53 protein-coding genes, 2 tRNA genes and 2 pseudogenes (1 of these 57 only partly in view) are annotated in these 56,271 nt (G+C 54.2%); 28 read left to right on the forward strand and 29 right to left on the reverse strand.

Features of this window, described 5'->3' with window-relative positions:
• Positions 1-186: 186 nt before the first annotated feature.
• Positions 187-884 (forward strand): annotated as a pseudogene (locus ENI00_RS13290) (IS630 family transposase); the annotation flags it as partial.
• A 121-nt stretch (positions 885-1,005) separates the two neighbouring features.
• On the opposite strand, the gene ENI00_RS13295 reads toward ENI00_RS13290, so the two are convergent.
• Together ENI00_RS13295 and ENI00_RS13300 are read right to left on the reverse strand one after the other, a co-directional pair.
• Positions 1,006-1,290: a hypothetical protein gene (locus ENI00_RS13295; RefSeq protein ID WP_304103245.1), complete on the reverse strand. Its 285-nt coding sequence runs from the start codon at positions 1,288-1,290 to the stop codon at positions 1,006-1,008.
• Between the two features lie 376 nt (positions 1,291-1,666).
• A pseudogene (locus ENI00_RS13300) lies at positions 1,667-1,951 on the reverse strand (hypothetical protein); the annotation flags it as partial.
• A gap of 512 nt (positions 1,952-2,463) precedes the next feature.
• On the opposite strand from ENI00_RS13300, the gene ENI00_RS13305 reads away from it, so the two are divergent.
• From ENI00_RS13305 to ENI00_RS13325, 5 genes are all read left to right on the forward strand, one after another.
• Positions 2,464-3,492, forward strand: coding sequence for an amino acid ABC transporter substrate-binding protein (locus ENI00_RS13305; protein WP_304103248.1), 1,029 nt, complete (start codon positions 2,464-2,466; stop codon positions 3,490-3,492).
• Between the two features lie 106 nt (positions 3,493-3,598).
• Positions 3,599-4,804 carry an amino acid ABC transporter permease gene (locus tag ENI00_RS13310; RefSeq protein ID WP_304103251.1) on the forward strand — a complete coding sequence of 402 codons (1,206 nt, stop codon included), beginning with the start codon at positions 3,599-3,601 and terminating at the stop codon, positions 4,802-4,804.
• 15 nt (positions 4,805-4,819) lie between these two features.
• The gene (locus ENI00_RS13315; protein ID WP_304103255.1) at positions 4,820-5,920 is read left to right on the forward strand and encodes an amino acid ABC transporter permease; all 1,101 of its coding nucleotides are present in this window, start codon (positions 4,820-4,822) and stop codon (positions 5,918-5,920) included.
• Positions 5,921-6,000: 80 nt separating this feature from the next.
• Positions 6,001-6,729, forward strand: coding sequence for an amino acid ABC transporter ATP-binding protein (locus tag ENI00_RS13320; RefSeq protein ID WP_414674259.1), 729 nt, complete (start codon positions 6,001-6,003; stop codon positions 6,727-6,729).
• A gap of 89 nt (positions 6,730-6,818) precedes the next feature.
• Positions 6,819-7,961: an iron-containing alcohol dehydrogenase gene (locus ENI00_RS13325; protein WP_304103261.1), complete on the forward strand. Its 1,143-nt coding sequence runs from the start codon at positions 6,819-6,821 to the stop codon at positions 7,959-7,961.
• Between the two features lie 21 nt (positions 7,962-7,982).
• On the opposite strand, the gene ENI00_RS13330 is transcribed toward ENI00_RS13325, so the two are convergent.
• The 3 genes from ENI00_RS13330 to ENI00_RS13340 all read right to left on the reverse strand — a co-directional run bounded on the left by ENI00_RS13330 (position 7,983) and on the right by ENI00_RS13340 (position 9,695).
• Positions 7,983-8,600, reverse strand: coding sequence for a cytochrome P460 family protein (locus tag ENI00_RS13330; protein ID WP_304103264.1), 618 nt, complete (start codon positions 8,598-8,600; stop codon positions 7,983-7,985).
• Between the two features lie 70 nt (positions 8,601-8,670).
• Positions 8,671-9,315, reverse strand: coding sequence for a Crp/Fnr family transcriptional regulator (locus tag ENI00_RS13335; RefSeq protein ID WP_304103267.1), 645 nt, complete (start codon positions 9,313-9,315; stop codon positions 8,671-8,673).
• Between the two features lie 173 nt (positions 9,316-9,488).
• Positions 9,489-9,695 carry a cold-shock protein gene (locus ENI00_RS13340; RefSeq protein ID WP_304103270.1) on the reverse strand — a complete coding sequence of 69 codons (207 nt, stop codon included), beginning with the start codon at positions 9,693-9,695 and terminating at the stop codon, positions 9,489-9,491.
• 347 nt (positions 9,696-10,042) lie between these two features.
• On the opposite strand from ENI00_RS13340, the gene ENI00_RS13345 reads away from it, so the two are divergent.
• The 3 genes from ENI00_RS13345 to ENI00_RS13355 all read left to right on the forward strand — a co-directional run bounded on the left by ENI00_RS13345 (position 10,043) and on the right by ENI00_RS13355 (position 12,959).
• Positions 10,043-11,257, forward strand: coding sequence for a serine hydrolase domain-containing protein (locus ENI00_RS13345; protein ID WP_304103273.1), 1,215 nt, complete (start codon positions 10,043-10,045; stop codon positions 11,255-11,257).
• Complete coding sequence (locus ENI00_RS13350; RefSeq protein ID WP_304103275.1) at positions 11,254-11,625, forward strand: YajD family HNH nuclease; 372 nt, start codon at positions 11,254-11,256, stop codon at positions 11,623-11,625. Before ENI00_RS13345 ends, ENI00_RS13350 begins: the two co-directional genes overlap by 4 nt.
• A 134-nt stretch (positions 11,626-11,759) precedes the next feature.
• On the forward strand, positions 11,760-12,959 hold the full coding sequence (locus ENI00_RS13355) for a GGDEF domain-containing protein (protein WP_304103278.1): 1,200 nt from the start codon (positions 11,760-11,762) through the stop codon (positions 12,957-12,959).
• A gap of 44 nt (positions 12,960-13,003) precedes the next feature.
• Here the strand turns inward: ENI00_RS13355 and ENI00_RS13360 are convergent, their stop codons facing one another.
• On the reverse strand, positions 13,004-13,540 hold the full coding sequence (locus tag ENI00_RS13360; RefSeq protein WP_304103280.1) for a shikimate kinase: 537 nt from the start codon (positions 13,538-13,540) through the stop codon (positions 13,004-13,006).
• A gap of 199 nt (positions 13,541-13,739) precedes the next feature.
• Between ENI00_RS13360 and ENI00_RS13365 the strand changes: the two genes are divergently transcribed.
• The 3 genes from ENI00_RS13365 to ENI00_RS13375 are packed head-to-tail and all read left to right on the forward strand — an operon-like array spanning position 13,740 to position 15,229.
• Positions 13,740-14,234, forward strand: coding sequence for a TspO/MBR family protein (locus ENI00_RS13365; protein ID WP_304103283.1), 495 nt, complete (start codon positions 13,740-13,742; stop codon positions 14,232-14,234).
• The gene (locus tag ENI00_RS13370) at positions 14,231-14,983 is read left to right on the forward strand and encodes a sigma-70 family RNA polymerase sigma factor (protein WP_304103286.1); all 753 of its coding nucleotides are present in this window, start codon (positions 14,231-14,233) and stop codon (positions 14,981-14,983) included. Before ENI00_RS13365 ends, ENI00_RS13370 begins: the two co-directional genes overlap by 4 nt.
• 30 nt (positions 14,984-15,013) lie before the next feature.
• Positions 15,014-15,229 carry a DUF7282 domain-containing protein gene (locus tag ENI00_RS13375; protein ID WP_422655575.1) on the forward strand — a complete coding sequence of 72 codons (216 nt, stop codon included), beginning with the start codon at positions 15,014-15,016 and terminating at the stop codon, positions 15,227-15,229.
• A 36-nt stretch (positions 15,230-15,265) separates the two neighbouring features.
• Here the strand turns inward: ENI00_RS13375 and ENI00_RS13380 are convergent, their stop codons facing one another.
• Both ENI00_RS13380 and ENI00_RS13385 read right to left on the reverse strand, forming a co-directional pair.
• Complete coding sequence (locus ENI00_RS13380) at positions 15,266-15,961, reverse strand: class I SAM-dependent methyltransferase (protein WP_304103293.1); 696 nt, start codon at positions 15,959-15,961, stop codon at positions 15,266-15,268.
• A 114-nt stretch (positions 15,962-16,075) separates the two neighbouring features.
• Positions 16,076-16,834 carry a DUF1499 domain-containing protein gene (locus tag ENI00_RS13385; protein ID WP_304103296.1) on the reverse strand — a complete coding sequence of 253 codons (759 nt, stop codon included), beginning with the start codon at positions 16,832-16,834 and terminating at the stop codon, positions 16,076-16,078.
• Between the two features lie 190 nt (positions 16,835-17,024).
• Between ENI00_RS13385 and ENI00_RS13390 the strand changes: the two genes are divergently transcribed.
• A complete protein-coding gene (locus ENI00_RS13390; RefSeq protein WP_304103299.1) occupies positions 17,025-17,291 on the forward strand; it encodes a DksA/TraR family C4-type zinc finger protein in 267 nt (88 codons plus the stop codon).
• Positions 17,292-17,343: 52 nt separating this feature from the next.
• Complete coding sequence (locus ENI00_RS13395; protein ID WP_304103301.1) at positions 17,344-18,357, forward strand: class I fructose-bisphosphate aldolase; 1,014 nt, start codon at positions 17,344-17,346, stop codon at positions 18,355-18,357.
• 52 nt (positions 18,358-18,409) lie between these two features.
• On the opposite strand, the gene ENI00_RS13400 is transcribed toward ENI00_RS13395, so the two are convergent.
• From ENI00_RS13400 to ENI00_RS13430, 7 genes are all read right to left on the reverse strand, one after another.
• Positions 18,410-19,402 (reverse strand): MBL fold metallo-hydrolase, encoded by a 993-nt coding sequence (locus tag ENI00_RS13400; RefSeq protein ID WP_304103304.1) that lies wholly within the window; start codon positions 19,400-19,402, stop codon positions 18,410-18,412.
• 84 nt (positions 19,403-19,486) lie between these two features.
• Complete coding sequence (locus ENI00_RS13405; RefSeq protein ID WP_304103307.1) at positions 19,487-20,434, reverse strand: tRNA dihydrouridine synthase; 948 nt, start codon at positions 20,432-20,434, stop codon at positions 19,487-19,489.
• A gap of 135 nt (positions 20,435-20,569) precedes the next feature.
• Entirely contained in the window at positions 20,570-22,741 is a 2,172-nt protein-coding gene (katG, locus tag ENI00_RS13410; RefSeq protein WP_304103310.1) for a catalase/peroxidase HPI, read from the reverse strand.
• 147 nt (positions 22,742-22,888) lie between these two features.
• Positions 22,889-23,107, reverse strand: coding sequence for a DUF2835 domain-containing protein (locus tag ENI00_RS13415; RefSeq protein ID WP_304103313.1), 219 nt, complete (start codon positions 23,105-23,107; stop codon positions 22,889-22,891).
• 4 nt (positions 23,108-23,111) lie between these two features.
• Positions 23,112-25,013 (reverse strand): molecular chaperone HtpG, encoded by a 1,902-nt coding sequence (gene htpG / locus ENI00_RS13420; RefSeq protein ID WP_304103316.1) that lies wholly within the window; start codon positions 25,011-25,013, stop codon positions 23,112-23,114.
• 219 nt (positions 25,014-25,232) lie between these two features.
• Entirely contained in the window at positions 25,233-25,667 is a 435-nt protein-coding gene (locus tag ENI00_RS13425; protein WP_304103319.1) for a PaaI family thioesterase, read from the reverse strand.
• The gene (locus ENI00_RS13430) at positions 25,664-26,134 is read right to left on the reverse strand and encodes a PaaI family thioesterase (RefSeq protein WP_304103322.1); all 471 of its coding nucleotides are present in this window, start codon (positions 26,132-26,134) and stop codon (positions 25,664-25,666) included. Before ENI00_RS13430 ends, ENI00_RS13425 begins: the two co-directional genes overlap by 4 nt.
• A 141-nt stretch (positions 26,135-26,275) precedes the next feature.
• On the opposite strand from ENI00_RS13430, the gene ENI00_RS13435 reads away from it, so the two are divergent.
• The 3 genes from ENI00_RS13435 to ENI00_RS13445 all read left to right on the forward strand — a co-directional run bounded on the left by ENI00_RS13435 (position 26,276) and on the right by ENI00_RS13445 (position 29,420).
• Positions 26,276-27,517 (forward strand): M48 family metalloprotease, encoded by a 1,242-nt coding sequence (locus ENI00_RS13435; RefSeq protein ID WP_304103401.1) that lies wholly within the window; start codon positions 26,276-26,278, stop codon positions 27,515-27,517.
• Between the two features lie 170 nt (positions 27,518-27,687).
• Positions 27,688-28,233 carry a hypothetical protein gene (locus ENI00_RS13440; protein WP_304103325.1) on the forward strand — a complete coding sequence of 182 codons (546 nt, stop codon included), beginning with the start codon at positions 27,688-27,690 and terminating at the stop codon, positions 28,231-28,233.
• Positions 28,233-29,420 (forward strand): iron-containing alcohol dehydrogenase, encoded by a 1,188-nt coding sequence (locus tag ENI00_RS13445; protein WP_304103328.1) that lies wholly within the window; start codon positions 28,233-28,235, stop codon positions 29,418-29,420. The genes ENI00_RS13440 and ENI00_RS13445 overlap by 1 nt, the downstream gene beginning before the upstream one ends.
• A gap of 10 nt (positions 29,421-29,430) precedes the next feature.
• On the opposite strand, the gene ENI00_RS13450 is transcribed toward ENI00_RS13445, so the two are convergent.
• On the reverse strand, positions 29,431-30,822 hold the full coding sequence (locus ENI00_RS13450; protein WP_304103332.1) for a peptidoglycan DD-metalloendopeptidase family protein: 1,392 nt from the start codon (positions 30,820-30,822) through the stop codon (positions 29,431-29,433).
• Positions 30,823-31,107: 285 nt separating this feature from the next.
• Here ENI00_RS13450 and ENI00_RS13455 point away from each other — a divergent pair, with 285 nt between their 5' ends.
• Positions 31,108-31,929, forward strand: a complete 822-nt coding sequence (locus ENI00_RS13455) for a substrate-binding periplasmic protein (protein ID WP_304103336.1) — start codon at positions 31,108-31,110, stop codon at positions 31,927-31,929.
• A gap of 28 nt (positions 31,930-31,957) precedes the next feature.
• Here ENI00_RS13455 and ENI00_RS13460 read toward each other — a convergent pair whose 3' ends face one another.
• Together ENI00_RS13460 and ENI00_RS13465 are read right to left on the reverse strand one after the other, a co-directional pair.
• Positions 31,958-34,444, reverse strand: a complete 2,487-nt coding sequence (locus ENI00_RS13460) for an ABC transporter permease (RefSeq protein ID WP_304103338.1) — start codon at positions 34,442-34,444, stop codon at positions 31,958-31,960.
• Entirely contained in the window at positions 34,444-35,163 is a 720-nt protein-coding gene (locus ENI00_RS13465; protein ID WP_304103341.1) for an ABC transporter ATP-binding protein, read from the reverse strand. The genes ENI00_RS13460 and ENI00_RS13465 overlap by 1 nt, the downstream gene beginning before the upstream one ends.
• A gap of 58 nt (positions 35,164-35,221) precedes the next feature.
• On the opposite strand from ENI00_RS13465, the gene ENI00_RS13470 reads away from it, so the two are divergent.
• A complete protein-coding gene (locus tag ENI00_RS13470) occupies positions 35,222-35,851 on the forward strand; it encodes an arylesterase (RefSeq protein WP_304103344.1) in 630 nt (209 codons plus the stop codon).
• A 43-nt stretch (positions 35,852-35,894) separates the two neighbouring features.
• Here the strand turns inward: ENI00_RS13470 and ENI00_RS13475 are convergent, their stop codons facing one another.
• A complete protein-coding gene (locus ENI00_RS13475; protein WP_349740426.1) occupies positions 35,895-36,860 on the reverse strand; it encodes a YheT family hydrolase in 966 nt (321 codons plus the stop codon).
• A 73-nt stretch (positions 36,861-36,933) separates the two neighbouring features.
• On the opposite strand from ENI00_RS13475, the gene ENI00_RS13480 reads away from it, so the two are divergent.
• Positions 36,934-37,009: transfer RNA gene (locus ENI00_RS13480), tRNA-Asn, on the forward strand.
• A gap of 19 nt (positions 37,010-37,028) precedes the next feature.
• Here ENI00_RS13480 and ENI00_RS13485 read toward each other — a convergent pair.
• The gene (locus ENI00_RS13485; RefSeq protein WP_304103347.1) at positions 37,029-38,318 is read right to left on the reverse strand and encodes a M18 family aminopeptidase; all 1,290 of its coding nucleotides are present in this window, start codon (positions 38,316-38,318) and stop codon (positions 37,029-37,031) included.
• A 137-nt stretch (positions 38,319-38,455) separates the two neighbouring features.
• Here ENI00_RS13485 and ENI00_RS13490 point away from each other — a divergent pair, with 137 nt between their 5' ends.
• Positions 38,456-38,941 carry a hypothetical protein gene (locus ENI00_RS13490; protein WP_304103350.1) on the forward strand — a complete coding sequence of 162 codons (486 nt, stop codon included), beginning with the start codon at positions 38,456-38,458 and terminating at the stop codon, positions 38,939-38,941.
• A 24-nt stretch (positions 38,942-38,965) separates the two neighbouring features.
• On the opposite strand, the gene rlmKL is transcribed toward ENI00_RS13490, so the two are convergent.
• The gene (gene rlmKL, locus ENI00_RS13495; protein WP_304103353.1) at positions 38,966-41,158 is read right to left on the reverse strand and encodes a bifunctional 23S rRNA (guanine(2069)-N(7))-methyltransferase RlmK/23S rRNA (guanine(2445)-N(2))-methyltransferase RlmL; all 2,193 of its coding nucleotides are present in this window, start codon (positions 41,156-41,158) and stop codon (positions 38,966-38,968) included.
• 312 nt (positions 41,159-41,470) lie between these two features.
• Between rlmKL and rmf the strand changes: the two genes are divergently transcribed.
• The gene (gene rmf / locus ENI00_RS13500; RefSeq protein WP_304103356.1) at positions 41,471-41,683 is read left to right on the forward strand and encodes a ribosome modulation factor; all 213 of its coding nucleotides are present in this window, start codon (positions 41,471-41,473) and stop codon (positions 41,681-41,683) included.
• A 92-nt stretch (positions 41,684-41,775) separates the two neighbouring features.
• Here rmf and ENI00_RS13505 read toward each other — a convergent pair whose 3' ends face one another.
• Positions 41,776-42,795 carry a quinone-dependent dihydroorotate dehydrogenase gene (locus ENI00_RS13505; protein WP_304103359.1) on the reverse strand — a complete coding sequence of 340 codons (1,020 nt, stop codon included), beginning with the start codon at positions 42,793-42,795 and terminating at the stop codon, positions 41,776-41,778.
• Positions 42,796-43,150: 355 nt separating this feature from the next.
• Between ENI00_RS13505 and ENI00_RS13510 the strand changes: the two genes are divergently transcribed.
• Entirely contained in the window at positions 43,151-44,320 is a 1,170-nt protein-coding gene (locus ENI00_RS13510; RefSeq protein WP_304103361.1) for a cation diffusion facilitator family transporter, read from the forward strand.
• A 37-nt stretch (positions 44,321-44,357) separates the two neighbouring features.
• On the opposite strand, the gene ENI00_RS13515 is transcribed toward ENI00_RS13510, so the two are convergent.
• Positions 44,358-45,857 carry a RimK family protein gene (locus tag ENI00_RS13515; protein WP_304103364.1) on the reverse strand — a complete coding sequence of 500 codons (1,500 nt, stop codon included), beginning with the start codon at positions 45,855-45,857 and terminating at the stop codon, positions 44,358-44,360.
• Between the two features lie 201 nt (positions 45,858-46,058).
• On the opposite strand from ENI00_RS13515, the gene ENI00_RS13520 reads away from it, so the two are divergent.
• Positions 46,059-47,231, forward strand: a complete 1,173-nt coding sequence (locus ENI00_RS13520; protein WP_304103368.1) for a GNAT family N-acetyltransferase/peptidase C39 family protein — start codon at positions 46,059-46,061, stop codon at positions 47,229-47,231.
• Positions 47,232-47,238: 7 nt separating this feature from the next.
• Here ENI00_RS13520 and uvrB read toward each other — a convergent pair whose 3' ends face one another.
• Positions 47,239-49,311 (reverse strand): excinuclease ABC subunit UvrB, encoded by a 2,073-nt coding sequence (gene uvrB, locus ENI00_RS13525; protein WP_304103371.1) that lies wholly within the window; start codon positions 49,309-49,311, stop codon positions 47,239-47,241.
• Between the two features lie 224 nt (positions 49,312-49,535).
• On the opposite strand from uvrB, the gene ENI00_RS13530 reads away from it, so the two are divergent.
• The 4 genes from ENI00_RS13530 (at position 49,536) to ENI00_RS13545 (ending at position 51,978) form a co-directional block, all read left to right on the forward strand.
• A complete protein-coding gene (locus ENI00_RS13530; RefSeq protein ID WP_304103374.1) occupies positions 49,536-50,720 on the forward strand; it encodes a pyridoxal phosphate-dependent aminotransferase in 1,185 nt (394 codons plus the stop codon).
• A 69-nt stretch (positions 50,721-50,789) separates the two neighbouring features.
• Positions 50,790-50,865: transfer RNA gene (locus ENI00_RS13535), tRNA-Asn, on the forward strand.
• 256 nt (positions 50,866-51,121) lie between these two features.
• Complete coding sequence (locus tag ENI00_RS13540) at positions 51,122-51,379, forward strand: fatty acid desaturase (RefSeq protein WP_349740427.1); 258 nt, start codon at positions 51,122-51,124, stop codon at positions 51,377-51,379.
• 68 nt (positions 51,380-51,447) lie between these two features.
• Positions 51,448-51,978: a DUF2141 domain-containing protein gene (locus tag ENI00_RS13545; RefSeq protein ID WP_304103377.1), complete on the forward strand. Its 531-nt coding sequence runs from the start codon at positions 51,448-51,450 to the stop codon at positions 51,976-51,978.
• Between the two features lie 144 nt (positions 51,979-52,122).
• On the opposite strand, the gene pyrF is transcribed toward ENI00_RS13545, so the two are convergent.
• The 5 genes from pyrF to rpsA all read right to left on the reverse strand — a co-directional run.
• Entirely contained in the window at positions 52,123-52,833 is a 711-nt protein-coding gene (gene pyrF / locus ENI00_RS13550) for an orotidine-5'-phosphate decarboxylase (protein WP_304103380.1), read from the reverse strand.
• 30 nt (positions 52,834-52,863) lie between these two features.
• Positions 52,864-54,033, reverse strand: coding sequence for a lipopolysaccharide assembly protein LapB (lapB, locus tag ENI00_RS13555; RefSeq protein ID WP_304103383.1), 1,170 nt, complete (start codon positions 54,031-54,033; stop codon positions 52,864-52,866).
• The gene (locus tag ENI00_RS13560) at positions 54,033-54,335 is read right to left on the reverse strand and encodes a LapA family protein (protein ID WP_304103386.1); all 303 of its coding nucleotides are present in this window, start codon (positions 54,333-54,335) and stop codon (positions 54,033-54,035) included. The genes lapB and ENI00_RS13560 overlap by 1 nt, the downstream gene beginning before the upstream one ends.
• A 67-nt stretch (positions 54,336-54,402) precedes the next feature.
• Positions 54,403-54,699 (reverse strand): integration host factor subunit beta, encoded by a 297-nt coding sequence (locus tag ENI00_RS13565; RefSeq protein ID WP_304103389.1) that lies wholly within the window; start codon positions 54,697-54,699, stop codon positions 54,403-54,405.
• A gap of 133 nt (positions 54,700-54,832) precedes the next feature.
• A protein-coding gene (gene rpsA / locus ENI00_RS13570) for a 30S ribosomal protein S1 (RefSeq protein WP_304103392.1) crosses the window boundary here: on the reverse strand, positions 54,833-56,271 show its 3' portion. The gene runs 256 nt beyond the window's last position; 1,439 of the gene's 1,695 nt are visible here — the last part of the coding sequence; its start codon lies off the right edge, out of view; its stop codon occupies positions 54,833-54,835.

A 56,271-nucleotide genomic window follows, 5' to 3' on the forward strand; every position in this document is an offset into this window, starting at 1 on the left:
CGGGAAACGGGCAAAAAACACACAGATGACGGGAGAATAGTGTCTGAATTTTCGAATTTTTGCCGGATCAAACTGATGCTGGCGAACATCGGCGGTTATTCAGACCTTCCCTAGTATTCCGTCTGGTTAATTCGCTGATCCATATTTATTATAATAAGAGTCATCGATCAGTAATAAAAGGTTCCCATTGCGCCCAAATCCACAGCGCCGTTTAATCTGACTGTAAACGATCAATTGGAACTCGAAAGTTGGTGCCGAGCCAATACTCTGAGCCAACATCTGGCTCAACGTGCCAGGATTCTTTTGTTACTGAATGAAGGCGAAACACCACAAGGGATCTCAGATTCTCTTCAGGTTAGCACTCAAATAGTCTTCAAGTGGCGCAAGCGCTACAGTGAGCGAGCTCTTGAGGGACTTTATGATGCGCCGCGACCCGGTCAGCCGCGAAAACTGGATGGCAAAACTGTCAAAAAATTTTAGATGACACGGCCCATAAAGCTCCGAAAGAGGCCACTCATTGGAGTATCAGTCTCATGGCGGAGCATGCCGGGGTGATGCGCTGGCAAGTGCATCAGATTTGGAAAGCAGCAGATTTAAAGCCGCACCGACTCAGAACGTTCAAGATCAGCAACGATCCCCACTTCGCTGAAAAAGTGTGTGATGTTGTTGGGCTCTATATGAATCCCCCCGATAATGCACTGATTCTGTCTGTTGACGAAAAGACTCAGATTCAGGCTTTTGATCGGACCCAGCCGAAATTGCAGCTTCGCCCCGGACAAGTTGAGCGACATACACATGATTGCAATCGTCATGGCACAACCAGCCTGTATGCTGCATTCAATACCCTGACGGGTCGAGTAATCGGTCGAGTCACCCAGCGCAACATAGTTGTGCCAGATACTTTTTAGCTTTGCGAGTTAATTTAGCCGCAGGATTCATCCTGCGGCGTTTTTTGATCCTGATCCAATGCTCTGTGGTATGCTCTTCCTGCCTTTTAACCTATCATTATCCGTCGGGGCTCATCAATATCCGTCGGGCTTCCATGCCTCTTTCGGACAAGCCATAGAGCCTCATTTCTTTGTGAAGGTGCTGTACTTCCTTATTTTTGAGGTCCTCTGCCTGCGTCGTTTCTTTATCCATACCTTTATGCATCGAGTTCATGTTTTTATTCATTGAACTCGTATCGCCATCGCCGCCCATCGACGGGCCACTATTACTTTCATTCGTGTTGTCGGCAAAAACAGCTGAAGATAAAGTGATTGCAGCTAGGAATATAATTGGCTTTTTCATAATACACCTACAGGTTGGTTTGTTGATGCACTTATTTAAACACTCATTCCTGAACTGATCCTGAAATAAATAAAAAAACGCAATATTTTTTTTGACATATATCAGTGATTAAAAATAAATTACTCAGATTAAAATAACATAATAACCTGTTAAATTTCAGCCTGAGTTCAGATAACGATTTTAAGATTATTCGCTACGTACTAATACAGTGGAGAATGAAACTTGAATAATTCTCGTCGTATATATAAGCCAGTTCTAATAGGCGCCTTGCTTCCTGGATTCCAGTGTTAAGTGCCGCACCGCTCGTACCCACGCATCCTGAGTATCCGCCCCAGAAAATTTCTGCCGATGTGCGATAATCTAGTGCCTCGTCCAGTTAAGTAGTTGATTTATCATTAATAGCGCTGAGCTTTGCCCGCGCCACCGATGTCATAATGGATTCCGCGCTTTTATGCCATCGAAACGGCTTGGCCAGCTTTTCGTTGTGGACCTTGATAAATCGGCGAATGGCGGCTTTGGGTTCGTCTACACTGATGAAAATACCTCGGTCAAGCGCCCGTCGTTCAATCTGTCCGCTCGTCAATTGCAGTTTTGGCCGGGTACGATCCAGAGCCTGAATCTGCGTCTTTTCGTCAACAGACATAACCAGAGCATTTTTTGGAGACTGCCCGGCGCTCAATAACAAGAGAATACGTGCTCGCTGCACCAGGTTTTGGCTCAGCTTAGCCATTCGCAACCAGCTCCCTAACTCCAGTTGGTCGTTCACCGTCAGATTAAAAGGTGCAGGTTACCGAGCCACAATAACCTCTCCATAATTCGCGAGTACTGAGCAATTACAGCAGAATCAGACTAGCGAATTAACCGGAATGGACACCAGGCTCGGCGGCGCTGCTTATTTATGGCGTTATGGCAAAGAGCAACTATTATTAAAAGTCCTCCGCAGAGATGGGCTACCTATCAGCGAGGGCAATAAACGCGCTTCCAAATGAATGGCTTCATCTGGAAGTTCTGAATCGGGTGAATCACCCGGTTCCTGGGTGCAAGCTAGACTGGCATGGACAGCCCGCTGGAGCCTTTCACTGGAGGGCATCGCTGGAGAGAACTGCTGAAGAGTGCCGCTAGCATTGACCACTCACTTATTAAAAAAATACATCCAAAAGAGTGAGACTCAACATGAAAGGTATGAAAGCACTAGCGGCCGGCACAGCGATTGTTGTTGCCACATTCGCAGGCACTGTCTACGCGGGGGAAACATTCGATAACGTCAAGGCGCAAGGTTTTGTGCAGTGCGGGGTTAACACCGGGCTGCCAGGTTTTTCCAACATTGATGACAATGGCGACTGGAAAGGCCTGGACGTTGATGTTTGTCGCGCGGTAGCGGCAGCCATGTTCGGTGATGCCAGCAAAGTAAAATACACACCCTTGAACGCCAAGGAGCGCTTCACTGCCCTGCAATCGGGCGAGATTGATGTGCTCTCCCGGAATACCACCTGGACACTGTCTCGTGATGGTTCTCTGGGTATTAACTTCACGGGCGTTACCTATTATGACGGCCAGGGCTTTCTGGTGAAGAAATCCCTCGGTGTGAAGAGCGCTAAAGACCTGGGTGGCGCATCTGTTTGTGTTCAGTCCGGTACGACCACCGAGCTGAATCTGGCAGATTATTTCCGCAGCCAAAACCTGAAATTTACTCCCGTTACCTATGACAACGCAGACGCCACCGCAAAGGCGTTCGATGCGGGTCGTTGCGATGCGCTCACCTCTGACCAATCCCAACTCTATGCCCTACGCATTTTGCTGAAAGACCCGTCCGGTTCCGTTGTGTTACCGGACGTGATTTCCAAAGAGCCTCTTGGGCCATCGGTTCGCCAGGGTGACGATGACTGGTTCAACCTGGTCAAGTGGAGCCTGTTTGCGATGGTTAATGGCGAGGATTTGGGTATTACCTCCGAGAACATCGACGATATGAAGAAAAATGGCAGCGACAAGCCAGACGTTAAACGATTTCTGGGTGAAACCGGTGAGTTTGGCAAGATGCTGGGCGTGTCCGATGACTGGGCATACAACATCGTCAAACAAGTTGGTAATTACGGTGAATCCTTCGAGCGGAACGTGGGCTCAGGCTCAAACCTGAAGATTGAGCGAGGTCTCAATGCCCTGTGGAGCAACGGCGGCCTGCAGTACGCGCCACCGGTGCGCTAGGGTCTCAATCAAAGGAGGCGCGGTTCCAGATTGGGCTGCGCCTCCCGTTCGTTGAGAGCAGGCCCCGTGTATCGGGCCGTCATGACTTCCTGACAAAGAAGGTCTTATGTCTTCTGACACCTCTGCGCACTCTCAATCCCAGGGCATCGCCCCTTCAAAGCCGCCCTTCTGGCGAAACCCGAGGGTTCATGCGCTTTTTTACCAGGTAGTGTTGTTGATCGGCGTATTCGTCTTTTTTGGCTACATTTTTCACAACACCGTCGTTAACCTCGAAAACCAGGGTATTACCACGGGGTTCGGATTTCTTGATCAGGAGGCGGGCTTTGGCATTATTCAAAGTCTGATTGCTTACACGCCTGCCTCCACCTATGCCCGCACGTTCGCGGTAGGGTTGCTTAATACGGTTCTGGTATCCGTTGTGGGCATTTTCCTGGCAACAATCGTGGGGCTGATTGTGGGCCTGGCGCGGTTGTCGAAAAACTGGTTGATCTCACGCCTGGCCGCTGTCTATATCGAGACCTTCCGTAATATTCCTTTGTTGCTGCAAATCCTGTTCTGGTACTTCGCGGTTCTCCAGGCCTTACCTTCTCCACGACAGAGCTTTTCTTTAGGCGAAGTTGCCTTCCTGAACATCCGGGGAATCTATTTACCCGAGCCGGTTTTCGAGTCTGGATTCGGGGTAGTGTTCGCGGCGATTGCGTTGGCTGTTGTGATCGTTGCCGCGCTCGCCAAGTGGGCGCACCGAAGGCGTATGCAAACCGGGCAGTCGTTCCATACGGTGTGGACCTCGCTGGCCGTTCTTATCGCTCTGCCCGGGCTCGCCTTTGCCGTTATGGGGGCACCGCTGGGCTGGTCCCTGCCCTCTCTTCAAGGGTTCAACTTCACCGGCGGTATCACCGTGATACCGGAACTGGCAGCGCTGGTGATCGCGTTGACCATATACACGGCCTCTTCCATTGCAGAGATTGTGCGCTCTGGCATTCTCTCGGTCAGTCACGGCCAAACGGAGGCTGCGAGTTCATTGGGGCTAAGCACCGGCAAAATCACGCGCCTGGTGGTTCTGCCCCAGGCCATGCGTGTGGTTATTCCGCCCCTCACCAGCCAATACCTGAACCTCATGAAAAACTCGTCTTTAGCCACGGCGATCGGCTATCCGGATCTTGTGAACGTTTTCGCCGGAACCACTCTGAACCAGACGGGCCAGGCCGTTGTGATTATCGCCATGACGATGAGCGTTTACCTCACGATCAGTTTGCTGATCTCGTTCTTTATGAACTGGTACAACCGCCGCTCCGCGTTTGTTGAGCAATAGCTGAGGACGACTTTCATGCATGAATTTGAAAAGCATCCGGACCTGCCACCACCCACCAGTCAAATGGGTGTGGTGGGGTGGTTGCGCAAAAATCTGTTCTCTTCTATCCCCAACAGCATCATGACCGTGATTGCTTTGTATCTGCTTTATCTGACCATTCCTGCGATGGTGGAGTGGGCATTGATCAACGCAGATTGGGTCGGCAGCAGCCGCGAAGCCTGCAGCAGTGACGGCGCCTGCTGGGTATTTATCTACGCGCGTATCAACCAGTTTTTGTATGGCTTCTATCCCGTTGAGGAGCAATGGCGGGTCAATCTGGGCGCCGCTATTTTTGTCGTCTCACTGCTTTTGTTGGTGATTCGAGGCGTACCGGGCAAAGCGTGGATTGGTGGGTTTACCTTGCTGATCTTTCCGGTTATTGCATTCTTTTTGTTCAGTGGCGGAATATTCGGTCTGGAAAAGATTTCCACCAGCAACTGGGGTGGTTTGATGCTGACCCTGATTCTGTCAACCGTAGGCATTGTTGCGGCCTTGCCATTCGGTATTCTTCTGGCGCTGGGGCGACGCTCTGATATGCCCATCGTAAGAGCTTTGTGCGTGTCGTACATTGAGCTCTGGCGGGGCGTGCCGTTGATTACTGTATTGTTTATGGCGTCGGTGATGCTGCCACTGTTTCTGCCGTCTGGCGTCAATTTCGATAAGTTATTGCGTGCGTTAGTCGGCATTGCCCTGTTTCAATCTGCCTACGTCGCAGAGGTGGTGCGTGGTGGCTTGCAGGCGATTGCCAAAGGCCAGAGCGAAGCGGCGGCATCGCTGGGGCTGAACTATCGCAAGACCATGGCGTTAATCGTTCTTCCACAAGCACTGAAGGTGGTTATACCGGGCCTGGTGGTCACCTTCATCGAATTGTTCAAAGATACAACGCTGGTTTCCATTATCAGCCTCTTCGACCTGCTGGGGATTGTTCAGTCGGCGCTTACGGATCCCTCATGGTTGGGCTTTGCCATTGAAGGTTATGTTTTTGCAGGGTTGCTTTACTGGGTGTTTTGTTTCGGAATGTCCCGGTATTCCATGCATTTGGAACGCCGTTTCGAAACGGGCCACAAGGGAAGCTGACATCCCACACGAATAACGAAGGAGAGTGATTCATGCCAGAAGCGGACAGCAATGCCCAGACAATCGCACATTCCGATGCGATGATTGAAATCATCGGTATGCATAAATGGTACGGCACGTTTCACGTACTCAAAGATATCAATCTCACGGTGAACCGCGGTGAACGCATTGTGGTTTGCGGGCCTTCGGGGTCTGGCAAGTCCACGTTGATTCGCTGCTTCAATCGCCTTGAAGAACACCAACGCGGCAAGATACTGGTTGAGGGAATGGAGTTAACCAGCGAGACCAAAAAAATCGAAACCATTCGCCGCGAAGTCGGCATGGTGTTTCAACACTTCAATCTGTTCCCCCATCTTACCGTTCTGGAAAACTGCTGCCTGGCGCCTATATGGGTGGGCAAACAATCGCGCCGGGACGCAGAGAAAGCGGCAACGCGCTTCCTGGAGCGGGTCAAGATTGGTGATCAGGCTAAAAAGTACCCCGGACAACTCTCTGGCGGTCAGCAACAACGGGTGGCGATTGCCCGCAGTTTGTGCATGAATCCCAAGATTATGCTGTTTGATGAACCTACCTCCGCGCTTGATCCAGAGATGATCAAGGAAGTGCTGGATGTTATGGTGGACCTGGCGGAAGAAGGCATGACCATGGTGTGCGTAACCCACGAGATGGGTTTTGCCAAGAAAGTGGCCGACCGGGTTATCTTCATGGATGAGGGGCAGATTGTGGAATCCAACGCACCGGGAGAATTCTTCGACAATCCGCAGAATGAGCGCACTAAACTGTTTCTGAGTCAGATCCTGGATCATTAAGGGATACGAGGAATCGCGCCTTACTCTGTTGAACACAAGTTGCTTCTGACCGGCGAAATTCCTTTTTTATATCTAGGATTTTATCTTCTATGTTAAATGCATTTAGCTTGGCAACCCCGACTGAAATCACGTTCGGGCGGGGCCACATTGCCCAATTAAACGATCGGGCGAAAAAACTGGGTGCGCGTGTTCTGATTGTGCATGGCAAGAATCCCGACAGGCTCTCTGACGTTTTCGAGTCATTGAAGACCGTCGACATCGTTCAAACCTTGTCCATCGAAAAAGAGCCTGATCTGAAGACATTGATTGCCGCTATTGATCAGGGTAAATCACTGGGTATTGATCTGGTGATTGGAATTGGCGGTGGCTCGGTTATGGATTCCGCTAAAGTACTTGCGGCTATGCTGCCCAGCCAATCAGACCTGATCAGTCATTTGGAGGTTGTCGGAAGTGGGCTGCCCTTATCCGCCAAACGCCTGCCGCTGATCCTTGTGCCAACCACATCGGGTACCGGTGCAGAGGTAACCCGCAACGCTGTCATTGATATTCCCGAAGCACAGCGCAAGGTGAGCCTCAGGGATAACCAGTTACTCCCCGACCTCGCGTTGGTCGACCCTGCCCTTACAGACAATTGCCCCCGGCAGGTCAGCTTGCACTCAGGGCTGGACGCGATTACCCAGGTGATCGAGCCTTATGTTTCGTCGCGCTCAAATCCATTTACGGATATGTTGTGCAGAGAGGCAATCCCCAAGGGCCTCTTGGCCCTGAAGCAGTTGATGATCCAGGAGTCCGAAGACGCCCGCGACTCGTTGGCGCAGGTTAGTCTGTTCGGCGGTCTTGCGCTTGCAAACTCTGGGCTGGGCGTCGTGCATGGCATCGCGGGTCCGTTAGGCGGACTATGCGGCGCGCCCCACGGCGCTATATGCGGAGCTTTGCTGCCAGCGGGCATTGCGGCTAACCGTGATAACGTTGTGGATGCTGAACACATCGCACGTATCAAGCAAGTGATTGACTGGATTGCTGATGTATTCGAAACGTCCAGAGACGACGCACTGCCGCGCTTCCATCAATGGATTTCTCAAAACGGATTACCAGGGCTTGCGTCGATTGGCGTGACTGAAGAGCACATCATTTCCGCCTCACAATCAGCGGCTGGCTCCTCCTCCATGAAAGCCAACCCTGTGGTTTTGTCGACAGCATCAATAGAAAATATTATGCGCCAGTCGTTCTGATTGTGGATATGAGGTTACGGATTACTTCGGGTATTTGGCAAAATCACGAACAGCCGGGTAGCCCTCGATATAGACCCATTCGGTGTCTTTCGCAGGGATGTGGCAACCGAAGCAATTGTTAAAGCCCTCGCCTTTCCAGTTTTTGGTCGTGGTGGTTTCGGGGCTGTCTTGTGTGAACAGTGCCCAGCCCCAACCTTCACCCCAGGCCGCATTGTCGGGAAACCGGTTCTGGCGGTCGCGCACCATCACGAACCACACGCCGGGTTCACCTGCCCACTGGGCAAAGCCTGTTGTTTTCTGACCTTCGCGGATACTGCTTATCTCTTTGACCAACGTAGTACCGTCTGGCCATTGCCCGGTTTCCCGAAAGCCTTTTACGGCGGAAGGTTCCGCGTATACGTCGTGCACGCCCGGGCCGCTTGCTTGGTCGTCTTCGCGGACAAACCAGCTACCAATGTGGACCCATTCGTCGCGAAATGCAGGGGGACGACTGATGGTACCTTTGGCATCAACATAGGGAGAGAACTGGCCGCTTGCGGCAGTGGTGTCCTGTTTTTCGTCGGTAGCTGCCGAAACCCAGGATGCGGTGCCTGCTATAAAGGCGGTAAAAGCGATGGTTAGCGTTGTTTTGAATCGCATGGGAATAGCCTCTTGTAGGATTAACCAACAAAGAGCGTATCCAGCCATGGAATGTTTGTCTGTCAGCTTTCTAACAGTTCGGCAGAACGTTCTGTGAGAAGGCGCTTAGTGCTTTGAGGTTGATAATACAAATGTGCCCACGGGTATAATCAAGAAGCCCTTCGCGGCGCAGCTCGTTGAGCTCGGAACTAACCACAGGCCGGCTGGCACCTACCAGCTCTGCCAATTCCTGCTGGGTCAGAGGCACATCAACCTCATGACCGTGCACGCAGTGCCCCCCGGCTTGGCCAATCAAATCACGCAAGACGACCGCAATGCGACCCCGCACGCCCAGGGTCATCAATGCGTACAACCGTCGCTCAGTGATTTCCTGGCGACGGGCCAGCATCTCGATGACGCGAACCATCAACCCATGATCACTGATCAATTGCGCCCTGAATGCCGCTGCCGTGTGGCGTTGCACGCGGGTTGACCCTTTCGCGGCAACCGTCTGTGTCGCGCGTGCTGTTTCCCCGAGGCCTGGCCCCAGTATTTCTCCTGCCCCCAGAACGGCGGAAATGCTGGCCGCGCCAGTGGTATTCAAATGTTCCAGTTTAAGATGCCCTGATTCAATTACGTATATGTGGTTTTCAGTCTGGCCCTGGTGGTATAGCACCTCGCCAGGCCGCAGGCTCAGGCTTACAAAGGGCGACGTTTGATCAGGCAGGTTTTCCATAGGGTTATACCCCTTGCAGTTGGGCTGCAGTGTGGAGGCGGCCGATATTCAGCAACCATCACAACCGATAGCTCTTTCGCAGATCACGCAATTTCAGGCCACATATAAACGAAAAAGGCAGCCGAAGCTGCCTTTCTTATTGCATGTTGCGTGTTATTTACACAGCAACTGTTTTACACAGCTACTACGTTTTCCGCCTGCGGGCCTTTTTCGCCCTGAGTAACGGTAAACTCAACTTCTTGGCCTTCGGCCAGAGTTTTGAAGCCGTCGCCCTTAATGGAGCTGTAGTGAACAAAAACGTCTGGGCCGCTTTCGCGAGTAATAAAGCCAAAACCTTTTGCTTCGTTGAAAAACTTAACAGTGCCGGTAACAGTAGACATAATATATTTTCCTGAAATCAATCTTAAAATATGTCGCCAGAACATCGTTTGATGACTGGTCAACGGAATGCGGGAAACAAAAAACTGGCGAGATCAAAAACAGAACGTGCTACTTGCTACAGCTGAGAAGCGTTTTATTGATGACGTGCTTTGCTAAATCTTTCCAACGAGACGTAAGGTACCCCCTACTACCGGGAAATGCAAACCTATGTCCTGTGAGCATTAACCAAGTCGATGATAGAACTTGCTGCAAGCTTCAGAATTTTTGTTTAATAGTCAGGCAACAAGTTAAAAATTACGACACATCACTACTATCACTACTATCACTACGCGAAGGTGCCTTCTCCATGACGGAAATCACATCGGTTGCTGGCCTTGAACCAAACCAACTTCTGCACATTGAAGGCCACCTTGACCGTCGCTACATCCAGCCTGGGAAAATACCCGGCGCCCTGACATTGGTGGCACGGCGAGGTGAAATTGCCTATGTGAAAGCCCAGGGGCTGATGGACGTGGAGCGCAACAAACCGGTGCGCCGGGATACGGTTTTCCGTATTTACTCCATGACCAAACCGATTACCTCTATCGCCATGATGCAGCTTTATGAGCAGGGGCGGTTTTTGCTGGATGATCCGGTGCACAAGTATATTCCGGCCTGGAAAAATCTGCGGGTGTATAAAAGCGGTGTCTATCCTGATTTTCTAACCACGCCCGCAACCAGCACCATGACCATCCGTGATCTGTTCACGCATATGTCCGGCCTGACTTATGGCTTTATGAACCGCACTAACGTGGACGCGGCCTACCGTGAACTGGGACTGGATGGCAGCCGGAACCTGACGCTGGAAACACTGGTCAATCAGTTAGGGGAACTGCCGCTGGAGTTCTCACCGGGCACGGCCTGGAATTATTCCGTCAGCACGGATGTGTTGGGGTATCTGGTGCAATTGCTGTCTGGTCAGCCTTTGGATGAGTATCTGCGCGAGCATATCTTTGAGCCTTTGGACATGCCAGACACAGGCTTTCAGGTTCGTGACGACCAGCTTGACCGCTTCGCTGCCTGCTATCAGTACCAGCCCGGCGATGAGTTCAAACTGCAGGACGATCCGGAGACGTCCCCTTTTCGGCGGAAAAATAAATTTGTGTCGGGCGGTGGCGGACTGGTTTCCACTGTTGATGATTATTTCCACTTTGCCCAGGCGCTTTGTCAGGGCGGAGAGTTTAAGGGGCGACGAATCATTGGTCGAAAAACTCTGGAATTCATGCGCCGCAACCACTTGCCCGACGATCAGGATCTGCCAGGCCTCTCCGTTGGCGCGTTCAGTGAAACTCCCTATGCCGGGAGCGGTTTTGGTCTGGGCTTTTCCGTAAAAACCGACGTTGCCAAATCCCAGATCAACGGTTCTATGGGTGAGTACGGTTGGGGTGGTCTGGCGAGCACCAACTTTTTTGTCGACCCTGTCGAGGAGCTGGTGGTGATTTTTATGACGCAGTTGATTCCTTCGTCGTCCTACCCTATCCGCCAGGAGTTGCGAGCCATTGTTAACGGAGCATTGCTATGAGCGAGAACACAGGCAACACCAGCAAAGTGGACAAGCTGCTGGCCGAGCAGCGTGACTATATTGCGAAGCGCGAGGGCGGGTATCGTGAGCGGTCGCTAAAAATGTACCCGTGGGTGTGCGGGCGCTGCGCCCGCGAGTTTACCCGCATCAATTTGCGGGAGCTGACGGTGCATCACAGGGATCATGACCACAGCAACAACCCCGCCGATGGCAGCAACTGGGAGTTGTTGTGCGTGTACTGTCACGATGAGGAGCACAGCAAGTTTGAGGATTTCGTGCGCTATGGCGGCAGTTCTGAAAAAAGACGGGAAGCGGCGACACATAATCCGTTTGCCGGGCTCAAGGAAGCGCTTGAGAAGAAAAGCTGAACAATCGGCGCTTCATGTCGGCGCCTCTCGCAACCACTTTATTTCAAAGCAAAAAATGTCACACGAAATCTACTGATCGTTACCCGTAGATCAACTATCCTGTAAACTCGCCTAAATTCTTCACCAAGGTACCCATGGGGTTCAGCTTACATTTACCAACGCTGATCATTCTCTCAATCGCGATCAATCTGATGATTGGCGGGCTTTTGTGGGCGATCTATTATCTGCGGGGCCGCCAGTACTGTTTCTTGCTGTGGGCACTGGCATGCGGTGCTTTTGCCATGGGCAGCGTGCTGGCAGGCGCACGGGCTGTGGTTGATGCGCCCTGGCTTACGGTATTCGCCGCCCACGCATTTTTGGGGTTATCGCCGCTGCTGCTATTGGGCGGGCTGCTGCGTTTCTCCAGAGTGCCAACGCGCCCCATGCGTTGGTTCCGCTACGCTTTCCGGATTGCCTTCGCCGGGTACTTGCTCGTGTTGCTCTTGACCTTTCAGAACGACCCACTCAGCGCCCGCCTGGTGACAACGCTGTTCTCAGCCATCGTTTTCGGCTTTGCGATTTATTGCCTGAATGTTTCCGCCACACAACCGGCTCTGCCGCGCCGGGTGCTGCAGGTGCTGTTTTCCCTGCACGGGATGCTGATGTTGGCCCAATGTCTGGTGATCGCCATGGGTTGGTTCGGCGCCAACCAAATCGACATCACCACCAATGCCGTTCTCCAGCTTATTCTGGTCAATCATATTCTGTTGGCAACAGCCACAGCGCTGTCGCTGTCGCTGCTGGCCTTCACCCGGTCAGAGCGCCGCCTGCGAGCGTTGGCGGAGAAGGACGGGTTAACCGACCTGCTCAACCGACGTTCTTTTTTCCGGGAGGGCGTTCGCGTTTTCGAAAAAGCGACCCTCGACCGCCAGGCCATGGCGGTTCTGATGATCGATCTCGATCACTTCAAACAGATCAACGATCGTTGGGGTCACGCAACCGGAGACGAGGCTCTGCAGACCGTCGCTCGCATTCTGGAGAGCGAGTTGCGGGATGAAGACATTATCGGCCGCATAGGAGGTGAGGAGTTTGCCATTGTGTTGCAGCTGTCCGAAGACGAAAGCTTGCCCGTGATTACCCATCGATTGCTCAACGCCATTGCTCGCAAAGGCGCCAATGTTAATGGCTTGCCTTTGAACCTTTCGGCCAGCATTGGCGGTATCGAGCGCATTGATCGCCACAAGCGTTTCGCGGAGCTGATGCTGGAGGCAGACACGGCGCTCTACAGTGCCAAGAACAAGGGCCGCAACCGTGCCGAATTTGGTGAGCTGATGTCACTCACCGAAACCGTGTGAGCTGGCTACACCGGTGTCGCAGTGAAGTGCGCTTATCTTAACTATTACTCTTGATTGCCTTCCCTGAAAACTTCTTCGTGAATCTTTCCACGAATCTCTTCACACACCTGATCCTGGGTTTTGTGGTCGCCTTGAACAACCCGATCGGCGTAGCGGGTGTAAAGCACCCGCCGCTCGGCAAACAACTCTTCCAGTGTTTGGTCTGGATGCTTGGAAACACCTCTCAGGCTGAAGTCACCAATACGCTGGCGCACCGTTGCCAGAGAAATGTCCAAAAACACGATCACACTGCTGCGCTTGAGGTGTTGCATGGCAGGGTCGCCGTATACGGCGCTTCCACCTGTCGCAATAACGTGGCCACTCAAATCCAGGTTGCACAGCACGCTTTCCTCAATCCGGCGCAAAGCCTGATAGCCGCTATCATCGACAATGCTCTGCAGGCTTTTGCCCGTGTGTGATTGAATCAACAAGTCGGTATCCACAAATGCCAGCGCGGCAGCCTTGGCTAGCAGAACACCCACGGTGCTTTTGCCTGAGCCAGGCATACCTATCAACACGACATTACTCAGCGACAACGGCATAGTATGTCCATTACCTATATGGGGCACTAAGGGATTCAACAACATACACCAATAGAAACCTACCATGGAAATAGCAGGCGAAATCATCGTATCCTTCCGGGCAACCTAGGAAGCTTTTTTCGTTGAAAGGCATTGTTAACTTATTCAAATCGCCTCGAGTTGTGCTGGCGGGATGGGTTCACTATCGGAGACTTTTCCAGTGGCACAATCAAGAAAGACCCAGATTCTCGGACTCATCGTCTGGTTCGTTATCAGCTTTGCGGCTTCTGCCATTGGAGCTGTGGCGTCTATTCAAGCCAGTTCATTCTATGGACAGCTTACGCAACCGGCCTGGGCGCCGCCGGCGTCGGTATTTGGCCCGGTCTGGACAATTTTATACGCGTTTATGGCGGTCGCCGCCTGGCTTGTTTGGCGCTCTGGCGGCTTCCGCGCCAACTGCACGGCCCTCACGTTTTTCCTTGTTCAACTTGCCGTTAACGGGCTTTGGAGCTGGCTATTCTTTACCTGGCACCTGGGCGCTATCGCACTCGCGGACATTGCTGTGCTCTGGTTGCTTGTCGTCGGAACAATGGCAACGTTCTGGCGAGTGAGCAAACCTGCGGCAGCGCTTTTGCTTCCCTATTTTCTGTGGATCAGTTTCGCCGCTGCGCTTAACTTCTCAGTTTGGCAACTGAACCCTCAGGTATTGGGATGATTGGTTCTGCATCGGAAGCTCCTTCGGCCGCTGACGTTAGCTCGCTGATCGGTCGCGTCGCGAAACAGGATCGGACCGCGTTCGCGAAACTTTACGAAGCGACAGCACCGAAACTTTTGGGTGTTGTACTGCGTATTATGAAAGACCGGCCTTGGGCCGATGAGGTAGTTCAGGAGGCTTATCTTAAAATCTGGCAGCGGGCAGGCCTGTTCAATGCAGATAGAGCATCACCGATTACCTGGCTGGTGTCGATTGCCCGGAACCAGGCGATAGACGAGCTGCGAAAGCACCCAGCGGGAAGAACCACCACTGATGACGCAATGGATGAGAGAACGGCCCAACAACCCACAGTACAGGACCAGATGGAAAACCAGCAGCCGTCTTTTTTGCTAACGGTTGATCTGCAAAACCGCCAACTGAAAATACGCCCGGTAACCGCAGAACCGCAGCCAGGCAAGTCCTATCAACTTTGGATCAAAGCCGATGAGCTGGGCCCCAACCCGCGCTCTGTAGGCGTACTGGGAGACCGGATGCAAGTGGATCAAGGGGCGCTAAAGCAATACGATCCGGCCCTGCTGCGCGAAGCCACCTTCGGCATCAGCCTGGAGCCCCCCGGTGGTTCCCCGACGGGACAACCTACCGGCCCGGCCATTCACGGCACTCTTTACCCGGCCGGAGATAATTCGAGTTACCCGGCCGGAGATAATTCGAGTTACCCGGCCGACGACGATTCGAGCCATCGAATCTGAAAATAATCTTCTTTGTCTGAAACTTCGCCATTGCCCGCCCGTAGCTATCACAAGAAGGGCGAAAATATGGACGTAGCCGCCATCCTTACGGAGAACGTCAATTCCGGTGACATGTTGATGCTGATGGTGCACGGTGAAGACGGCGGCATGAAAACCGGCATCTTTGAATACACTCTGGGTGCCAAAGAAGACGGTCCCATCAAGAAAGATGGCAAGCTGGTGATGTCCACCATCACCGCGAAGTAATCCTGCCTGTAAACCCGCCAGCCTGACGCAGCTAAATTAATGCGTGCTATCAGGTGAGCCTGGCGGGTTTTGAACACCGTCCCGCCAGAACCTCATAACGTGACCTTTAAAAGGCTTATCGAGGTAGTCGGTATTAGCGGGCTTCTCATGCAAATAACGGTACCCGTGGGTTTCCATTTGTCGGGTCAGTTTGTTTTTCCGGCCACGCCCCGGGTCAACCAGAATCACTTCACACGCCGGGCTGGCGTGTTTCTGTATAAAGTCCGCTACCAGCTTGATGTGTTCGTCTTCGTACAGCAGATCGCTGCCAATAATGATGTCGAACAGGCCCAGATCGCAGGTTTCGTCTGCCCAGTCGATTCGCCGGAAGTTGATGGCGTCACCGTTATTGAGTTGCGCATTTCTCTCCAGAAAAAAACCCGCTTCAGGGTGGTAGTCGGTGGCGGTAATATCGTCGTGTCGTTGGTTTAGCAGCAGACTGGACAGCGCCATACCGCACCCCATCTCGAGGATTCTCTTTCCGGCTGTTTGATGGGTTGCCATGTAATGGGCAAGCACCAAGCCGGAGGGCCAGATCACACCAAAAAGTGGCCAGGTGGCGGATGAAATACCCAGATTGAGAGCAACGTCGTCTGGATCATCAAACTGTTGGTTGTCACGCAGCGTACAAACGTGAATATCCACGTTTTCGAACTCTATGGTTTGATACCGGATACGCACAGGTGTTTTCATTTAGGGTGCTTTCATTTTAGATTACGCTGAAGGAATCAGGCCCGCCAAACTGTGAAAATGACGACAGAAGCCCGTGCCTTCAGAGTATACCTGTGTTGTGCACTATCAATGATTTTATCGCGTCGCCAAATCCTCAAGAAACGCCTGAATTCGCTCGGCGTTGGTGCCAACGTCGCTCTTCCCTACTCTCGACGCGGAACGCATGTCTACCTGCACACCGTTTGGCGTTTCGGCCAGGCGGATGGCCACATCGTCTTTGAATCCGAACCAGAGAGTGGTTGCCGTTGCTTCAATAACGTTGTTGGTGGTGCCCGCAAGCTCCCAGCCCCGCGCCTTAATAACCGCTTTAACAGCCTCCCTGGCTTGGGTCATCGACATGTCTAGCACAACGGGCTTGAGTTGCGGGTACGCGGCCTTTTGCTGTCGCGCGGTATCTGCGCCCGGGTAGTCCACCTCGTTAGGGGCTTCTTTTCGGGCAGCCGCGAGCGCTGTGAAAGCGGGTGGGTTATTCATGTCGGTTGTGATGTCGTGAATGGGCGGCACCGTGTTGGCCCGTTGTTTCAGTTGCATGGGTACCGCAATCATCGCCACCACCGCCAGGCTTATCAGGGCTCCCACAAGTGCCGGGCGCCACCGGCGCAGTACGCCGCCAATAATCAGTGTTATAAGCCCCAACACGGCTGCACCAACTGCCATCTGGGCACCCTGTCGCAGCCACGTAAACGAGGTGCCCAGCTCGATCCACTCGGCTTTGTACGCTGGCCCCGCAGCGGCCATCAGCACCCCGGACACAATCAGTAAGATGACACCAAGCCAGGCGGTAATCAGCGGCCATTTGCCACCTCGGCGCGGCGTGTTTATTTTTGAGCGCATACGGATTCCTTTCGTTTGTCAGGCCTTACAACCTTGGCGATCAATCGTGGCATAAAAAGTTCCATAAACTCTTCAAGGGTACGAGTGCAAAGGTACGAGGCACCAGCTTAGCCCGATCACTCTGTGTTTGGTATGCTGTTAATACGCTGCGCGCTATGCGATATATTAAGCGTGTCACAGGAGAAACGTTATGGCTGGTGGATGGGCCCGAGATGGGGCTGTGCAAGATCAGATCGACGCGAGTGTGGAAGATGCCGTAGCTCAGGCCCGTAGCCGGTTGGGCAAGGGCGAAAGTGTGGAATTCTGCGAAGAGTGCGACCGCCCTATTCCAGAGGCACGCCGTAAAGCCATTCCCGGCGTTCGCCTGTGTGTCAGTTGCCAGACGAAACTGGAAAAGCAGGAAACCGCTGGGGGCGGCATGAACCGCCGGGGTAGTAAGGACAGCCAACTAAGATAGTTCGTTATGACAGCCAGCTACGATAGCCAGCTTAGTTAATAAGGGAGCCAGCATGAGTATTGAAAACGAACTGCGTTCAACCATTCAGAAACTTGTTCAGCCAGGCCGGGGCATTCTTGCGGCAGACGAAAGCAACCCCACCATCGCGAAACGCTTCAACGCCGTTGGTGTGGAATCCACGGAAGACAAACGCCGGGAATACCGCAGCCTGATCTTTTCAACGCCCGGGCTTGGGGACTTCGTCAGTGGTGTGATTCTTTTCGAAGAAACCCTTGGCCAGAACAGCCTCGATAACGGGCCAATGGCAAAACTGCTGGAAAGCCAGGGCATTGTTCCGGGCATTAAGGTCGATAAGGGTAAAAAACCCCTGATAAACGCCCCGGGAGACGAAATAACCTATGGCCTGGACGGCCTGGACGATCGACTAAAAACCTACAAAACCCAGGGCGCCCGTTTTGCCAAGTGGCGCTCTGTGTATAACATCTCCGACGCGCTGCCTTCACGCGCCGCAATAGAAGCGAACGCTGAGGTGCTGGCAAGATACGCGGCTCTATGTCAGGCCATAGGCATTGTGCCCATTGTCGAGCCTGAGGTGCTGATGGATGGCGATCACACCATTGAACGGTCGGCACACGTAAACGAGGCGGTGATTACGGAAGTTTTCAACGCTCTTGGCCGTCACCGCGTGCATCTGGAAACCATGATTCTGAAACCCAGCATGGTCACCCCCGGAAGCGGCTGTGCCAAGGCCTCTGCAGACGAAGTGGCCGAAGCCACGCTGCGGGTGTTACGCAGGGTTGTTCCGGCGGCCGTTCCGGGCATCAATTTCCTGTCGGGCGGACAAACACCCGAAGAAGCCACCCTCAATCTGAACGCGATGAACAGCCGGGGCCCTCAACCCTGGAGCCTGAGTTTTTCTTATGGGCGCGCCCTTCAGGAGCCGGCCCAAAAAGCCTGGGCAGGCAAACTGGACAACGGAAACGCTGTCCAGAACGCCATGTTAAAAAGAGCCAGGCTCAACGGCGCAGCCTGCTCCGGGGAATACAAAGCGGCTATGGAAGACTGATTTCCGTCGCTTTCAATCACTCTTAATCACTCTCAATCGCTGCCCGACACTCTCAGTCACAACCGGCGGTGCAGCCACCGTCGCCGTTGAAAGCGATGGTGCGCCCGCTCAAAGGAATGTGCACGGGGGCTTTTACCAAATCCTTAAACTGAGCGGTGCGTGTGCCCGGTTTCAGTTTGCCGCCAGACGTTGCCGGTTCATTGGCGTGTGACGCAATAACGCCTTTTGGATCGATCAGATCGTTGATCACGTAAGCCGCTTCCTTGGGCCCGGTGGTGTAGGTGTCACCAATATTCATCACCACCAGTTCAGCCTCGTAATGATCCTTCACGACCAGTTTTTGCTCGGCCGTAATGCCTGTATCTCCGGAAAGATAAACCACCAAACCATTGGTAAACGTCAGTACGTAACCCGTTGGCTGCCCAACATTCGCGCTGAGGCCCGCAGCCTTCAGATCGTCCGCCAGCGCGCCGGTCAGAAAAGACGGTGAAACGCCATTACTGTGATCCGCTTGCACTGTTGTAATGGCCACACCGCCGACAACCCGCTCGCCTCCGAAACGCACTAACAGAGAGTTGGCCGGATCGCCGCCGGCTGCTTCAAGTTTGGCCGCAAAAAAGGCTGGCATCTCGCTGCCGGTCACAATCTTTGCCTGCTTTTTCACTGCAACATCCACGGTGTTGGACTGCGGCAGAGTGATCACAGGAAATTCCGGCGCACCGCACGTACCCGCATTCGTTTCCTTGATACGGCGATCGCCCAAGTGATCTCCGTGCATGTGCGATACCAGCACCACATCAATATTGCCAAGCCGGGGATCGTCGGGGCCGGCGACGGTGCGGCCAGCATCGTAAAGTATGCGGATGCCATTGGGATCCTCAAACACCATGGCCCGGTCCAGAGCACAGAACTCGCCATCGTGACTTCCCAATGGCGTTATCTTTACATCACCCTCTGCGGCATTCGCACCAGACATCAGGCCCAGTGACAGGCATATCCCGCCAACGAGCCCTGCAACGGCTTTTGATTTCGATTGTTCAGACATAAGAGGTTCCTCCCTCATGGTGTTTGTGTTTCGAATCACCATTATTACGAACGCATGGCTGCTCCGTACCAGTGTAGTTCGCTATCAGGAGGGAAAAGACAGACACGCGAGCATCGGAGCCACCTCGCGAATTTTGCGGGCATCTGGCCAGATGGCCTCGGCCTCGGGAAACCCCTGCCGCAGAAAGTTCAGCCATTGTTTAATTCGACCGGTCACGTACTTGTCTTCCAGCCAGCCCTGAAGCACGCAGGCGTACTCTTTCACCAAAGCCACGGCTTCGGGCCAGGTCATATCCTCAACCTGCTCCCCGTGCTGGCTGGCTTTGATCTGCCGCGCCAGATCCGGGCGTGCGATCAACCCCCGGCCGATCATGACGTCCTCACAACCGGAAACCTCGCGGCAGCGCCAGTAATCCGCCACGGTCCAGATCTCGCCGTTGGCGATCACTTTGGCCTTCACCGACTCCCGCGCCCTGGCGATCTCCTCCCAGTACGCCGGCGGTTTGTACCCGTCCACCTTGCTGCGAGCGTGAATAACGATCTCCTGGGCCCCGGCCGCCTCCAATGCTTGAGCACAGGCAACACCCATAGAACGATCGTCGTAACCCAGGCGCATCTTCGCTGTTACCGGAATACGTGCAGGAACCGCTCGGCGCACGGCGGCGGTAATGTCGTGCATCAGCTCCGGCTCACGCATCAGCACACAGCCGCCCTTGTGCTTGTTCACTGTTTTGGCGGGGCAGCCAAAATTGATATCCACTTGCGTAGCGCCCAGCTCCACCGCTTTGCGCCCGTGCAAACCCATCTGTTCGGGGTCTGATCCGAGAAACTGAACGGCCACCGGCGTACCGACGTGCGTCAGGGAGTGATTGTGCAATTCAGGCGCGTACTTATAGAAAACACGAGGCGGCAACATGCCGTGGGTCACGCGAATGAACTCGGTTACGCACCGGTCAATACCACCGACTTTGGTCAGAGTTTCACGGATAGGTGCATCGACTAGCCCTTCCATCGGGGCAAGGATGATTCGCATTAAGGCTCCAGAAGCTGAAGGAAGAACATCAGTGTGTAACTGATCAAAAATCAGGCGGAGCGGATTGTAAGGAATTTGGCGGGAAGTTGGTAGCCGGACACCCGTTACAGGCGTGTCCGGCCGGTTGCCATCAACTTACTTCTGTACGTCGAAACGATCAGCGTTCATAACCTTGGCCCAGGCAGCAACGAAGTCCTTCACGAACTTCTCCTGGTTGTCGTCTTGCGCATACACTTCAGCGTATGCGCGCAGGATGGAGTTCGAGCCGAACACCAGATCCACACGGCTTGCCGTCCACTTCATCTGGTCGCTCTTGCGGTCGCGAATCTCATAGAGATTATTGCCGGCAGGCTTCCAGGTGTTGTTCATGTCGGTCAGGTTCACGAAAAAGTCATTCGTCAACTGGCCTTCACGATTAGTGAACATACCGTGTTTGCTGCCGCCATGATTGGTGCCGAGCATACGCATGCCACCCACCAGAACGGTCATCTCCGGGGCCGTCAAACCCATCAGTTGGGCTCGGTCGAGCAACAGTTCTTCCGGCTTGACCGCATAATCTTGCTTCAGCCAGTTACGGAAGGCATCTGCCAAGGGTTCCAGCGGCTCGAAAGATTCGGCGTCGGTCATCTCGTCGGTGGCTTCGCCACGGCCCTTGAGGAAGGGAACACGCACGTTGTAGCCCGCAGCTTTTGCAGCCTGCTCGATACCGACACTGCCCGCCAGCACAATCACGTCTGCCACGCTGGCGCCTGTGTCAGCGGAAATTTGCTCGTACACTCCGAGCACCTTGGCAAGACGTGCAGGCTCATTGCCTTCCCAGTCTTTCTGTGGCGCGAGACGAATGCGGGCACCGTTTGCACCGCCGCGCATGTCCGAGCCGCGGTAGGTCCGCGCGCTATCCCAGGCGGTACTCACCATCTCGCCAACGCTCAGCCCACTTTCAGTAATCTTTACCTTGACCACTTCTTCGCAGTAGTCGGTGTTGCCAACTGGAATCGGGTCTTGCCAAATCAGATCGCCGGCCGGTACTTCCGGACCAATGTAGCGAGCTTTCGGCCCCAGATCACGGTGGGTCAACTTGAACCAGCCACGAGCGAAGGCGTTCCTGAAGTATTCAGGATCGGCCATGAACTTCTCACAGATGGCCCGGTACTTTGGGTCCATCTTCATGGCCATATCGGCGTCGGTCATGATCGGGTTTCGGCGAATGGAGGGATCGCTGGCATCAACGGGCTTAACCTCTTCCTCCATATTAATGGGTTCCCACTGCCAGGCACCGGCGGGGCTTTTCTTCAGCTCCCACTCATAGCCAAACAGCAGGTCGAAATAGCCCATGTCAAACTGGGTCGGGTGCGAGGTCCAGGCGCCTTCAATGCCCGAAGACACCGCGCTGCTGGCTTTACCATCTGAGTTGGGGTTGCTCCAACCCATGCCCTGGTCTTCCACGTCGGCCGCTTCAGGCACGGCGCCCAGAGCGTCAGCATCACCATTACCATGACACTTGCCAACTGTGTGTCCGCCAGCCGTCAGGGCTGCCGTTTCTTCATCGTCCATCGCCATGCGGGCAAAGGTCACTCGTATCTGCTCACCTGTTTTAAGCGGGTCCGGCTTACCGTTCACGCCTTCAGGGTTCACGTAGATCAAACCCATCTGAACAGCTGCCAGAGGGTTTTCCATGGTCTCAGGTTTATCGACGTCTTCGTAACGCTCGTCTGATGGCGCCAGCCACTCTTTCTCAGAACCCCAGTAGATGTCTTTCTCCGGGTGCCAGATGTCTTCACGGCCAAAGGAGAAACCATAGGAAGGCAAACCCATGGATTCATAGGCGACGGTACCGGCCAGTATAATCAGGTCAGCCCAGCTGATCTTGTTGCCATACTTTTTCTTGATCGGCCACAGCAAACGGCGGGCTTTATCGACGCTGACGTTGTCCGGCCAGGAACTGATCGGTGCAAACCGCTGATTGCCAGTGCCACCGCCGCCACGGCCATCGGCTAGTCGGTAGGTGCCCGCTGAGTGCCACGCCATGCGGATCATCAAACCGCCATAGTGACCCCAGTCTGCAGGCCACCAATCCTGGCTATCCGTCATCAAGGCGTGGAGATCTTTCTTGATAGCGCCAAAATCGAGGTTCTTGACTTCTTCGCGGTAATTGAAGTCGTCACCCAGCGGGTTGGTCTTGCGATCATGCTGATGCAGGATGTCGAGGTTCAGCCCTTCTGGCCACCAACTCATAACACTGCGATTTCCAGTAGAAGTAGCTCCGTGCATCACGGGGCATTTGCCGCCCGTATCATTGTTAGACATTGTATTCTCCTGTTTTTGCACCATTGCAAAAATTGACCTCTAAGAAATCAGGTTAGTTCCTCTATCCATACCAAAAACAATTAATTAAAAATAACGATGTGAGAGTTTTTGATTATCGGCGCCAAACAGGGTTAACGCGAGGATGGCTCAAAGCCTTTCGATGGAGGAGAACTTGCCGGAGGCATCAAACAGGATACGGAAACTGCCCCGCACACCGTTCTGGAGATAAAACCTGGAGAGAATACGGGCCGGGAAGCGGACGGAGCGCCCGTCCCGGGCCGTGGTATTAACATCGGTCGCAACGCCCTGATAAAGCTTTATCCACTCTTCAGGGCTGATGCTGATGTCCACAAAAATCTCTTGCATGGGCTTAGTTAGCCAGTTCCAGCAACAGACGGTTCAGGCGGGTTACGTAAGCACCCGGGTCTTTCAACTGCTCGCCGCTGGCCAGTGTAGCCTGGTCCAGAAGTACGGCAGAGAGCTCACCGAAGCGCTCATCGCCCTTTTCGCTTTCAAGGCGCTGAACCAGCGGGTGGTCCACGTTAATTTCAAAGATCGGTTTGCTGTCCGGAACCTTCTGGCCCGCCGCTTCCATGATCTTCTTCATCTGGGCACCCATATCAAAGTCGCCGGTTACCAGGCACGCTGGCGAATCGGTCAGACGATTGGTTACCCGCACTTCCTGGACCCGGTCTGTGAGGGCCGTTTTGATGCGCTCAAGCAGATCTTTGTGTTCTTCCGCGGCTTCTTCTTTGTGTTTCTTGTCTTCTTCGGTTTCCACTTCACCAAGATCAAGATCGCCACGGGCAACGTCTTGGAACGACTTGCCGCTGTACTCGTTCAGGTAACCCATCATCCACTCGTCAATGCGATCGGAGAAGATCAATACTTCGATGCCTTTCTTGCGGAAGACTTCCAGGTGCGGGCTGCTCTTGGCGGCCATGAAGTTATCGGCGGTGATGTAGTAGATCTTGCTCTGACCTTCTTTCATCCGCTCGATGTACTGATCCAGCGATACGTTTTGAGTACTCTCGCCTGTGTGGGTGGTCGCAAAGCGCAGCAGGCCGGCGATTTTCTCACGATTGCTGAAATCTTCCGCCGGGCCTTCTTTGAGAACGGTGCCGAACTCGCCCCAGAATTTCTGGTACTCGCCGTCATCTTTCTTGGCCAGCTTCGACAGCATATCCAGCGTGCGTTTGGTGAGCGCGGTGCGGATACTCTCCACGGTGGCGTCGTTCTGCAGGATCTCGCGGGAAATGTTTAGAGACAGATCGTTGGAGTCCACCACGCCTTTTGCAAAGCGCAGGTACAGCGGCAGGAACTGCTCTGCGTCGTCCATGATAAATACGCGCTGAACGTAAAGCTTCAGGCCACGGGGGGCATCACGGTTGTACATGTCGAAGGGTGCGCGAGCCGGAATGTACAGCAGGCTGGTGTAATCCAGTTTGCCTTCCACCTTGTTGTGGGACCAGATCAGCGGGTCTTCAAAATCGTGTGCAATGTGTTTGTAAAACTCTTTGTATTCCTCGTCTTTGATTTCTGTGCGGGGCAGAGTCCAGAGCGCGGTTGCGTCGTTAACGGTTTCGTCTTTGCTCTCTTTGGCTTCTTCGCCCTCTTCAGAGACCTCGGATTTCATGATCACCGGGAAGGAGATGTGGTCCGAGTACTTTTTCACCAGGTTGCGCAGGCGGGAGCCGTCGGCAAATTCGCTAGCGTCCTGCTTCAGGTGAATAACAATTTCGGTTCCGCGTTTCTCGCGGGCAACCTGCTCAATGGTAAATTCCCCGTCACCAGCCGATTGCCAATGCACGCCTTCTTCCAATGGCGCACCGGCGCGGCGGGTAAATACGTCAACTTTGTCAGCAACAATGAAGGCAGAGTAAAAGCCCACACCGAATTGGCCGATCAGTTTGCTGTCTTTTTTCTCGTCGCCGGAAAGTTGGCTCAGGAATTCTGCGGTGCCGGAACGGGCGATGGTACCGAGGTTCTGGATAACGTCATCACGGGTCATGCCGATGCCGTTGTCGGCCAGGGTGATGGTGTTGGCTTCTTTGTCGAAATCCAGGCGAATTTGCAGGTCGGGGTCGCTTTCGTAAAGGCCGTCGTCTTTCAGGGCCGCAAAGCGCAGTTTGTCTTCGGCATCGGAGGCGTTGGAGATCAACTCACGAAGGAAGATTTCTTTGTTTGAATACAGGGAATGGATCATCAGGTGAAGTAGTTGCTTTACTTCGGTCTGAAAGCCCAGCGTTTCTTTTTGCGTTTCAACCGTCATTTATTGTCTCTCCTGCTGCGAGTTTTGTGGGAGGACGCGGAAACAAGGGGTTTTCCAAAACACGCTGTTAATACGTCCGTGTACGCTCGGCTCCGCCATCCTTGGCTCCGCACGGTTTTGGGAAAACCCCTTGTTCCCGCATCGTCTAGCTTATAATTTCGTCTTGCAGCAAAAATGGGGGCATGCCGGGGCATTTCAAGTCCCGGCATGCGAACCGGATCAGTCTTCTAGCAGGAAATGCGCTCGCGCGGTGGAAATTGGTTTGGAGCGGGATTTTTGCCAGGCGGTGATCATGACGTTGGCGACGCGGTTTCCTTGGCGGGTGAGCTTGCACTCGGCGTAGGTTTCGCGGTCGAGGCCGGCCCGCAGGTAGTCCAGGGAAAAGTTGACGATGCGTGGCATGCGGACCGTTTCCTGGGCCAGCATCAGGTAAATTGCAGCGGAGAGTTCCATGAAACCACCGATGACGCCGCCGTGAATGGCGGGCAGCACGGGGTTGCCGAGGTTCTGGTCTTTTGCCGGCAGGCGGAAGATGAGGTCGTCGCCGAACTGGTCGCACTGCAGGCCAATAAAGGAGGCGTAAGGAATGCTGGTGATCAGCCGGGAGAAGTCGCCGGTTTGCCGGGTGTAATTCAGGATGTCCGGATCGGTCATATCGGGCCTCCGGTAATTTGCTCGCGGTAGGCTTTCGGCAGTGCTTCTGGGCCAATGCGCATGAAGGTGCCCACGCAGTTGGCCACAGTTTCGCCACCTTCCTGATAGGCCTCGCACTTTGTAAAAATGATGTTACGGGTCATTTTATAGATTTCTGCACGCGCATAAACGGGTTTATGGGGTTCCGCCGGGCGCATGTAATCAACCCGCAGGTCAAGCGTAGGGCACAGTTCGAATACGTCCAGCGCGCAGAGGAAAACAGAGCCGGAGGTGGTGTCCATCAGAGTAGTAATGGCGCCGCCGTGAATCACGCCTGTGTGGGGGTTGCCGATGATGCAGTCACTGTATGGCAGGCACAGGGTGAGGCTGTTTTCGGTGGTCTCGGTAACAGTCAGGCCAAGCTCTTTGGCCTGGTTGAGCGTTTCGATAAACCGGGTAACCCGGTCGGTTCGGATTTGATCGTTCATTCAGAACAATCCTGTGGTTCAGTGTGGGTTTTCGGCGATCGGTGTTTAAAGCCGACAGCAGCCATGCAATTATATGTATCAGGAATTCATTTACAGGAGTCGAGAGTGAACAACGCCATTTTGCAACGCTGTGCGCCCATTATGGCACTTATGCTGCTGTTTACCGGCTGCTCTGTAAACCCGGTTACCGGTGAAAATCAGTTTTCGCTGATCGGTGAGAGCCAGGAACTCGCCATGGGCGCTGAGCAATATACCCCCACCCAGCAAACGCAAGGCGGGCAGTTTTACCTTGACCCTGAGCTGACGCTGTACGTTCAGGAGGTGGGCAACAAGCTGGCGAAGGTGAGTGATCGCCCTGACCTGCCCTACGAGTTCGTAATACTGAACAGCAGCGTGCCCAACGCCTGGGCTTTACCGGGGGGCAAGATTGCCATCAACCGGGGGCTGTTAACCAAGCTTGACGATGAGGCTCAGCTTGCGTCTGTACTAGGCCACGAGATTGTGCACGCGGCCGCAAGCCACAGCGTTCAACGGATGCAGACGGGGATGTTGATCAGTGCTGGCGTGGCTGGCCTTGGCTTTGCGCTGTCTGATAATCAGTGGGCCGGTTTGGTTATGGGTGGCGCAGCCGTGGGAGCACAGCTTGCGTTGGCTCAATACGGCCAGGGTGATGAACTGGAATCAGACCATTACGGCATGCTTTATATGAAGAAGGCCGGTTACGATCCGCAGGCGGCTGTGGAGTTGCAGGAGATCTTTCTTGAGATGTCCAAAGGCCAACAATCAGGATTTGTGGATGGCCTCTTTGCCACCCACCCCCCCTCCGCCAAGCGGGTTCGTGAGAACAGCGAACTGGTCAGCAAGATCGGCGGCGGTGGTTATCGTGGTGCCGATGTTTACCGAAAGAAAACCGCCACGTTACGTAAATACGAACCCGCCTACGAGGCCCACGATGAGGCGATGAAGCTGGCTACAGATGGGGATATGACGGCCGCATTGCAAAAGATAAACAAGGCGATTGAGATATTGCCCCGCGAAGCCATGTTCTATTCCCTGCGTGGCCGTATTTATCAGGAGCAAAAGCAAGACAAAAAAGCAGCGGCGGATTTCGAAAAGGCGGTGTCGCTTTACCCCGAGATGTTTGTGTATCGCCTCAACAACGGCTTAACGGCGCTGAGGCTTAACAATCTGGACGAGGCAAGGGAAAACCTGACCCAGGCCAACCAGGTTGTGCCCACGTCAATTGCGTTCCTGCGCCTGGGAGACATAGCGGTTAAAAATAACAACCGAAAAGACGCCATTGCTTATTACAGCACAGCGGCAAAATCCAACGGCGAGGTGGCCGAAGAAGCACGCAGAAAACTGGCTGTGATCACCCAATAAACGTTGGACAGGGCGCATCTGAAAAGGCCGAAACCCTCTGGGTTTCGGCCTTTTTCTTTTCCAGACAAAGGCTTGTCATCAACCCATCATTTTGCTGCGATCGTGAGTATTGACTTTTAGAGCAATAACTCTAAAAATCAATTATCAAGAACCACAAACGGATGACGAACATGTTAGCGAAGCGTTTTCAGCCTATGGCCTCCCACGCTCGACGCCTGTATGTAGAGCTGATGTTTCAGGTTATGGGGCGGGCTCTTCAGGCAATCAGTGAAGTTGACAGCGAGGTGCAAAGAGAAGCGCGAACGCTGCCTCAAGGCTTCCTGTTTGAAATGATGGTGATGCCCAATGGCTCAAAACTGATTGTTGAGCACATCGGCGAAGGCCGTTTTCACTATCACGGCGGCTCCGCCCCTCGCCCTATGGACGTATCCATCAGATTCAAACACCTGGCCCACGCCTTTCTGGTGATGTCATTCCAGGAAAAAACCGCCGTCGCATTTGCCAATGATCGCATGCTGGTAGACGGCGATGTGAGCTACGCAATGCGCATGACCAGAGTGCTTAACCGACTTGAATCGTTCATTCTGCCCAGGATTATTGCCAGGCGTGCGGTGAAAGAGTATCCGGAAAATTTGCACCTGCCTGAAAAACTGATCAGCGCCGCACAAATTTACCTGAAGGTGGCCACCCATTTCGTCCAGACAGCGAGAGCCTGATGACCAAGACTTACTATGAGTTTTTCTGCCCGGTAAAAGTCATTGCCGGCAAAGCCGCTCTTGAGCACATTCCTTACGAGTTGAATGGACTGGCAGCCAAGCGCCCGATGATCATCACGGATAAGGGCGTTCGTGCCGCTGGACTTCTCGAGCCGGTGATTACCGCCTGCGAAGAGAGTGGCCTGGACATCATCAGCATTTACGACGATGTACCACCTGATTCATCAACCACGGTAGTTCGTGATATCGCGGCCATTTATCGCAAGGAAAAGTGCGACTCCATCATTGCGATAGGCGGTGGTTCAGCCATAGACACCGGCAAAGCCGTTAACATCCTGGTTTCGGAAGGCGGTACGGATATTGCCAAATACACGGGTGCCGGCGTGCTCAAGCATCCGCTTAAGCCGTTTTTTGTGGTGCCCACCACCGCCGGAACCGGTTCGGAAGTCACGTCCGTTGCCGTTATTACCGATGAAGCCAAAGGCGTAAAACTGCCCTTCAGTTCATCCTACCTGCTGCCAAACGCGGCCATTATTGACCCGCGCATGACGCTGACACTGCCGCCTCACATTACCGCCGCAACGGCGATGGACGCGATGACCCACGCCGTCGAATCGTTCACCTGCATGGCAAAAAATCCGCTGAGCGATGCCTACGCCACGGCGGCCATAAAGAAAGTCAGTCAATCGCTGTTGCACGTTATGGACAACCCGAAAGACAGCCACGGCAGGCTGGAACTGGCACAGGCTTCCACCATGGCGGGCATTGCATTTTCCAACTCCATGGTTGGCCTGGTGCATTCTCTCGGCCACGCAACCGGCGCTATCTGCCATCTGCCCCACGGTCTTTGCATGAGCTTGTATCTGCCCTATGTGCTTGAGTACAACCTTGAGACCATCCGCGAACCGTTGGGTGAGCTGTTGCTGTATCTGGAAGGGCCGGAAGTATACGCCGCCACGCCCGCCAGCCGCCGCGCGGAAGCCAGCATTTCAGCACTGCGGTCGCTGAGGGACGCGCTCTACAAGCGCTGTCAGCTACCCCGTACCCTGAAAGAAACGGGCAAGGTAACCGAAGATCAGTTGGACCCTATTGCAGAAATGGCGCTGGACGACGGTTCAATCATGTTCAACCCGAAAGAAGTCACGTTGACCGACGCCCGCGCCGTTCTGCAGCGCGCCTGGGCCTGAAACGCCGGGCTCACTGCTGCGGCTGTGACGGGCCTTCGGCATAGATGGCATCCGGTTTGACCGGGGTCGCCATGCGGGCCAGTTGACGTTTCACCTGCGCTTTGAAATCGTTCAGCTGATCTTTGGCTATGCGCGTTGAGGTAGGTATATCGGCTGTTAGCGGGTTAACAGGATTGCCTTTTGCGTGAAATTCGAAGTGAAGGTGGGGCCCGGTGGTACGACCCGTATTGCCGGACAGCGCAATTTTCTGACCGCGCTTGACCCGCTGGCCCCGCTTCACCAGCACCTTGCTCAGATGCAGATAGCGTGTTTCAAAGGAGCCACTGTGCTTGATGTCAACGTAGCGCCCGGCATAGGGGTGATTGCCCACCCGGGTTACGGTGCCATCACCGGTGCTCATGACAACCGTGCCCATCGGCGTGGCCAGGTCAACGCCGTTATGGGGCGACTTGCGACCGGTGATGGGGTGCAAGCGATTGCGGTCAAACGATGAGCTGACTCTGAAGTGTCGAGAAGTTGGCCAGCGCAGGAACGCCGGGGCAATGCTGTCACCGTTTTCGTCATAGTAACTGCCATCCTCAGCCAGAAAAGCCTGGTAGGTGGTGGCACCCCGGTGCAGGGCAACGGCGTCGACCTGGCTGTTTCCGGTGGGCATCTCACCGGTCATTTCGCGGCCAACGAGCACCGAAAAACGATCACCTGCCCGCAGGCTGCGACGAAAGTTGAGCCGGTTTTTAAGCAAATGGCTGATCTCCACCACCTGCCGTTTGCTGAGCCCCGCTTTGAGACCAGAGACGTAAAAACTCCCCTGTACTTCTCCGGGCACGAGCGTCGATACCCAGTGGGTGTCGGATTCTATGTCGTGGTGCACAAACGCACCGTCATCCAGGCGGTCGAAGGTGACCTGACGGGCCGGATCGATCTGCAATGCCAATTGCTGCAAGCGGTGCTCTTCGTCATAGCGGAACGTCAGTTGAGTGCCGGGATGGAGTGTTTCCAGCGACAAAAATTCAACATCGGCTTCCAGCAGGCGATACAGCAAGGTAGCGCTGATATCCCGATCCGAAAAAATCTGACTCAGCGTATCGCCATCTTTGATCTGGTAGTGTTCCAGCGGCGGCGGACCGGGCGGCTTTTGCGGCGTATTGACCACCACGGCCGGGGTTTCAGCGGCGACGGCGTCCGTTGGTTTCACTGCAACGGCAGTATCGGTGTCGGTGTCCTTGGCTGCATCAGCGGAAGGGCTTGCAGGAGATGACGGCCCGGGGGCCGGTTGTTCTGTCAGCGCGACCTGCATCGCACCGGAGCGACCAGACACGGCAATCACGATGGCAATAATGAGCAATACAGCAAACGCAAACAGCATCCTGCGAGGGGTTGTCAACTGATCTCGAAACGACATGGCAATAAAAATCCTCTACGACAATAGTATCTTTTCGATGGCAAATTAAAACGGACGGCAAGCCTGGGTGCCTCGGGTAGTCGTGAATATTACACCAGTGTGCACGCGGGTCCCACAGGTGGTGGTGAGATTTGGTGAACCGCTCCTCATTCAGCCCATCGTTGAAAAGGAAGCGTTATAGCCTTATCGTCTCACAAAGCCTTACCTACCAGCCGTTGAATTTGTGATGTAGTCGAGTAACATTTTGGTTGTTTCTGGCAGGGATTTAGCCGGGTCGGTTCTTTCATGGACAGCATTGCCCACAGCCTGCAGAGAGCCTACTCAATGAAGCAACAACGATATCTTCGGCTAGCAGCTTGGGCGCAGCGTTTTGCCTGCCTGCCCTTGCTCCTCGCGTTCTCCATGGTCTCAAGCGCTGAACCTGCAAGCGGCCAGAAGGTGTTCCGGTTCAACGTGTCCCCCAATGGCTATCCGCCTTACATGATCGTGGATCAGGAAGCACCAACCGGCATTATGTGGGACGTTGTTTCGCTGATTTCAGCCCGTATCGGGGTCCGGATTGTTCCCCAGCAAATTCCCCGCAAGCGCGTTGATCAAATGTTGCTTGATGGCTATATCGATGGCACCTCGCGGGCCCGAGAATGGGTTCAGGAACCTGACAAGTTTCTGTTCACAAACCCGGTGGTGGATATCCAGGAGGTGTTCTTCACGCCAAAACACGCCGGCAAAACGTACCATTCTCCTGAAGATCTTTTTTCGAAAACGCTCGTAACCCATCTAGGCTACATGTATCCGGAACTGCAGCCGTATTTTGAATCCGGCGACATCAAGCGCTTCGATGTTTCCCGGGACAGGGACATGTTCAATTTTGTACTTCATGGTGACCGTTTTGATGCTGCGGTCGTGGATTTACTTGTGGGCAGGTGGATACTGAAAAACGAAGGCTTGCAGGATCTGTTTACAGTGTCTTCCAACAACATCAGTTCTTACGGTTTTCGGGTGATGTTCCGCAAAGAGAACCGGTCGTTCGTGGATAAGTTCAACGCTGAACTTGAGCGTATTCGCAAGAATGGCGAACTGGAAGCCATTCTTGCGAATTACCGGTAAATCACTGTTTTTTCTCCGAAAATCCGGGTTATTCAAGCCGTCTGAGCAGGAGCATGGGCGAAACACTCAGCACCGGGCTGAGCTGCCATCGACCGAATAACGCCAAAATCAACGCACTGATCACGGGAATGGGCAGCACCACCTGCCAATGCCAGCTAAACGCACCCTCAAACATCCGAAATTGCAGGGCCCAAACCGCAACTTCTGCCGCAGCAACACCAAGAACCCCGGCAAAGCCACCGAGCAACGCAAATTCAAGCACGGTGCTGCGCACCAGCAAGCTCTGGCGCCCCCCGAGCGTGCGCAAAAGTGCCCCTTCCCTCTGACGATCCTGAAGCGTCGCGCTGACGACTGCCGCCATAACCACCAGCGCGGCCGCCAATATCAGCACAAGGATCGCCTCTATGGCCTGAGTTACCTGCCGGACAATCTCCTGTATACGCTCAATAATGTTATCAATTTCCAATACGGAGACGGTGGGGAAACGTCGTGAAAACTCATTCAGCGCGTTTTTGCGGTCCCTTGGCAGATAAAAACTGGTTATCCAGGTGGCAGGCATATCCGTTAGGCCGCCCGCCGGAGGAAACGCCATGTAAAAATTGGGTTTCATGCTGTCCCATTGAACCGTGCGGATACTGGTCACCGCTTCGGTGACCTTGTCGGAACCAATGGTAAACGTGAGCTTGTCGCCCAGCGCCAGGCCTAGCTTTCCCGCCAGTTCTGCTTCCACGGATACGCCGTCTTTCTGGCCGGCTTCAAACCATCTGCCATCGACAATCGCGTTATCGGCCGGAAGCGAATCCATCCAAGTCAAGTTCAGTTCGCGGTTAAGAGCCCCTACTCGCTGATCTTTGCTCACCACCTCCTTTACAGGTTGGCCATTCAACTCCGTCAATCGGCCACGCACCATGGGATAAAGCTGATCCAGCGGTTGGCCGCGCTCTTTCCAGAAACCGGCAACGTCATCCACCGCATCGGGCGCAATGTTGATCAGGAAGTGGTTCGGCGCGTCATCAGGCAGTTGGGCCTGCCAATCGTCCAGCAAAGACGTGCGCACCAGAATCAGTGTTGTTGCGAGCATGAGCGTCATGGCAAATACCGCAATCTGGGACAAACTGGCCCTGCGATGCCGATAAAGGCCGACTAGAGCCAGTCGCCAGGCGTGCCCGCCGCCGCGAACCTTTCGCAGCATTGCGACGAGTATCCAACCTAAAAATGCCAGCAACGCGAGAAGCAGCGCAAGGCCGCCCAGCAAAGAAACCACCAGCGATAGCTCGCCGGCGTAAAGCCAAATCAAGCCGAACACGGCCACAAGCGCGATCAGCATATCCGGCCAGGCTTCCCGGCCGGTTTCGCCTGGCTGGCTGCGTAACACGCGCATGGCGGGTACGTTTTTCAGGCGCCGAATGGGTGGGTAAGCAAAGGCAAACAGTGACACCACAGCCGTTAGCAGAGCCGGCGTAAGTGCCGATGAATCCAGCTGAAACGCCACCGGCCTGCCCAGCGCTTCACCGAGCAGCAGGGTGAGTAGCCAGAACAGGGGAAGCGCTACAACAAAGCCACCAACCATGCCGGTAACACCCCAGAGCGCAAGGCGCTTCAGATAAAGCTGCCCAATACCTGCGCTGCCGAGGCCCAAGGTTTTCAGTAACGCGACAGTATCGCGCTGAGACAGAGCGTACTGGCGGCTTGCAACAGCCACCGCCACGGCGGCCAGCAACACCGCCAGGCTGCCGCCTAACAACAGAAAACTCTCGGACCGGTCCAGTGAGCGTGACAAGGTTTCACCATCGCGAACGCCTTTCCACTCCTGGCTTGGCCCGAGTTGCGGTTGCAGCCACTTGTAGTAGTCGTCAAGCGCCGCTTCCTTACCCGCAAACAGATAGACATACTCCACCCGGCTGCCTTCCTGGACAACGCCAGTAGACGCTACATCGTCTGCGTGCATCATCACTCTGGGCGCAAGAGCAGCCAGGCTGAACCCGCCATCGGGTTCGCGCAGCAGCAAGCCGGAAACCGTCAGATTGCGATTGCCCACTTCCAGCGTGTCACCGAGGCCGATCTTCAACAGCTTCAGCAGGCGAGGATTAATCCAGATTTCCCCGCGCGCCGGCCCGTGCTTTATCTGCTCCCGGGAACCTTCGGAATCGCCTTGAATCTCAAGTTCGCCGCGCAAGGGGTATTCGTTGCTGACGGCCTTTACCGACACGAGCTGAAAGGCGTCATTGCCAAGCACCATGGTCGAGAACTCAACCATGCGGCCGGTTTCCAGCCCGCGTTTTACCGCTTCGGCAATCCAGGGTTCGGGCACGGGGCGCCCGTCTTCCGCCTCCAGCTGTCTGTCTGCCGCCAGGAACGAGCTGGCAGAAGACACCAGAGTGCGTTGTAACTGGCTGGCGAACAGGGCAATGGTCGCAACAGTGGCTACGGCAATAATTAACGCCGCCAGTACCACTCGCACATCGCGTTCACGCCAGTCGCGACGCACAGACATCAGTTTTTTTGCAGCCGTCATCAGTCTGTGAGCTCCCTGCGCGTAACCGGTTCGGTTAACTCGCCTGCCTCAATGTGAAATTGCCGGGCGCAGCGTGCTGCCAGTTGCTCATCGTGAGTGACCATCACCAAGGTGGTGCCCTGCTCCTGATTCAACGCCATCAACAGATCCGAGATGTCCTGGCCGGTTCGGTTGTCGAGATTGCCCGTAGGCTCGTCGGCAAAAAGGATGGCAGGGTTTGAGGCAAACGCCCGGGCGATGGCAACTCGCTGTTGCTCGCCACCGGATAGCTGGCGTGGCGTATGGGCAAGTCGCTCACCCAACCCTACCCGTTCAAGAAGCTCACGGGCGCGCATTTCTGGCGCATCCATGCTTGCAAGTTCCAACGGCAACATCACGTTCTCAAGTGCTGTGAGCGCCGGCAACAGCTGGAACGATTGAAAGACAAACCCTACCCGGTGGGCACGCAATCGGGCGCGTTCGTCTTCGCTCAGACCACTGATCACAGAGCCGTCGAGTTCCACGGTTCCCTCCGTTGGCGTATCAAGGCCCGCAAGCAACCCTAGCAGCGTGGTTTTACCGGAACCGGAACGGCCTACAATGGCTACGGATTCTCCCCGATTGATTTCAAGACTGACCCCCTTCAAGATCGTCAACGTATCGGTTTCCAGGCTGACGCGGTGGGTCAGGTTTTCAACGCGCAATGTGGGGCGTTGGCTATCAGGGTTTATAGTCTGCATGTTGCTCGCGGGGCTCCCGAAAAAAGCACGTTCATTTACAAAGGTATACGGATTGCTTATGCATACGGTAATGCTGTTTGTCAGATCAATCGCATTTTTTGCAGCGACATTGTTTGCCGTGCCGGTTATGGCTGGCCAACAAACGCTTCTGATCGTCGGTGACAGCCTCAGCGCTGCCTACGGTGTGCCGTCGGATAGTGCCTGGGTGCAGCTTTTGCGCCATCGCTTGCAAAGCAACGGCTTGAGCGACTGGACCGTGGTAAATGCCAGTATCAGCGGCGAAACCACAGACGGTGGGGTTCGCCGGCTGCCGGCGTTACTGGAGAAGAATAATCCCTCCGTGGTGATCATCGAGCTGGGTGGTAATGACGGCCTTCGCGGCTTTCCACCCAACGTTATCAAATCCAACCTGACGACCATGGTTGAGGGCGCTCAGGACTCCGGTGCCCGGGTCATTCTGATTGGCATGCAGATACCGCCGAACTACGGCCAGCGCTATACCACGATGTTTTCAGACATCTTTCCAGCGCTGTCAGACAGCCACAACACGGCTCTGGTTCCCTTCTTTCTGGATGGAATTTACGACCAGGACAACCTGATGCAGGATGATGGCATTCACCCGACGGCCGAGGGCCAACCAAAGCTGCTCGAAAACGTGTGGCCGGTACTTAGCCCCCTGCTTGAATAAACATCACTTTCCACCCCACTCCATCACATTCCATCGCATTCCATCACACCACGCCCCGCAGAAACGCCAATGCCCGGCGTTCAGACCAGTAATAGCCGTCGTGGCCGTGTTCCACAAACCCGACATGGCCGCCCCATCGTGGCGCCTCCAGGCGCACATGGGCGCCGAGCACAGAAGGCGACTCCGGAAAGCATTTTCGTGACAGAAACGGGTCGTCCGCTGCATTAATCATCAACGCCGGCACCCGAATATCGTTCAGCCTGCCCAATGCAGAACACTGGGCCCAGTAATCTGCGGCGTCCCGGAATCCGTGCAACGGGGCAGTATAACGATCATCAAATTGATGAAAACTCTGGATGGACCCAAAATCCTCAACATCAATAAGATCCGGAAATGTTTGCGACTTTTCGTCCATTTTTACGCGAAGATCTTTCAAAAATCGCTGCATGTAGATTTTTCGGCTGGGCCGCGCCAGCATATCCGCGCTGCCGGCAAGGTCACAGGGTACGGAATAGGCAACGGCACCGCAGATTCTGCTGTCAACGCGCTCACCCTGCTCACCGAGATATAACAGCGTGAGGTTTCCGCCCATGCTAAAACCCGAGAGAAACGCGGTGTCGTAGCCTTGCGCAAGGCCATGGCGCACAACCTGACGCAGATCCTCAGTGGCGCCGCTGTGATAAAACCGGGGTTGCCGGTTCATCACACCACCACAGGAGCGGAAGTTCCAGGCCAGAACATCCCAGCCTTTCGCCAACAATGCCCGAGTCAGCCCCAGCACATACGGCCGACGGCTATGCCCTTCCAGCCCGTGGGAAATGATTGCCAGGCGATGGCTGCCCTGACGGTGCCAATCGAGATGCAGCTCATCGTCGTCAGCGGTGGGGAGCACTTCCGATACCGGTTCCTGCACGCTTACCTTGCGGAACAGCGATGGCCACACCGATTGCAGGTGACCACTGCGCAACCAAGGCGGTGGACGATATTGATGAGCCATACTGGAGTACAAATTTTGACCTTTTATATCACGGGGTTGACCGAGTAATTGAAAGTGCTTAGTATGCCGTTCGACTAGACGCTGTTCCCTGATAGCTCAGTTGGTAGAGCAACGGACTGTTAATCCGTTTGTCGCTGGTTCGAGCCCAGCTCGGGGAGCCATTTTTTCAGAATACCTGCCTCAGAACACCTGCTTTCGCTGCATGAATTCCGTTAACACGCGGAACATCGAAAATCCGTCCTCAGTACCAATAAGCTCACGTATGGAATGCATGCCGAACTGTGGCACGCCAATATCCAGCGTTGTTACCCCCAGGTTAGACGCCGTCAGTGGCCCGATTGTGCTTCCACAACCCATGTCACTGCGCACAACAAACGTCTGGTGCGGTATTCCCAGTTCATCACTGATATTCCGGTAAACAGCGGCTGAGCGGCTATTGGTTGCGTAACGCTGGTTATGATTCACCTTGATAACCGGGCCCTTATTCAGAATGGGGCCGTGATTTTCATCGTGCTTGTCTATGTAGTTCGGGTGAACACCGTGGGCATTGTCGGCTGAAATCATCATGGAACGGGCGATGGCTTTTGCCTTGCCGGCGCCACACCAGCGATCAAGAACCGCACTCAGAAACGGCCCCTGCGCGCCTTCGGCGGATACGCTGCCCACTTCCTCGTGGTCGTTACACACCAATAACGCGGCCTCTTTGCCCGAAGCGTTTAACAAAGCGTGCAGGCCAATGTAACAACTGAGGAGATTGTCGAGCCTCGCAGAGGCAATGAATTCATCACGCAGCCCCACAAACCCGGCGTCCTGAGCGTCGTAAAAGCTCAGCTCATACGCCAGAATTTTGCGTACCTTGATGCCGGATTCGCTCACAATTTGCTGGCTTAAAAGCTCGTCGAAACGGGTGGTATCGTTTTCCTCAGTCTGCATCAATACCGGCGGAAGGTCAGTTTGAGCGTTCACCGTGCGGTTGCTGTTGGCTTCCCTGTCCAGATGGATGGCAAGGCTGGGAATGAACGCGACCGGCTTGCCGAAATCAACCAGCGTGTCACTGACGTTGTTATGGCCGTCAAGAAACGTCACTCTTCCTGCCAGCGAGAGGTCGCGATCGAACCAGGGGTTCATCAGCACACCCCCATAGACTTCAACGCCGAGCTGGAAAAAGCCTTTGCGCCGCAGTTCGGGGTTGGGCTTCACCTTCAGGCACGGGCTGTCGGTATGCGCGCCCACCATGCGAATCCCCGATGCCGCTGCGTCTTGAGCACCGGTACGAAATGCCACAATCGAGGAGCCGTTGCGAATAACGTAATAGCCGCGATTCTGGCCAACAGACCAGTCATCTTTTTCATCCAGCTCTTCGAAGCCTGCCGCATCCAGCAGGTTTTTCATGGTTGCCACAGCGTGCCAGGGTGTGGGTGATGCGTTCAGAAACGTCAGTAAATCTTTGTTGAATTCAGCGTGTTCCATGATGTCCCTGATAGAATAAGAGTTACCATAACAGTATGGCATGAAGCCTTAACGGCTCATACCAGTGCGACAGGCATTAATCCGCTGTGCCATTAAGGCCGCGCCCTTTCGCCAACAATCACTACACGGAGCCCGACATGTCCGCACCACGATTTCTCGACATCGAATATTGCCAGACCGACGACGCGCTGTTTCCGGTCGCGATGGCCTGGTCACTGGAAGATGGCCAGATGAAAACGGTGGTGATTGCCCCGGTGGATGAATGGCTGCCGGAAGACGGCGATTTTGGCGATCTGGATCTGCACTATCTCGCAGAACAGGGTGTGCCTTTGATCGAGCTTGTCCATGAACTGCATCAGGATCTGCCAGACCAGACAGTCTACGTAGACGGGCTGGACCCGGACGAGATTCTGGTGGATATGATCTTCAGCGCTATGGAACAGGAAGCCCCCTTTGAAGTGGCTCCGATAACAGACTTGATCATCGGCATGAGCAGCGACGCTCTGGAAGACCGCCGCCGCCAATTGTTGTTTGAAGAAGGTCTTGAGCCACAGTTGCCGGAAAACGGTGTCTACGCCCTGCTTTTGATGGCCCAGGAAGAAGGCCTGTTTGACGAGGCCTGACTTCTTGCCTGGAGCCGCACACCGTTATGCGTTATGACGGATGTGCCAACACCGGTGAATCCGCGCGTTCCTTTGAAAATCCTTATCCAGGGTGCTGAGGGTTACTTCCTCGATCTCAAACTCCGAGGCGAGCTCCTCATCAAGCTTGAAACGCCGGAAATTGCTGGAAAAAATCAGCAAGCCGTCGGAGCTTAACCTGGCCATTGCCTGGCGGATCAGCTTGGCGTGATCTTTCTGAACGTCCAGAATGTCCGCCATACGGGCAGAGTTGGAGAACGTTGGCGGATCCATGAAAATCAGATCGTAGAGCTGATCCGGCTTTGGCCTGGCCGCAAGCCAGGCCAGGCAGTCTGTTTGCTCCACTTTGTGTTTTTGGGGATCGGCCTTGTTCAGTGCCAGATTTTCTTGCGCCCAGCCCACGTAGGTTTTCGAAAGATCCAGGCTCAACGAACGGCTGGCTCCGCCGGCAACCGCATGAACCGTGGCCGCACCGGTATAGCAGAACAAGTTCAGGAAGCGCTTACCGCGAGCGTGTTGCTGAATCCAGTGGCGCACCGGGCGATGGTCGAGAAACAAACCGGTGTCGAGATAATCCTTGAGATTCACCCTCAGTGTGCAACCGTGCTCCTGAACCTGAAAGAATTCACCGCTGACATCCTGTTTTTCGTACTGGTTCGTTCCTGTTTGTCGCTGCCGTTGCTTCGACACCATCTGATCCCGCTCAATGCCTAGTGCTTCAGGGATAACGGCCAGGGCTTCGGCCAGACGCTCACGTGCTGAACGCTCATCGATCGATTTGGGCGCCACGTATTCCTGCACGTGCACCCAGTCCTCATAGATATCAATCGCCAGGGCATACTCTGGCATATCCGCATCGTAAAGGCGGTAGCAGCTTATTTCCTGTTTACGCGCCCACTGGCCTATGGTCTTCGTATTTTTTTTCAGCCTGTTGCGCAGCATGGCCGCGCGCTCTTCATTGGCAATTCGTGGCAGAATTTCCCCCGGTGCCACCGGGTCTCGTGGAGTGCGTACGCTGGCTTCGTCAATGGTAAACAGCAAAAGCTGAGCGGGAAGCTTGCCGTTAAACAGCTTGTACTGTTTGAAACTGCGCAGACCGATTGACTTGCCAAACTCCGGAGCACCGGTAAACACGCCAAGCTGCCAACCTGTGGCGGCCTTTTTTACAGCATCGCCTAGTGACTCATACAGGCTTGCAAGGGCTTTTCTGTCGCTCATGCGCTCGCCGTATGGAGGGTTAACCAGAACCAGACCGGTGTCTGCGCGATCGTCTCCCAGCGCCAGCTCCTCGATCGGACGGACCTGAAACTCGATCAGGCTTTCAAGGCCGGCACGTTGGGCGTTATTTTGTGCGGTGGAAATAACCCGACTGTCCTGATCAAAACCCGAAAATCGGGGCACCTTGCCTTGTTTGCCTTCATAGGCGCGCTTTTCCGCTTCCTGGCGCAAAGACAGCCAGCTTTGAGGTTGGTGTCCTAACCATTTTTCAAAGCCGAAATGCTCCCGACGACGGCCCGGAGCAATATCCAGCGCCATCATGGCGGCTTCGATCACCAAAGTGCCCGAGCCACACATAGGATCGACAAAGTCGCCGCCTGCGGCTGCGATTTCAGGCCATCCGGCTCGCATCAGCAGTGCTGCCGCAAGGTTTTCTTTCAAAGGCGCCTGGCCCTGTTCCGTGCGATAGCCACGCTGGTGCAAGCTGTGGCCGCTGATATCAATACCCAGTGCAAGCCTGCCACGATGCAACCGGGCCGACACGGTCACATCCGGCGCCTTTGCGGCGACCGCCGGGCGCTTGCCGCCGCTGACTGTGAAACGATCCACAATGCCGTCTTTTACTCTCTGGGCGCCAAACTGAGTGTTGCGGATGGCTTCATTCTCGCCGATAAAATTGACGCGAAAGCTGCCATCAACGGAGATGTGCTGCTGCCAGTCAAGATGAACCACACCATCGTAAAGCTCATCGGCACTGGTGGCGGCGACTTCATCGACGTGAAGAATCACCCGGTTTGCAAGACGCGACCACAGGCAGGCCCGATAACCGGCTTCCAGCGGGCCCTCTACCCAGGCGCCAGCCGGCGCGTTTCTCACCAGCCCCAGACCAAACGTGCTGAGCTCGTCCGCCAGAAGGTACTCAACACCCTTTGGGCAGGTTACAAAAAAGACAGATTTGGACAAGTTCAACTCCAGGTTCATGGGTCATTCGCGGCAAGTCGCGGTAATAAGTCCCGGGAATCACGGCGGTCATAGGTTTCGGGCGGTTCTTCTATTCCAAATAAGTCTAAAAAAAACTTTAATAGGCTAAATTGATAGTGTACTTCCACTCAAGGTTGAGCTTACCTTGTAGATGACGCGTCGTTCGGGAAGGCTAAACACCTTCCGTTAACAGGATCCTGACTGCTCTGGCTGAAGCTGGCAATAGTGAGTTATCCCCGAGTGGATTTCACATGCCGCAGCCACTGCAGAAGTGTACACGCTTGTTCTGTTAATCCATTAGTGAGGAACGACATGAAAAGACAGAAAAGAGACATGTACGCTCGTGCATTCAAGCGGGGTTATCTCGCTGGCGTGTCCGGCAAATCCAAAGACAGCTGCCCGCTCGAGCAAGCAGAAGTCCGTCAGGAATGGTTGGGCGGTTGGCGTGAAGGCCGCACAGACCAATGGGAAGGCATGACCGGCGTTTCCGGCATCCATAAATTGTCAAACGTCACCACCGCGTGATTTTTGCGCAAAGCCCGTAGTCTTAATAATATGGTCTATTGAGGCCATGGAAAGGGCCCGCCAAGCGGGCCCTTTTTTATTTCGCACACCCACTATCTGAGCCGCCGAATCGCCTCAACGGCGCTGCCGATCAGTTCCGGCCCGTGGTAAATAAACCCCGTATAAAGCTGAACCAACTGTGCGCCCGCGCGGATCTTTTCAGCCGCACTTTCGCCATCCATAATGCCGCCCACACCAATAATCGGCAGTTCGTCACCTAACTCTGCGTACAGCCCCTGAATCACCCTTATCGATGCCTCACGAACCGGAGCACCACTGAGCCCCCCTGCTTCGTGCGCGTGAACATGGCCTGCAACGGCATCTCGGCTTACGGTTGTGTTCGTGGCAATCACACCGTCCATGCCAGCCTCTTTCAAGGCCGAGGCGACGAACCGAATGCCTTCATCGTCCATATCCGGGGCAATTTTAACGGCCACGGGTACGTAACGACCAAACCGGTGTTGACACTTGAGTTGCTCATCCTTGATGGCGTGCAGAAGCCCCATAAGGGAGTCACCAAACTGAAGATCCCGTAAACCGGGCGTGTTGGGTGAAGACACGTTCACCGTGATGTAGTCCGCACGAGTGTATACCGCTGAAATTCCCTTGCGATAATCCGACTCGGCTTCCTCGTTTGGCGTGTCTTTGTTCTTGCCTACATTGATACCGAGAATGCCCTGATAGTTGCGCTTATCCACGCGTTCGAGCATGTGTGTCAGGCCTTGGTTATTGAACCCCATTCGGTTAATGATGGCCTGATACTCCGGCAACCGGAACATGCGGGGCTTCGGGTTGCCGGGTTGCGCAAGCGGCGTAACGGTTCCAACTTCGATAAACCCGAACCCAAGTGCTCCCAGAGCATCCAGATGATCTGCGTTTTTATCCAGCCCTGCCGCAAGCCCGACCGGGTTCGGGAATTCCAACCCCATTACCTTTACTGGCAGATTTTCTGTTTTCGGTGAAAAAGCTCCCAGCACGCGCAATCGATGCGCCAGGTCAAGACCGTTTAACGCAACACAGTGGGCCTGCTCGGGTGATAGTCGAAAAAGCAGGTTGCGGATAACGCCGTACATCTGACAACTCCTCAATAAAACGTGAGCGCGAGTATACCGGAAGTTTTCCACAACGGCCCGATCCTGCAAAAGCAGAGCTAAACAACTGTATCCTTGAGCCCTCGGGGGCTTTTCCACGGAATCTGTGGATAACCCTGTTGAAAATCGCGGGTCAACGTTGCCAATCCCTTGTAATCTGCGCCAGCCTACAGATTGATCATTTTTTGACCAGTTTATTTTTACATATTTTTCAGATAGTTACAGTGATTTTTTATTAAGCAAAAGAAAAACTGAACAATCTGTTATTTATCCGGGACATTGCTATGATGTGCATAAATTAAACAAAAGAAGTCTCAGAAATACACCATGGCAGAGCATGATCAATAACTCGCAACCAGAATCATCGGCACAGAGCCAGCGCGAAACGCTCGCGAAGGAAATGAACGCGGCGTCGCGGGTTACGATCATAGGAATGATTCTCGACATTATTTTGGGAGTCGTTAAGGTTATTGCAGGCACGCTTTTCCATTCCCAGGCTCTTGTGGTTGATGGCATTCATTCTTTTACGGATGTCGCATCCGACGTTGTTGTACTGGGGGTGATGAAGGTCTCCCGCCAGGAACCCGATGACAACCATCCCTACGGTCATCAACGCATTGAAACCTTCGGCACTCTGGTGCTCGGCAGTATCCTCATTGCGGTCGGTGCAGCGCTCGCCTGGGAAAACACCCTGAGGCTGATAGAGGGGAACATCGGTTCCGTTCCCGAATGGCCGGTACTGATCGCCGCCGGCGTGTCGGTTGCAGGCAAGGAATGGATCTTTCGCTATACCCGACGTGTCGGCCAGGCCATACGCTCGGATCTGATTATTGCCAATGCTTGGCACAGCCGTACCGATGCGTTTTCTTCCGCAGTGGTTCTGGTTTCAACGGCTGGCGCCATGCTTGGACTTGTGTGGCTGGACCTGCTTGCGGCCGTTGTGATTGCAGCCATCATTATTCACGTCGGCTGGAAATTCACCTGGGACAGCGTTCAGGAACTGGTGGACACCGGGCTTTCCCCTGACGATACCGACATGTTGAAAACCATCGCCCGCAATACCGACGGCGTTCTCAACGTGCATGAGCTTCGCAGCCGCCTCATGGGGCAGGATATTCTGCTGGATATTCATCTGGTTGTGCGGCCAGAAATCAGCGTATCCGAAGGGCATCAAATTGGCATGCAGGTGGTTGCCGGCATGCGTAATGCACTGGATAGCATTCTCGACATCAACTTTCACATTGACGCCGAAAACGACGAGGATCAGCTCCCGACAACGGAAAAACTGCCCTCCCGGGCGGACGTGACAAGCATCATTACGGAGCATCTGGGAGAAATCCCCCAACGCAGCCGATTGAGGCTTCACTACCTCAGAAACAAGCTGCACCTGGAGATTTTTCTGGATGAACACGATCCGCAGACGGTCTTTACGCCGGAAAACATCCGGCAACATCTGGACGGTTATCCCTGGTTTGGCAGTGTGAGAATCTGGGTAGCCGGCCCGTAAGCCTGCTGCTCACCACTCGCTCACAACTGGTTAGCCATTACCGCCGGCGGTTCTCTTCCATACGTGAAAGAAACTCCTGCATGATCAGCGTGTAAAGCTCGCCGCCAAGGAAAAGATCTTCCACACCCGCATCAATGCTCGGGTTATCGTTGACTTCGATCACCGCAACCCGGTTTCCAGACTGCTTGATGTCCACGCCGTAGAGACCGTTACCAATCAGCCGCGTGGAATTCAGCGCCGCCTGTATAACGTTTCTTGGCACTTCGTACGTGGGCATGGTTTCAAACCCACCGCTTTCACTTTTTGATTCGCCATGCTGATAGATCTGCCAATGGCCTTTTACCATCATATATTTACAGGCGTAGATTGCCCGCCCGCCCAACACACCTATGCGCCAATCGTAATCTGTGTACAGATACTCCTGCGCCAGTACCAGTGCCGATTGCCGAAACAGATCTTTTAACCCGGCCCGCAGAGATTTTTCATCCTCGGCCTTGTTCACGCCCCGGGAAAAAGCGCCATCCGGTATCTTGATCACCACCGGAAAGCCAAGCTCCTGAACCACCTGCTCCACAGCGTCTTTCTGATCTTTGGACAGAATCAGGGTTTTCGGTGTCGGTATTTTGTTGTTTTTCAACAGGTCGGCCAGAAACACCTTATTGGTGCATTTAAGGATCGACGCAGGGTCGTCAATGACGACCATGCCCTCTGCCGCCGCCTTGCGAGCAAAACGATAGGTGTGATGGTCAATGGCGGTGGTTTCACGGATGAACAGGCCGTCGTATTCCGGCAAACGCATATAGTCTTTACGCGTAATCTGCTCCACGTTGATACCCAGCTTTCGGCCGGCCTTTTCAAAGCGTTGCAGCGCGACGGCATCACTGGGCGGCATTTCCTCTTCCGGGTTCACCAGAATCGCAAGGTCAAACCGATAGCGGCGGCGGGTTCTCGGTTTACGCCACACCATGCTGCTGAACCGATCCAACGCAGAAGCAAAGAGATCCTGCTCACGCTCATCCAGATCCGCGGGCGCGGCCGGTTTCATGGATTCAATTTGCCAGGTTTTCCGGCGCCGGAAAACCACTTCCAGAATCGGACTGGGGAACCGGTCAAACAGGGCCCGAGCCACGGGTTTAAGATCCGGGTGCTCGGTTTGCCCGAAATAGGTACGGATACGAACTTCGTGGGTGGCGTTGCGTGCGTCACTGGCCGGATCGATGGCCGAGCCGGCCGAATCAAGCCAGTTTACGACGCTGGCATCCAGATCTTCGAGTTCAAGTGAAAACAGCCCCTTGCGGCCCAGATCGTTAAGCGTCATTACCGAGGGCACAACGTGGTGCCCGCGAGCTTCGGCCAGCAGTGAGCAATAGTAACCGCGGCTCAGGTATTTGGCGCTCTGGCACAGGTTGATAACGCGTACCCGGCTGTTAGCCGGCGCTGCAAACTGGAGGTACTGATCAAAACTCAGCACGTCTTCACTGGGGTAATACGGTGCCCAGTCTTTGGTGCGGTCGACAACGATAAGCAAACGGGACATTAATGGCGCTCCTCCCTGGAGTTAATTGCCAACAAACCGGCCGCAACAATACGCCGCGGCGGGTGCCGGAACAATGCAAAGATAATGCGTGCTTTTACGCATAATCAGCTTATATTCCTGCACTCAACTCTCTACCATAATAGCGGCATTCGGGGAGCCTACCAGTGAACCCCCGCCGATAATCTCAAGGCCGCCTTAACCATGTCTGATCTGCACTTCCGGCAAGCCACCAGCGATGACCTGAACGCGCTTATGCGACTGGAGAATCGTTGTTTTACAGAAGACCGGCTTTCTCGCCGCAGCTTCCGGCGTTTTCTGGACATGCCCAGGGACAGATTGATTGTGGCGGATGCCCGGAGTGAGACTGGGGTTGATAATGATGATGGTGATGGCAGTGAGGGTGAGCACGAACTGCTGGGGTACTGCCTGGTTTTGATGAGCGCGGCTACGCGTATGGCGCGCATTTACTCCATTGCGGTTCTGCCAACCGCGCGTGGTCGTGGCATTGGTGAAAAGCTGGTAAAAGCGGCTGAACGTGAAGCGGCAGACGCCGGTCGTATTCTAATGCGGCTGGAAGTTCGGGAAGATAACAGCGGCGCCATTGCGCTATACAACCGCCTGGGTTATCGCCAGTTCGGTACGTACCGGGACTATTACGAAGACCACGGGACGGCTCTGCGTTTTGAGCGCCGCATCCTGTTTTACGAGCCGACACGGGCGTTCCTCCCGGTGCCCTATTATCCTCAAACCACGGACTTCTCGTGCGGGCCCGCTGCGTTAATCATGGCAATGGCCGCGTTGGACGAGCAGCAATCACTCACCACCCTGGAAGAGCTCAGGATCTGGCGGGAAGCGACAACCATTTTCATGCTGGCGGGTCACGGCGGCTGCGGCCCTCACGGCCTTGCACTCTCCGCCTGGAACCGGGGCTTTAACGCCAGCGCGTGGATCAGTACCGAGGGCCCATTATTTCGGGATACCGTCCGGAACGACGATAAAAAACGGGTTCTGGAACTGGTGCACGAAGGGTTTCTCCACGACATGGGCAAAACCGGCATCCAGCTACATCATGATCCCCTCACCCTTGAAGCCATGGAGCAAGCGCTGCTTGACGGCCAGATCCCGGTGATTCTGATCAGCACCTGGCAACTGAATCGGAGCCGAGTACCCCACTGGGTGACCGTATGCGCCATCGACGAGGAGTTTGTGTATCTGCACGATCCGGAGATCGACGTAGACGACGGCGAAACCGTGGCCGACAAACAGTACCTCCCGGTGGATAAACGGGTGTTCAGCCAGATTTCACGGTACGGCCGCAACCAGCCACTCCAGGCCGCCGTGATTGTCGGCCCGAAACGCCCAGAAAGTCTCTGAGGCGAGCTTAGCCAGTTCGAAGCGCGGCTTCTTTCAGCCCTGAAATTTCATCCCGCAGACGGGCGGCGCCTTCGAAATCCAGATCCGATGCGGCTTTGTACATTTTGTCTTCAAGGCGCGACATTTCTTTAAGCAACTCTGCCGGCGACCGATTGCCAACCGTGGAGCGGTAGCGTTCAGCCTCTTCAGCCGCCTTGTCTCCGGGCCGCGCGGATTTATTTCTGCCACGGCCTCCGCTGCTAGCGCCTTCCATGATGTCCGCAATCTTTTTGTTGAGCCCTTGCGGTGTAATGCCGTGGGCTTCGTTGTGCGCCGCCTGCTTTGCACGCCGGCTATCGGTTACGTCAATGGCGCGCTGCATGGAACCGGTTATCCTGTCGCCGTAAAGAATCGCCTTGCCGTTAAGGTTTCGGGCCGCACGGCCAATGGTCTGAATCAGCGAGCGCTCGGAGCGCAGAAAGCCTTCTTTGTCGGCGTCCAGAATGGTGACCAGAGAGACCTCGGGCATATCCAGGCCTTCGCGCAGCAGGTTGATGCCGACAAGCACATCAAACTCGCCCCGACGGAGATCGCGGATGATCTCTACCCGCTCCACCGTATCTATGTCCGAATGCAAATACCGCACGCGAATATCGTGCTCCATCAGAAAGTCCGTGAGATCTTCGGCCATACGCTTGGTCAGCGTGGTCACCAGCACCCGCTCGTTGACTTTCACCCGGGAGTGAATTTCCGAGAGTAGATCGTCTATCTGTGTGGACGCCGGACGCACTTCAATTAGTGGGTCCAGCAGGCCGGTTGGCCTGACAACCTGCTCCACCACCTGTCCTGCGTGCTCGGCTTCGTAATTGCCGGGCGTGGCCGAAACAAAGATCATCTGGGGCGCTATCCGCTCCCATTCATCAAACCGCATGGGGCGGTTATCCAGCGCCGACGGAAGTCGAAAACCGTACTGTACAAGGGTTTCCTTTCGAGAGCGGTCGCCTTTGAACATGGCGCCAATCTGCGGAATCGTCGCGTGGGACTCGTCGACAATCAGCAACGCGTTCGCAGGCAGGTAATCAAACAATGTTGGGGGCGCCTCACCGGGTTGCCGGCCCGAAAGGTAGCGAGAGTAGTTCTCGATGCCGTTGCAATAGCCCAGCTCGTTCATCATTTCCATGTCGTAACGTGTACGCTCTTCCAGCCGCTGGGCTTCCACCAGGCGATTGTTATCGCGCAGCTGCGGTAAGCGCTCATCCAGCTCTATTTTTATGTGCTCAACGGCATCCAGCACTTTCTGGCGCGGCGTTACGTAGTGGGACTTGGGATAAATCGTAATCCGTGGAACGCGTCTGAGTACTTCGCCGGTGAGCGGATCAAAATAACTGAGGTTTTCCACTTCATCATCAAACAGCTCAATGCGGACCGCTTCCTTCTCTGACTCCGCAGGGAACACATCAATCACATCACCACGCACCCGGTAATTGGCACGGTGGAACTCAATATCGTTCCGGGTGTACTGCAGCTCAGCCAACCGATGCAGAACGTGCCGCTGGTCAATTTTGTCGCCTCTGTCCAGGTGCAACATCATTTTCAGATAGGACTTCGGATCACCCAGGCCGTAGATGGCCGATACCGTTGCCACAATAATCGCATCCGGGCGCTCGAGCAGCGCTTTGGTTGCAGACAATCGCATCTGTTCAATGTGCTCGTTGATGGACGCGTCTTTCTCGATGAAGGTATCAGACGACGGAACATAGGCCTCCGGCTGATAGTAGTCGTAGTAAGACACGAAATACTCAACGGAGTTATCGGGAAAAAACTCGCGGAACTCGCCATACAGCTGTGCGGCCAGGGTTTTATTGTGGGCCATGACAATAGTTGGTCGCTGCACCGCTTCTATAACCTTGGCGACAGTATAGGTTTTGCCAGAGCCGGTAACACCCAACAACGTCTGGTGCGCCAGGCCGGAATGTATACCGTCCACCAGCCCGGCAATGGCTTTTGGCTGGTCGCCCGCAGGCTCGAACGGTGAATCAACTTTGAACAGGCCGCTTTCACCGGCATTACTGGAAACAGTACTGGAAACATTACTGGCCATAATTGGCAAACAACCTCCGCTTACACGAAATACGTATCCTGACCAAATCCTGTCGCTGCACGACTTGGCCTCAGAGAGAAATTTATTGTTACGCCGGCTTCATGGTACCATCATTGCGATCGACGGCTGGGCGAAAATCAGCCGCCTCCCAAGGCATGGAAGGCAAGGATTCAGACACCCCGCCGGTCACAGACCTATCAGATGCAGCTTTAAGGAGCGCAAGTTTGGACCTTCAACTTTCCAGCCGAGTACAGGCAATCAAGCCATCTCCCACCCTCGCAGTCACCAATAAAGCGGCGGAACTGCGTGCCGCGGGCCACGATATAATTGGCCTTGGTGCTGGCGAACCCGACTTCGATACGCCGGATCACATCAAACAGGCTGCTATCGAAGCCATTAAAAACGGCCAAACCAAATACACTGCGGTTGATGGTACGCCGGCCCTCAAGAAAGCGATTATTGCGAAGTTCAAACGAGACAATGGTCTGGAATACGAAGCCAACCAGATACTGGTTTCAAGTGGGGGCAAACAGAGCTTTTTCAACCTCGCGCTGGCTCTGCTTAACGCCGGCGACGAAGTCGTTATTCCTGCGCCCTACTGGGTATCCTACCCCGATATGGTTCTGGTTGCTGAGGGCAAGCCGGTTATCATCGAAACCGGCGCCAAAACGCGCTTCAAGATAACTCCGGAACAGCTGGAAAACGCCATTACCGAGCGCACCCGCCTGTTTGTGATCAACAGCCCTTCCAACCCCAGCGGCATGGCTTACACACTGGAAGAGCTGCAAGCGATTGGCGAGGTGCTCAAGAAGCACCCAAATATCATGATCGCCACAGACGACATGTACGAGCCTATCATCTGGACTGGCAAGCCATTCTGCAACATTCTGAACGCTACTCCAGAGCTCTACGACCGCACATTTGTTCTCAACGGTGTCTCCAAAGCTTACTCGATGACTGGCTGGCGTATCGGCTATGCCGCAGGCCCTGCCAAAGTTATCGGCGCGATGAAAAAAATTCAGTCTCAAAGCACGTCCAACCCGGCGTCCATATCCCAGGCGGCTGCCCAGGAGGCCCTCGACGGCCCGCAAGAGTGTATCGGCGACATGGTCAAGGCATTCAAGGAGCGCCACGACTGGCTGGTTGATGCCTTGAACCGTCTGCCCGGCGTTGAGTGCCTTAAAGGTGACGGTACTTTTTATGTGTTCCCGAGTTTTCAGGGCGCGATTGATGCCGATTCCAGCGTCAGCAACGATGTGGAATTCACAGAAAAGCTGCTAAGCGAAGCCGGTGTTGCTCTGGTTCCTGGCTCTGCGTTCGGTTGCCCAGGGCACATGCGTCTGAGTTTCGCGACCAGCATGGACAACCTGAAAGCAGCCGTTGAGCGTTTGCAGAAGGCTCTAAGCTAAAAATTTTGGCAAGGGGTTGACGAGGCGATGGGGTAATCTTAATATACGCGCCTCGTCACATGACGACGTTCCCCGATAGCTCAGTTGGTAGAGCAACGGACTGTTAATCCGTTTGTCGCTGGTTCGAGCCCAGCTCGGGGAGCCACTATTACAAAAACCCGCTAATTCTCAGAATTAGCTGGTTTTTTCGTTTTCTGTGCGCGAACTTTTACTTACGATCGCTTGGCGGGCTGGCGGGGTCAGCGGCACCCCCTGGTGGTACTGTTCAACCTAGCCTTTTTCGTCATCCTATTGCCTATGACACTTGCCTCCACGATGGGGAGCTATCTGTTTTTCGCCCAGCACAGTTTCCGGCGCATGCAAATTGTCTCTCCCGAAGCCTGGACCTATTACCGAGGGCTATGGAGTCGTCAAGTTACATGCGGATGAACCGGATTATGCAGTGGTTTACCAGAAACATTGGCTATCATCATATTCACCATCTCAACGTGCGAATCCCTTTTTACCGCCTGCCGGAAGTGATGGCGGCCATTCCTGAACTGCAATCGCCGTTGACCACGACCCTTGCGTCGAGAGATATTGCAGACTGCTTCCGGTACGCCCTTTGGGACGAAGACAATCAGCGCATGGTTTCCTATCGGGAGGCGAGGCAACAGTAGGTGCGAGGTCGGTGATGACGAGCGTCAGGAGCAATGACGGATTCAACCAAGCTAGGGAGATCGGAGCTATGAAGGAACTAATGAGTGAAGCAATTAATCGCATGTCTGCTTTAGCCTCCATTTTCAAGCGTCCGGTGACGCGATTCCCTATGGGGGTTCGGTATGTAGCAATGGGGGCAGTGCTGGGGTTTGCGAATATTCCCGCCATCGCCTTTGCCCAATCACCGTGCTCCGGAATTCAAGTGAAAATTCCGAATATTAAAAATAGCACTGGGACTGTAGCTTGTGCACTTTTCGAATCGTCAGCGGGTTTCCCCACTGAATTTTTGCAATCCGCAACCAATATAACGATGATAAAAATTCGAGATACGCAGGCGCGTTGCAACTTTTTAGATATTCCTCAGGGAACGTATGCGTTGGCAGTCATTCATGATGAGAATATGGACGGCAAGCTTGGCACTAACTTGTTAGGGGTTCCCACGGAAGGCTACGGCTTTTCAAACGGGGCAGAAGCCTCGATGAGTGCACCTTCCTTCGAGGAGGCCAGCTTTTCGTACGATGGGCAAAACCTTGATCTGACGATTAGATTGGCTTATTGAACGACATTTCCATGAATACTGAGGCGTTGTTTCAATCAGTACGACCATTAATAGTTTGCTGAGCTTAACTCTGCCGTTCGGTTCCCCATCAGGTTCAAGATGGGGAACCGAACGCAAGGGCCAGAATTTAAACCCAAGTCCGAACTAGAGACCAATCACCTCAGCATGAATAGCCTCCAACGCAGCCAGAGGATCAGCAGCCTGAGTTATCGGGCGACCTATAACGATATAGTCGGAACCGGCCTTGAGGGCGTCACTGGGCGTCATAATGCGTTTCTGGTCGCCTTTGTCGGCGGCTAATGGCCGAATGCCCGGGGTGATCAATTTGAAGTCACTGCCCTGCTCTGATTTGAGCTTGGGGGCTTCTTGCGCGGAGCAGACTACGCCGTCCAGGCCGCTGTTTCTAGTCAGTGTTGCGAGGCGGGAAACTTGCGCTTCAGGCGAATCGGTGATGCCTATACCGGCAAGGTCTTCGGCACCCATGCTGGTGAGAACCGTAACAGCAATCAGCAGAGGTTTGTCAGCCCCAAAAGTATCGAGGCGCTCACGGCAGGCCAGCATCATCTTTTCGCCACCGGAGGCATGCACGTTCACCATCCATACCCCTAACTCCGCAGCAGCAGCCACAGCGGCCGCGGCTGTGTTGGGAATGTCGTGAAACTTCAGATCCAGGAACACCTCAAAGCCGCGCTTTTGCAAGCTTTCAACTATCTGCGGGCCGGAACGTGTGAAAAGTTCTTTGCCGACTTTTAACCGGCATTTGGCGGGATCCAGTTTGTCTGCCAGCTCCAGAGCCAACTTCGCCGACGGGAAATCGAGGGCGACGATAATTTTGGGATCGTTAGAGGTTTGCACGTTGAAATATCCTGCAGGAGATTAAAATGGTTATTCAGCTTCAACGCCCTGAATGGGGCGAACGGTTTCCCATTGCTTGCAGCTTGGACACAGCCAGTGAAGTTGCTGACCCGAGAAACCGCAGCTTACGCAGCGATAAACCGGCCGGTTGGCCAGGATCAGAACACCGATACGGCTGACCAGGCGGCCTTCGTCAGTGTTCATGCCTTTTTCATACCCTGCCATTTCGACCAGCCGTAGAAGCGCGCGCACGCTGGGGCGGATTTCAAGCTCCTTGCGCAGCAGTTCGATTGCCGCCGAGCGCCCGGATACCCGCTCAACCGATTCTACCAACGCCAGCAACAAGCTGGTGCTCGGGTAAGTCTGATAAAGCTTACGCAACTTCTTGACCAGCCGACCAATATCGCCGTGCTCATGCTCCAGCTTCATCAGGCGATCAATGGATTCAGGCCCGAAATCAGGGTTCTGATCAAATACTTTCAGCCCCTGATTACCTGCCTCTCGGTAACTGCCCTGCCTGATCAGTATCTTCATCAGGATCAGTGTTGCCCGAACGCAGGAGCGATCGTAATCCAGCGCTTCCCTGGCGAGCTTCTGGGCCGTCCAGCGATCATCCTGCCCAAGAGCCTGCTCAGCTCGCTCGCAGGTAAGGTACGCCAAATCCTTGTACATCGCAGGATCCGCGTCGTTTTTGGTCAACGTCCGGGCCACATCTGACGCCTTGCCCCATTCCCGTTCCTGTTGATATAGATCGATCAGTTGCTCGGCTGCCTTTCGACCATACTCACGATCCCCCATCAACTGCTGCAACAACGCTTCCGCGCGGTCCAGCAAGCCTGCGTTAAGGAAATCCATGGCAAGTTCAAGTGTGACCTGGGGGGAAAATCGTGGAGGTAATTCGGGTCTTGCGAGCAGGTTTTGATGAACCAAAATGGCCCGGTCGGTTTCGCCTTTGTTGCGGAAATGCCGGCCAATAGAAAGGTGAAGGCTAACGGTATCCTTGTTGACAGCCAATGACTGTACAAAGTTGTCTACCGCCTGATCTGAATAATTGGTGAACAAAAATTGCAGTCGGTCTTTTACTGACTCTTCGTCCGCAATCTTCGTTCGGGTGCGGTTGCGATCGCTACCCAGCCGGCCAACAAACCAGCCAACGGCAACTGCAATCGTCAACAGCAGCCACTGAAACACTATGTCCATTAAATAGCCCGGTCGTTCTGAACTCTGGTTTTCTCCAATGCCTGCTCTGCGCGATCAAGTCGTTTCTGGAGCGCACGGCGGGAAACCGACGTTCGGAAAGTCGCCAGCACAGTCATCAGAACACCTACAAGCGCGCCAATTACGAAAGCCATGATAATCCAGACAGCAACGCCGTGGGGCTGGGTCTCGAATACCAGAAAGTTAAGCGCAACGGCCATCTGATTATTCAACGAGAACACGAGCGCCAGCAATACCAGGACCAATATCAAAAGAATCAATAGGATCTTCTGCAACCCTGCCATAGTTTTAGCTCTCCCAAACGCTTGTAAATGCCCGAATTAAAGGTGTTCGCTTCAGGGATAAAGGCTGTTAAAACCCCTGCTTCAAACTGTCGTTCACCTGTTCACGCAATTCCTTGCCGGGCTTAAAGTGAGGAACATACTTTGCGGGCAACTGTACAGCTTCGCCAGTTTTCGGGTTTCGACCAGTGCGTGCCGCCCGATGATGAAGAGAAAAGCTGCCAAACCCCCGTATCTCAATTCGCTGCCCGCTGGCAAGCGATTGGGACATGTGTTCGATCACTGTTTTTACTGCCAGCTCAACGTCTTTCACTGAGAGCTGTGTTTGTTTTGAGGCTATTAATTCGACCAGTTCTGACTTCGTCATGAGGCACTTTCCTCTATTCTTTTTTGTTCGGCCGTTAGTTGCCGAATTCCTACCTCCCCTAGTTTAGCTAAATCATAAAAAAACACAAAAAAAACGGGCTCTTAGAGCCCGTTTTTTTACTACCAACCGGAGATTAGTCCTTGTTGGTGTTTTGCTGCTGCATCTGTTCCTTGATGAGATCACCAATAGTGGTCGCACCGGAGGACGTTTCTGCAGTTTTCGTACGCACGGTATCAATAGCCTGCTTGTCGTCTTCTACGTCCTTGGACTTGACAGACAGGTTGATAATGCGGTTTTTGCGATCGATGCTGATGATCTTAGCTTCGACTTCTTCGCCTTCTTTCAGAGCGTTGCGCGCGTCTTCAACGCGGTCACGGCTGATTTCAGAGGCTTTCAGTACCGCTTCAACTTCTTCGTTCAGAGCGATGGTGGCTGCCTTCGCGTCAACCGCAGAAACAGTGCCCTTAACGATGGAGCCCTTGTCGTTCAACTGAACGAACTCGGCGAACGGATCGCTCTCAAGTTGCTTGATACCCAGAGAGATGCGCTCACGCTCGGGATCTACAGACAGGATAACGGTGTCAACATCGTCGCCCTTCTTGTATTCACGAACGGCTTCTTCGCCGGTTTCGTTCCAACTGATGTCTGACAGGTGAACCAGACCATCGATGCCACCGTCCAAGCCGATGAAGATACCAAAGTCAGTGATTGACTTGATCTTACCGGAGATTTTGTCACCCTTGTTGAAGTTGCCGGAGAAGTCTTCCCATGGGTTGGAAACACACTGCTTGATACCCAGAGAAATACGACGACGCTCTTCATCGATATCCAGAATCATCACTTCCACTTCATCGCCAACCTGGACGACTTTAGACGGATGGATGTTCTTGTTGGTCCAGTCCATTTCGGACACGTGAACCAAACCTTCAACGCCCTCTTCCAGCTCAGCAAAGCAGCCGTAATCGGTCAGGTTGGTTACGCGGGCAGTAACCCGTGTGCTTTCCGGGTAACGACCTTTGATATCAACCCAGGGATCTTCGCCCAGCTGCTTCAGACCCAGAGATACGCGGTTACGCTCACGGTCGAACTTCAGAACCTTAACGTTAATCTCGTCACCAACATTCACGATTTCGCTCGGATGCTTGATGCGCTTCCAGGCCATATCGGTAATGTGCAGCAGGCCGTCAACGCCGCCCAGATCTACGAACGCGCCGTAGTCGGTCAGGTTCTTGACGATACCCTTGATTGACAGACCTTCGGTCAGGGTTTCCAGCAGAGCTTCGCGCTCGGCGCTGTTTTCAGCTTCCAGAACGGCGCGGCGGGAAACAACCACGTTGTTACGCTTCTGGTCCAGCTTGATAACCTTGAATTCGAGCTCTTTGTTCTCCAGGTGCGCGGTGTCGCGAACCGGACGAACATCTACCAGGGAACCCGGCAGGAAGGCACGAATGCCAGCCAGATCAACGGTGAAACCACCTTTGACCTTGCCATTGATAATACCTTTGACCACTTCTTCAGCTTCGAAGGACTTCTCGAGTACCTTCCAAGATTCTGCCCGCTTGGCTTTCTCAC

It is taken from the genome of Marinobacter antarcticus, from assembly GCF_011049865.1.
Taxonomy (GTDB): Bacteria; Pseudomonadota; Gammaproteobacteria; order Pseudomonadales; family Oleiphilaceae; genus Marinobacter; species Marinobacter antarcticus_A.

What these genes read in the sequence shown, in the direction of transcription:
- ENI00_RS13545 (WP_304103377.1), top strand. Translation starts at nt 51,448, where the DNA reads ATGAAGGAACTAATGAGTGAAGCAATTAATCGCATGTCTGCTTTAGCC.
- ENI00_RS13560 (WP_304103386.1), bottom strand. Translation starts at nt 54,335, where the DNA reads ATGGCAGGGTTGCAGAAGATCCTATTGATTCTTTTGATATTGGTCCTG.
- ENI00_RS13425 (WP_304103319.1), bottom strand. Translation starts at nt 25,667, where the DNA reads ATGACCGATCCGGACATCCTGAATTACACCCGGCAAACCGGCGACTTC.
- ENI00_RS13380 (WP_304103293.1), bottom strand. Translation starts at nt 15,961, where the DNA reads ATGAAAACACCTGTGCGTATCCGGTATCAAACCATAGAGTTCGAAAAC.
- ENI00_RS13450 (WP_304103332.1), bottom strand. Translation starts at nt 30,822, where the DNA reads ATGTCGTTTCGAGATCAGTTGACAACCCCTCGCAGGATGCTGTTTGCG.
- ENI00_RS13485 (WP_304103347.1), bottom strand. Translation starts at nt 38,318, where the DNA reads ATGGAACACGCTGAATTCAACAAAGATTTACTGACGTTTCTGAACGCA.
- ENI00_RS13455 (WP_304103336.1), top strand. Translation starts at nt 31,108, where the DNA reads ATGGACAGCATTGCCCACAGCCTGCAGAGAGCCTACTCAATGAAGCAA.
- katG (WP_304103310.1), bottom strand. Translation starts at nt 22,741, where the DNA reads ATGTCTAACAATGATACGGGCGGCAAATGCCCCGTGATGCACGGAGCT.
- ENI00_RS13350 (WP_304103275.1), top strand. Translation starts at nt 11,254, where the DNA reads ATGAGCGAGAACACAGGCAACACCAGCAAAGTGGACAAGCTGCTGGCC.
- ENI00_RS13460 (WP_304103338.1), bottom strand. Translation starts at nt 34,444, where the DNA reads ATGACGGCTGCAAAAAAACTGATGTCTGTGCGTCGCGACTGGCGTGAA.
- ENI00_RS13390 (WP_304103299.1), top strand. Translation starts at nt 17,025, where the DNA reads ATGGCTGGTGGATGGGCCCGAGATGGGGCTGTGCAAGATCAGATCGAC.
- ENI00_RS13395 (WP_304103301.1), top strand. Translation starts at nt 17,344, where the DNA reads ATGAGTATTGAAAACGAACTGCGTTCAACCATTCAGAAACTTGTTCAG.
- ENI00_RS13470 (WP_304103344.1), top strand. Translation starts at nt 35,222, where the DNA reads ATGCATACGGTAATGCTGTTTGTCAGATCAATCGCATTTTTTGCAGCG.
- lapB (WP_304103383.1), bottom strand. Translation starts at nt 54,033, where the DNA reads ATGGACATAGTGTTTCAGTGGCTGCTGTTGACGATTGCAGTTGCCGTT.
- ENI00_RS13520 (WP_304103368.1), top strand. Translation starts at nt 46,059, where the DNA reads ATGTCTGATCTGCACTTCCGGCAAGCCACCAGCGATGACCTGAACGCG.
- ENI00_RS13345 (WP_304103273.1), top strand. Translation starts at nt 10,043, where the DNA reads ATGACGGAAATCACATCGGTTGCTGGCCTTGAACCAAACCAACTTCTG.
- ENI00_RS13370 (WP_304103286.1), top strand. Translation starts at nt 14,231, where the DNA reads ATGATTGGTTCTGCATCGGAAGCTCCTTCGGCCGCTGACGTTAGCTCG.
- ENI00_RS13325 (WP_304103261.1), top strand. Translation starts at nt 6,819, where the DNA reads ATGTTAAATGCATTTAGCTTGGCAACCCCGACTGAAATCACGTTCGGG.
- ENI00_RS13385 (WP_304103296.1), bottom strand. Translation starts at nt 16,834, where the DNA reads ATGCGCTCAAAAATAAACACGCCGCGCCGAGGTGGCAAATGGCCGCTG.
- ENI00_RS13335 (WP_304103267.1), bottom strand. Translation starts at nt 9,315, where the DNA reads ATGGAAAACCTGCCTGATCAAACGTCGCCCTTTGTAAGCCTGAGCCTG.
- ENI00_RS13490 (WP_304103350.1), top strand. Translation starts at nt 38,456, where the DNA reads ATGTCCGCACCACGATTTCTCGACATCGAATATTGCCAGACCGACGAC.
- uvrB (WP_304103371.1), bottom strand. Translation starts at nt 49,311, where the DNA reads ATGGCCAGTAATGTTTCCAGTACTGTTTCCAGTAATGCCGGTGAAAGC.
- ENI00_RS13515 (WP_304103364.1), bottom strand. Translation starts at nt 45,857, where the DNA reads ATGTCCCGTTTGCTTATCGTTGTCGACCGCACCAAAGACTGGGCACCG.
- ENI00_RS13430 (WP_304103322.1), bottom strand. Translation starts at nt 26,134, where the DNA reads ATGAACGATCAAATCCGAACCGACCGGGTTACCCGGTTTATCGAAACG.
- rmf (WP_304103356.1), top strand. Translation starts at nt 41,471, where the DNA reads ATGAAAAGACAGAAAAGAGACATGTACGCTCGTGCATTCAAGCGGGGT.
- htpG (WP_304103316.1), bottom strand. Translation starts at nt 25,013, where the DNA reads ATGACGGTTGAAACGCAAAAAGAAACGCTGGGCTTTCAGACCGAAGTA.
- ENI00_RS13295 (WP_304103245.1), bottom strand. Translation starts at nt 1,290, where the DNA reads ATGAAAAAGCCAATTATATTCCTAGCTGCAATCACTTTATCTTCAGCT.
- ENI00_RS13340 (WP_304103270.1), bottom strand. Translation starts at nt 9,695, where the DNA reads ATGTCTACTGTTACCGGCACTGTTAAGTTTTTCAACGAAGCAAAAGGT.
- ENI00_RS13440 (WP_304103325.1), top strand. Translation starts at nt 27,688, where the DNA reads ATGTTAGCGAAGCGTTTTCAGCCTATGGCCTCCCACGCTCGACGCCTG.
- ENI00_RS13310 (WP_304103251.1), top strand. Translation starts at nt 3,599, where the DNA reads ATGTCTTCTGACACCTCTGCGCACTCTCAATCCCAGGGCATCGCCCCT.
- ENI00_RS13305 (WP_304103248.1), top strand. Translation starts at nt 2,464, where the DNA reads ATGAAAGGTATGAAAGCACTAGCGGCCGGCACAGCGATTGTTGTTGCC.
- ENI00_RS13320 (WP_414674259.1), top strand. Translation starts at nt 6,001, where the DNA reads ATGATTGAAATCATCGGTATGCATAAATGGTACGGCACGTTTCACGTA.
- ENI00_RS13360 (WP_304103280.1), bottom strand. Translation starts at nt 13,540, where the DNA reads ATGCCGTTGTCGCTGAGTAATGTCGTGTTGATAGGTATGCCTGGCTCA.
- ENI00_RS13465 (WP_304103341.1), bottom strand. Translation starts at nt 35,163, where the DNA reads ATGCAGACTATAAACCCTGATAGCCAACGCCCCACATTGCGCGTTGAA.
- ENI00_RS13510 (WP_304103361.1), top strand. Translation starts at nt 43,151, where the DNA reads ATGATCAATAACTCGCAACCAGAATCATCGGCACAGAGCCAGCGCGAA.
- rlmKL (WP_304103353.1), bottom strand. Translation starts at nt 41,158, where the DNA reads ATGAACCTGGAGTTGAACTTGTCCAAATCTGTCTTTTTTGTAACCTGC.
- ENI00_RS13355 (WP_304103278.1), top strand. Translation starts at nt 11,760, where the DNA reads ATGGGGTTCAGCTTACATTTACCAACGCTGATCATTCTCTCAATCGCG.
- ENI00_RS13540 (WP_349740427.1), top strand. Translation starts at nt 51,122, where the DNA reads ATGGAGTCGTCAAGTTACATGCGGATGAACCGGATTATGCAGTGGTTT.
- ENI00_RS13315 (WP_304103255.1), top strand. Translation starts at nt 4,820, where the DNA reads ATGCATGAATTTGAAAAGCATCCGGACCTGCCACCACCCACCAGTCAA.
- ENI00_RS13415 (WP_304103313.1), bottom strand. Translation starts at nt 23,107, where the DNA reads ATGCAAGAGATTTTTGTGGACATCAGCATCAGCCCTGAAGAGTGGATA.
- ENI00_RS13565 (WP_304103389.1), bottom strand. Translation starts at nt 54,699, where the DNA reads ATGACGAAGTCAGAACTGGTCGAATTAATAGCCTCAAAACAAACACAG.
- ENI00_RS13435 (WP_304103401.1), top strand. Translation starts at nt 26,276, where the DNA reads ATGGCACTTATGCTGCTGTTTACCGGCTGCTCTGTAAACCCGGTTACC.
- ENI00_RS13330 (WP_304103264.1), bottom strand. Translation starts at nt 8,600, where the DNA reads ATGCGATTCAAAACAACGCTAACCATCGCTTTTACCGCCTTTATAGCA.
- ENI00_RS13445 (WP_304103328.1), top strand. Translation starts at nt 28,233, where the DNA reads ATGACCAAGACTTACTATGAGTTTTTCTGCCCGGTAAAAGTCATTGCC.
- ENI00_RS13405 (WP_304103307.1), bottom strand. Translation starts at nt 20,434, where the DNA reads ATGCGAATCATCCTTGCCCCGATGGAAGGGCTAGTCGATGCACCTATC.
- ENI00_RS13505 (WP_304103359.1), bottom strand. Translation starts at nt 42,795, where the DNA reads ATGTACGGCGTTATCCGCAACCTGCTTTTTCGACTATCACCCGAGCAG.
- ENI00_RS13400 (WP_304103304.1), bottom strand. Translation starts at nt 19,402, where the DNA reads ATGTCTGAACAATCGAAATCAAAAGCCGTTGCAGGGCTCGTTGGCGGG.